Source organism: Cupriavidus taiwanensis (assembly GCF_900250115.1).
GTDB lineage: Bacteria > Pseudomonadota > Gammaproteobacteria > Burkholderiales > Burkholderiaceae > Cupriavidus > Cupriavidus taiwanensis_B.
Genome location: NZ_LT984803.1, coordinates 1,329,583 through 1,386,342 on the forward strand (window position 1 = coordinate 1,329,583; position 56,760 = coordinate 1,386,342).

A 56,760-nucleotide genomic window follows, 5' to 3' on the forward strand; every position below is an offset into this window, starting at 1 on the left:
CGCTGCCGCGCGTGACCGGATCGACCGCAACCGACTGGCGCGCGGTGGGGCATATTGCCGTGGCCGGCCTGCTGCTGCAGGCGGCTATCTCGGCGGAGTATGGCGCGATCAGGCTCGGCATGCGGCCGGCGTGTCGGCGCTGATCGTCGGCATGCAGCCGATCTGACCGCGCTGATCGCCACGCGCATGGGCGAGCGCATCGGCGCGCGCCAGTGGCTGGGCCTGCTGCTGGGCCTTGCCGGCGTGGCACTGGTGGTGGCCAACAAGCTGGGCACGAGCGGCTTGACGCCGGCCAGCCTCGCGCTGGCTGGCGGCGCGTTGCTCAGCATCACCGTGGGCACGGTCTACCAGCGGCATTTCTGCCCGGTGTTCGACCTGCGCATGGGTTCGGTGATCCAGTTCGCCGCGGCGGCGCTTGCCTGCGTGCCGTTCGTTGCGTTCGAGACGCGGGTGGTGCAGTGGACTGCCGCGATGCTGGGCGCGCTGGCGTGGTCGGTGGTGGCGTTGTCGATCGGCGCGATCTCGCTGCTGTTCCTGCTGATCCGCCAGGGTGCGGCCACCAAGGTGTCCAGCCTGATGTACCTGACGCCGCCCACCACGGCGGTGATGGCCTGGTTGCTGTTCGGCGAGCGCTTCCCGCCACTGGCGGCAGCCGGCATGGTGCTGGCCGCGCTGGGTGTCGCGCTTGTCATCCGTCGCTAGTGGCGCGCGTTCGTATCGCGTAGGCCGCTGGTTCAGAATCTTCGCATTTCGTACTGCTTCGCGTCCTGTCTCCCTCTCGCCCATGAAACCGCAAGCCGAATCGCGCAGTGCCTATCCGTACTTCCAGCCGATCACACGCGTTGGATGGACAACGATGTCTATGGCCACGTTAACAACGTTGTCTACTACAGTTATTTTGACACCGTGGTGAATACCTACCTGATCCGGCAGGGCGTGCTCGATGTCACGTCGGGCGAGACCATCGGCTGGTGATCGAGACGCAGTGCAACTACTTCTCGTCGCTCAGTTTTCCCGAGACCGTGGTCGCGGGTTTACGCGTAGCCAGGCTGGGTACGTCGAGCGTGCGCTATGAGGTGGGCCTGTTCAGCGGCGACAACGAGGTCGCGGCCGCGCAAGGGCATTTCATTCACGTCTATGTCGATCGCGCTACGCGCCGGCCGGTACCGTTGCCGGCGCGTTGCGCGAAGCGCTGCTGCCCTTGGCAGCGGCGGGCGCGTGACGGGCGCACGGGAATAGTACGGGGCAACAGGAGATGAACAAGATGTCCCACGAGAAGCTATTCGGCTCGCAGGAGGCCGTGGACTGCGTGGATCGCGCGATCCTGACGCGGCGTTCGGTGCGGGCCTTCCTCGATACGCCCGTGCCGCGCAGCACCGTGGAAGAGATCCTGGCGGTGGCCAGCCGCGCGCCGTCCGGCACCAATACGCAGCCGTGGCGCGTCTATGTGCTGTCGGGCGAGGCCAAGGCGAAGCTGTGCGCCGACGTGCTGGCCGCCTATGAAGACCCGAGCGCGACAGCAAGTACCGGGAGGAGTACCCGTACTATCCGCGCGAATGGGCCGACCCGTATCTGTCGCGGCGGCGCAAGGTGGGCTGGGACCTGTACGGGCTGCTCGAGATCAGCCGCGAGGACAAGGCGCGCATGCACGAACAGCATGCGCGCAACTTTCGTTTCTTCGATGCGCCGGTGGGCCTCATCTTCACCATCGACCGCATCATGGAGCAGGGCAGCTGGCTCGACTACGGCATGTTCCTGCAAAGCATCATGGTCGCCGCCCGCGCGCGCGGGCTCGATACCTGCCCGCAGGCGGCGTTTGCCCAATTCCACAAGATCATCGCCAGCCACCTGCGGCTGCCGCCAGAAGAAATGGTGGTGTGCGGCATGTCGCTCGGTTTTGCCGATCCGGAGGCCGTCGCAAACCGCCTCACCACGGAACGGGAGCCAGTCAGCGGGTTTGCGCGTTTTCTCTCATAGTGAAATTTGTTTCAGCATGTAACGATGGACGCCGATATCACACAAGACTTTGCGTATTGGCTTCGTCGTTACGAAGGGGTAGCAAGGGGTGAGCCGGACTGCGCTTGGATCGCGCGCACAAGAGTTCGATAGCGTACGTGACGCATCGCGTACTTTTTTCGCAATGCGGAAATGCATGTGAATCGAACTTTAAGGAGCGTCTGTAAGTCTTTAATCTTGCTAACAATTTCTTTATTTCCTACACTAGCGCCATTCCTATGCGCTGAACGAATCATGTTCCGGTCTGATTCCATTTTCTCCAGATTCTTCGGCTCCACACCCTTGTCCGCCGTAGCCGCCGCGGTACTGGTGTCGGTGTCGATGGTCGCGGTGCCCGTGGCCGAAGCGGCCACCAAGGCCGCCTCCACGCAAAAAACAAGCAAAAGCAGGCAAATTCCGCCAAACGGAGAAAAAGACCGCTTCAACGCCTGTTGCCAAGAGCGCGCGCAATGCCAAGGTCGCGAAGAGCGAAGCGGGCTCCGCGCGCAAGGTGGTGGTGCTGAAGAAAGGCAAGCGCCACGTCGTGGTGGCGCAGCGCGCGGCCCCGGTGCGGGCTGCGTTTACGCCTTCCAAGCCGTCGCTGGGCGAGGCCATGGGCCTGCGCGACACCGACGACGCCCTGGCCCTGCGCTCCAGCGCGCGCTGGTGATGGACCAGAACTCCAACGAGGTGCTGTTCCAGAAGAATGCCGGTGCGGTGCTGCCGATTGCATCGATCACCAAGCTCATGACCGCGCTGGTGGTGATGGACTCGCGCCTGCCGATGGACGAGGTGCTGACCATCACGAGGAAGACCGCGACACCGAGAAGCACAGCAGCTCGCGCCTGCGCTTCGGCACGCAGCTGACGCGCCAGGAACTGCTGCTGCTGGCGCTGATGTCGTCCGAGAACCGCGCGGCTTCGGCGCTGGGCCGCCACTATCCGGGCGGCCTGCCGGCCTTTGTGCAGGCCATGAACCGCAAGGCGCGCGAGCTCGGCATGAACGACAGCCATTTCGTCGATTCCAGCGGCCTGTCGAGCAGCAACGTGTCGAGTGCGACCGACCTGGTGCGCATGGTCAATGCCGCGTACCGGAACCCGACCATCCGCGAGTACTCGACCCAGACCGAGCATGAAGTCAACGTGCTGGGCCGCACCCAGCATTACGTCAGCACCAACCGCCTGGTGCGCGGCGGCAACTGGGAGATCGGCCTGCAGAAGACCGGCTTTATCTCCGAGGCCGGCCAGTGCCTGGTGATGCAGGCGCGGTGCACGGGCGCAACGTGGTGATGGTGTTCCTGGATTCGTCCGGCAAGCTGTCGCGCTTTGCCGATGCCAACCGGGTCAAGGACTGGCTCGAGCATTCGCCGTCGTCGCCGCAGCGCGGCTTCCCGTCGTCGCCGAACCTGACGCAGGGGCCGGGCGGCGCGCACGCGGTGCTGGCGTCGCAGCAATCGCGCGGCATCTGAGGCCGCACGCCTGCACATAAAAAACGCGCCGCATTGCGGCGCGTTTTGCTTTGGTGGCGGCAGCGTCAGAGCAGCTTGCCGGGTTCATGATCCCGGCGGGATCGAACACCGCCTTGAGCTCGCGCATCAGCCGCAATTCCAGCGGATCCTTCACCGCCAGGAAGGCATGGCGCTTGAGCTGGCCGATGCCATGTTCGGCGCTGATGCTGCCGCCGTAACGCATCACCTCGTCCAGCACCGCCTCGGTCACGGCATCGCCCCTGGTGGCCGCCCACTCCGTGGGGGCGCCGGCCGGACGCGACAGGTTGTAGTGCAGGTTGCCGTCGCCGAAGTGCCCGAACACGAAGGGCGGATCGCGGCATCGAGCGCGCGCAGCCGGGCCGCCATCGATTCCATGAAGGCCGGGATCTGCTCGATCGGCAGCGACACGTCGTGCTTGAGATGCGGACCGTCGGCGCGCTGCGCTTCCGAGATCTCCTCGCGCAGCTTCCACAGCGCCTGCAGCTGCGCCAGCGATGCCGAGACGGCGGCATCGAGGCACAGCTCGCGCTCCAGCGCCTCGCCGATGACCCGTTCCAGCAGCGCGTTCAGGGCTGCCTCATCGGTGGTATCGGCCAGTTCCACCAGCACATAGCCCGGATAGCGCTGCGCGAACGGTTCCTGCACGCCTTCCGCATGCGCGAGCACCAGGTCCAGGCAATCACCGGTAAAGAACTCGAAGGCCTGCAGGCGTGCGCCGCATTGCTCGAACAGCAGTTCATAGAGCGCCAGCGACTGCGCGGGGGAGGCCACCGCCGCCAGCACCACGCTGCGCGTATCGGTGCGCGGGAACAGGCGCAGCGCCGCCGCGGTGATCACGCCCAGGGTGCCTTCGGAGCCGATCAGCAGCTGCTTCAGGTCATAGCCGGTATTGTCCTTGCGCAGCGTGCGCAGCCCGTGGAAGACCTCGCCGTTGGGCAGGACGGCCTCGACCCCGAGCACCAGCTCGCGCGTCATGCCATAGCGCACCACGTTGACGCCGCCGGCATTGGTGGCCAGGTTGCCGCCGATCTGGCACGAGTCCTCGGCCGCCAGCGACAGCGGCAGCAAGCGGTTGGCGTCCTGGGCGGCACGGCGCAGGTTGCCCAGGATGCAGCCGGCCTCGGCCACCATGGTATTGGCGATGGTGTCGAGCGAGCGCACCGCGTTCATGCGGTCCAGGCTCAGCACCACGTTGTGCGCGTGCGCGTCGGGGTGGCGCCGCCGCACAGGCCGGTATTGCCGCCGCGTGGCACCACCGGCACCGCGGCCTGCTGGCATAGCGCCAGCGCGCGCGCCACCTCGTCGACGCTACGGGGCCGCAGCACCGCCTGGGCCTGGCCGCGGTAGATGCCGCGCCAGTCGGACAGCCATGGCGCGATGTCGTCGGGGTGGGTCAGCGCGGTGTCGGGGCCGAGGGCTTCGGTGAGCCGCTGGGCAAAGGATCCGTTTTGCATGGTGGTGGTGTCGTCTCAGGAAAGGGATGCGGGGCTGGCGGCGTTCGCCGACGTTGCTGCGTCAGCGCGCGTGCGTAGCGACAACCCCAGGCGGTGGGCGGCGCTTTGCAGGTGCGCCACCGCCGCCGCGCGCGCCGCGCCGGCATCGCCGCGGCGGATGGCCGCGACGATGGCCTCGTGTTCGGCATGCACGGTCTCGGCCAGCCCTGGCTGGCGCAGCGTATTGGCACGCGCGGTGGCGACGGCCTGGTGCAGTTGCAGGTTCAGGTACTGCAGCAGCTGGCGGTAGTACGGGTTGTGCGTGGCGGCGGCGATGCCGATATGGAAAGCCGCGTCGAGATCGGCAGCCGGCTGCGGGTCATAGAGCCGGGCCTGCAGGCGCTGCAGCAGCGCCGTCAGCGCGGCCACGTCGTCATCGGTGCGGCGCACCGCGGCCAGCGCCGCGGCGGCGCCTTCCAGGTCGATGCGCAGGTCGTACAGGTCGGCCAGGTCGCCGGCGGCGAGCTCGGGGTCGCGCGGCAGCTGGAAGCCGGCTGCGCCGGTGCGCGAGCGCACCGTGCAGCCAACGCCCTGGCGCGACTCGACCAAGCCCTGCGAGCGCAGGTGCTCGGTGACTTCACGGATCACGGCGGCGCTGACGCCGTATTGCTCGGCCAGCTGCCGGCCGGTCGGCAGGCGGCTGCCAACGGGGTAGGTGCCGCTTTCGATCTCGGCGCGCAGCTGGCGCGTGACCTGTTCGGTCAGGGTGACGGTGCGGGTACGCATGGCTGTCGATTATAAGGTTTTCTGGTTATCTGAAAACATAGGGTAAACGTGGGCGACGCGTCAACGCGAGGCACCAAAGCAAAACGCGCGGACTGCCTTGCAGGCAGCCCGCGCGTTGGCGGCAATGGCTCAGGTGGCGTCAGGCCGCGGCTTCGGTCACATAGCCCATGCCGCGCGAGATCTGCAGGGCGGTGTCCTTCAGGTTCTGCAGCCAGCTGTCCTGCAGCCGGTCGGCCGGCGCCGACAGCGACAGGCCTGCCACCAGCCGGCGCGAGTCGTCGTAGATGCCGGCGGCGATGCAGCGCACCCCCAGTTCCAGCTCTTCGTTGTCGCGGGCATAGCCGTTGGTGCGGACCCAGTTGAGTTCGCGTTCCAGCTTGGCCAGGTCGGTGATCGAAGTGCGCGTGTGGCCGGCCAGCCCGGTGCGGGTGGCGTAATTGCGCACGCGCGCCGATTCGTCGGCGGCCAGGAACAGCTTGCCCACCGAGGTCAGGTGCAGCGGGGCGCGGCCGCCGATGGCGCGCACCACCTGCATGCCCGAGCGCTCGCTGTAGGCGCGCTCGATATAGACGATCTCGTCGCCCTGGCGCACCGACAGGTTGACGGTCTGGCCGGTGACCCGGTGCAGCGCGCGCATTGGCGCCAGCGCCGCGTCACGCACCGACAGGCGCGCCTTGACCAGGTTGCCCAACTCCAGCAGGCGCATGCCGAGTCGGTAGCTGCCGGGGTCGGAGCGGTCGACAAAGCGGCACGCGACCATGTCGTTGAGGATGCGGTGCGCGGTGGAGGGATGCAGGCCGGTGGCCAGCGACAACTCTTTCAGGCTGACCGGATCGGCATGCTGCGCAAGGGCGTCCAGCAGGGTCATCATGCGCTCGATGACCTGGATGGACGTCTTGCCGGGTGACTTGTCTGCGTCGGACATGGTGGAAAACGTAGCAATGTTGCCTTGCGGCATTTTTAAGCGACTGCCCGATTCTATCTCGCATCGTGAAAATTTCAATAGGTGAAATGACATTACGGTAAGAATGCACCCGTGATGCCGCCCCGGCGTGCCGTGCATGGCAACGCATTCATGGCGCCGATGAACGCTTTGTGCGCCACCCGCGGCGCCGAACGCGCATAATTGCGGGGTTTCAGGGTCTGGGAGAAGTCAACAATGCGAGTCGGTCTGTTCCACACCTGCCTGGTGGACCTGATGGGCCCGGAGATCGTTTTTCGGTGCTCAAGCTGCTCGAAGCCGCCGGCTACGAGGTCATGGTGCCCGAGGCGCAGACCTGCTGCGGCCAGCCGGCCTACAACTCGGGGGAGCGCGCGGTGTCGCGCGACCTGGCCGAGAAATTCCTGCGCGAGTTCGAGATGTTCGAGTACATCGTGGTGCCGTCGGGCAGTTGCGGCGGCATGATCCGGCACCACTACGCCGATTTGCTGCGTGACGATCCGGAGCTGAACGGCCGCTACGAGCGCCTGCGCGAACGCGTGTTCGAGCTGACCGACTTCCTCGCCAACGTCGCGCGGATCGAGAGCCTGCCGTCGACTTTCTCGGGCCATGTGACCTACCACGATTCCTGTTCGGGGCTGCGCGAACTGGGGGTCAAGCAGCAGCCGCGCGCGTTGCTGTCGCGCCTGCCCGGCGTGCAGCTGACCGAGATGAAGGACTGCGAGGCCTGCTGTGGTTTCGGCGGCACCTTCTCGGTCAAGTACGGCAATATCTCCACGGCCATCGTCGACGAGAAATGCGCCAATATCCAGGCCACCGGTGCCGATGCCGTGGTGTTGGGCGACCTGGGCTGCATGCTCAATATCGAAGGCCGCCTGCGCCGCACCGGCGACAGCCGCACCCGCGTGCTGCATATCGCGCAGGTGCTGGCGGGCGACGCCTGAGCGCGCCGACACATCAGGAATTCGCCACGATGCAAGTCCACAGCATGGAATTCAAGGCGCGCGCCGGCCAGAAGCTGGCCGACCAGCGCCTGCAGCAGAACCTGAAGAAGCTCTCGACCAAATTCGTCACGGCGCGCGCCGATGCGATCCGCGATATCGATTTCGACGCCACCCGCGAGGCCCTGAAAGAGCGCCGCAACCGCGCGCTGGAAAACCTCGACGTCTGGCTCGCCACGTTTGAAGAGAACGCGACCCGGCGCGGCGCCACCGTGCTGTTCGCCGAAACCACCGCCGACGCCGCCCGGCTGGTCGCCGAAATTGCGCAGAAGCACGGCGTGAAGAAGGTCATCAAGAGCAAGTCGATGGTGACCGAGGAAATGCGCCTGAACCAGGTGCTGGGCGAGATGGGCGTGCAGAGCATCGAGACCGACCTGGGCGAGTACATCCTGCAGATCAACGACTCCGAGCCGCCGTCGCACATCATTGCGCCGGTGGTGCACAAGGACAAGGACGAGATCGCCGACCTGTTCGCGAGGGTCCACCACAAGCCGCGGCTGACCGAGATCCCGGAGATGACGCGCGAGGCGCGCGAAGTGCTGCGCCCGGAATTCCTCAGCGCCGACATGGGCGTCACCGGCGGCAACTTCATCATCGCCGAGACCGGCTCGGTGGCGGTGGTGACCAACGAGGGCAATGAAGGCATGTGCACGGTGATGCCGCGCGTGCATGTCGCGGTGACCGGCATCGAGAAGGTGCTGCCGACACTGGAAGACCTGGCCACGGTGATGCGCCTGCTGCCGCGCTCGGCCACCGGCCAGGCGATTTCCAACTACTTTTCGCTGCTGACCGGGCCGCGCGCCGAGGGCGAGCGCGATGGCCCCGAGCACATGTATTTCGTGCTGGTCGATGGCGGCCGCAGCGGACTGATCGGCGGCGACTTCCAGGAGATGCTGCGCTGCATCCGCTGCGGCGCCTGCATGAACCACTGCCCGGTCTACCAGAAGATCGGCGGCCATGCCTATGGCTGGGTCTATCCCGGCCCGATGGGCAGCGTGCTGACGCCCAGCTACGTTGGCCTGGCCAAGACCGTCGACCTGCCGCAGGCGGCCACCATGTGCGGCGAATGCAATCGCGTCTGCCCGGCGTCGATTCCATTGTCCGACCTGCTGCGCAAGCTGCGCGAAAACAAATGGAACGCGGCCTGCGGCCATGGCAGGAGCGCTTTGCGCTCAAGGCCTGGGGCTACGTGGCGAAGCGGCCTGAACTCTATGCGCTGAGCGCCCGCATCGGTGCCTGGCTGCTGGGCCGCATGGGCGGCAGCAACGGACTGATCGCCCGCCTGCCGCTGGCGGGCAAGGGCTGGACCGAAACCCGCGACATGCCGGCGCCGTCGGGCCGCACGTTCCGCGAACTCTACAAGGAAAGGAGGGCGCGTTCATGAGCGCCAGGAATTCGGAAGCGCTGGCGCGCATGCGCGCCGCGCTGGAGCAGCACATGGCCGGTGCCAAGCCCGCGCAGGAGCTGGTGCGCGAATGGCGCGAAGCCGGCAGCGCGCTGGCCTTGCCGCCGGTCTACGGCCAGGCCATGGAAGAACTGCTGCGCCGGCTGGAGATGGCGGCGGTGTTCGCGCAGGACAGCTGCTCGTTTTCGAGCACCGCGGTCACCGAGCAGCTGGCGCGGTGGCTGGACAAGGCGGCGACGGCCTGAGGCCGCCACGCCTCACGGCGGCGGTGTTCGCAAGCGCCGCCGCGGCTCAACGCTTCATCATCCCGGTCAGCGTCTCCACGAATTCCAGCGACAGCCGCGACAGCGGCTCGGTCTGCACATGGAAGATCTGCACCGAGGCATTGACCTTGGTGCGGATCGGCACGGCGACGATATTGGGCCAGTTCGCACCAAATACCGTCATGGCATCGACCAGCGCGATACCTGCGCCGGCCTGCGCCAGAGCGCGCGCCACATGGGCCTGCTCCACCTGCACCCGCATGTCGGGCTGGTCGCCATCGTTGCCGAACATCTCGTGCACCAGCAGCGCGAACGGCACTTCCGGGCCATAGCCGATCAGGTCTTCGCCGATCAGGTCAGCGGGGCGCACCCATTTGCGCGTGGCGAGCCGGTGTCCCACCGGCACCAGCGCCACGATCTCGTTCTTCACCAGCAGGCGCGCCTCGAGGTTGGGATGCACCAGCGGCATGTTCGATACCGCCAGATCCACCTGTCCCGATAGCAGCGCGCGCAGCATGTTGCCCGGAATCTGCGTGCGCACCACCACCCGCACCGCCGGATGCGCGGCGCGGAAGCTGGCGATCGCGCGCGGCAGCACGGTCTGACCCAGGTTGGGACTGCAGGTGATGCGCAGGCTGCCGGTGCGATTGGCGGCGAGGTCCTCGGCGATCTCGTTGACGCGCTCGATCCCCTCATAGACCGCATTGACTTCGCCCAGCAGCCGCCGCGCTTCCGGGGTGGGGTAGAGCCGCCCCTTGGTGCGCCGGAACAGCTCGAGGCCGAGCCGCTGTTCGGTGTGCGACATCAGCCGGCTGATGGCCGGTTGCGACACATAGAGCAGCTTCGACGCGCCGCTGATCGAGCCGGTCAGCATCACCGCGCGGAACACCTCGATCTGGCGCAGGTTCATTTTCATGGCATTAACCTGATGTTAAGGCATGCGGACATATAAGCATATGACAGTCAATGGCGCCATACCTAAACTGGACTCCATCGAAACACAACACACTGATCTGGAGAGCGGGGACCCCATGGCTGACATTCTTCTCACCTACCTCAACGGCCGGGATATTGCGCGGCTGAAAATGACCGATGCCGAAATCATCGCTGCGGTGGAGCAGGCACTGGTTGCGCAGGGCAACGGCCAGACCGTGATCGAGCCGCGCGTGCACCTGATGCCGGACCCCGCCTTCAACGGGCACTTCAACGTGCTGCGCGGCTATGTGGCGCCATTGGGGCTGGCCGGCGTCAAGGTCGTCGGCGATTTCGTCGACAACTACAAGCTCGGCCTGCCGTCGGAAATGGCCATGCTGAACCTGTTCGACCCGCGCACCGGCATGCCCGTCGCGGTGATCGACGCCACCTTCATCACCGACGCTCGCACCGGCGCACTGACCGCGATCGGCGCGAAGCACCTGGCCCGCCGCGACAGCAAGGTGCTTGGCCATATCGGGGCGCGCGGCACTTCGTACTGGAATGTGCGCCTGCTCGACAGCCTCTATGACTTCGACGAGATCCGCGTGCACTCGCGCCGCCCGGAAAGCCGCAATGCCTTTGCCGCGCGGCTGGAGCGCGACCTCGGCAAGAAAATCGTGGTGACCGAGGACTGGGAATCGTGCGTGCGCGGTGCCGACATCGTGGTCGAGGCATCGCGGCTGGAGCGCCCGGCGCCGATGCTCAAGACCGAGTGGATCAAGCCCGGCGCCTTCGTCGTGCCCTACGGCACCATGAGCGCGGTCGAGCTGTCGCTGACCGACATCATGACGCGGATGGTGGTGGACGACTGGGGCAATGCAAGGGCGGCATGTTCGGCTCGCTGCGCGCGCATGTCGAAGCGGGCAAGCTGTCGGAACAGACGCTCTACGGCGAACTGGGCGAGATCGCCGCCGGCCGCAAGCCGGGTCGCCAGAGCGACGACGAGACCAACCTGTTCTGGCACCGAGGCCTGTCGCTGAGCGACATCGCCCTGGGACACGCCCTGCTGGAGAAGGCCGCCGAGTGCGGCCTGGGCCAGAAGCTGGTGTACGCATGATCGCCAACGCCCGCATGTACGCGGTGGCCCCGCAGGCCGAAGCAGCATGGCGCGCATTGCTGGCGTGCGTGTCCGTGCGTGCGGGCGTGGCGTTGCCCTATGCCAGGCATCCCGCGCCGGCGCCGGTCAGCGCGCTGTGGGCGCGGCCGGACTGCGGCTGCGTGTTCATGTGCGGCTATCCGTACGCGAGCGCGGCGGTGAGGCCGCAGTTGCTGGCGGCGCCGGTGCCGGCCCTGGCGCGCTACGAAGGGCGGCCGGTCTATTTCACGGAGTTCATCGTGCGCGCCGATGCGCCGGCGCAGTCGCTGGCGCAGACCTTTGGCGGGCGCTTGGCATGCATGTTGCCCGAGTCGAACTCGGGCTATAACGCGCCGCGCCACTACTTGATGCGGCTGGCACCGGCAGGGACGCGGGCGCTGTACCGGCCCGCGGCGATGGCGACGCCGACGCCGCGCGAGGTCATCGATGCCGTGCTTGCCGGCGATGCGGAAGCAGGGGTGATCGACAGCTATGTGATGGACCTGCTGCGCCGCTATGACCCGTCGCTTGCCGCGCAACTGAAGACGCTGGCGCTGACGCCGCCGGCCCCGATTCCGGTGCTGATGGCAGCGGCGGGCGCCGATCGGCAGCAATGCATGCGCGTGCGTGGGGCCTTGCTGGGCCTGCATGACGACGCCGCCGGCACCGAGCTGCTGGCCTCGCTGGGGCTGGCGCGTTTCGTTGCGGTGCAGCCTGCCGACTATGCCTGCCTGCCCGCGATGGCGAATGAAGCCGAGCGGGCGAACTTTGCGCTGACCGATGCGGCCGGCGCGGTGGAGGCGCCATCGCCTGATCACTGCCAATTGGGGAAACCGTCATGAAATCCGCTGTGAATGCCGCTATGAATGCCGCTGTAAAGCCCTTCGTGCATCCTGACATCCGGCGCCTTGCCATGCATTGCCTGTTCGCCTGCGCGGCGGCCTGTGCTACGTGGTTCGGTGCGGCGGGGCCGGCCCATGCCCAGCCGCCGGCCTATCCGGCAAAGCCGGTGCGCCTGATCGTGCCGTTTGCCGCGGGCGGGCCGGCTGACGTGCTGGCGCGCGCGGTCGGAGAGGGCCTTGCCAGGGCCATCGGCCAGAGCGTGCTGGTCGAGAACAAGGCCGGCGCGGCCGGCACCATCGGTGTCGACATGGTGGCCAAGGCCGCGCCGGATGGCTACACCGTCGCGCTGGTGCCGGTCGGCAATATCGCGGTGAATCCCACGCTGATGCCTAACCTGCCGTACAAGCCGTCCGACCTGGCGCCGGTGGCGATGCTCGCCACCGCCGAGAACGTGCTGGTGGTCAACGCGGCCACGCCGGTGAGGTCGCTGGCCGAACTGCTCAAGCTCGCCGCGCACAAGCCGGGCGAGCTGAGCTTCGCCTCGCCCGGCGCCGGCAGCCAGGCGCACCTCGCCGGCGAGCTGCTGCAGCTCGATGCCGGCGTCAAGCTGAACCATGTGCCATACAAGGGCGTAAGCCCCGCCATGACCGATGTTGTCGGCGGGCAGGTAACGATGATGTTTGCGCAGCTGTCGGCGGCGCTGCCCTATATCAAGGCTGGCAAGCTGCGCGCCCTCGGCATCGCCAGCGCCAGGCGCTCGACGGTGCTGCCCGAGGTGCCGACGATTGCCGAGCAGGGCTTCCCGAAGTTCGAGGCGGTGTCGTGGTATGCGTTGATGGTGCCGGCGGGTACGCCGCCCGAGGTGGTGCGCAAGCTCAGCCAGCATGCCGACGCGGTGCTGGCCGATGCCGCGCTGAAGGAGAAGCTGGCGACGCTGGGGATGGAAGCGGCGGGCGGCACGCCGCAGCAACTGGCGGCAGCGATCCAGAAGGAAAGCACGCGCTGGGCGGGGGTGATCAAGCAGCGGCGCATCACCATCGATTAGTCGTTTGCCTACTGCGGGTCGGCTCCCCTCTCCCATTTATGGGAGAGGGGCCGGGGCGAGCGAGTGCAACGGCGACAGACTTCACTTCGTTGAGGCGCCGGCCCTCACCCCGACCCTCTCCCGCAAGCGGGAGAGGGAAGTACACAGAGGGAGAGCTTAAGCGCCAATCAGCAAAAAAACGGGGAGCCGAAGCTCCCCGTTTTTTTCGCTGGCGCTATCACCCCAGCAGCAGCGCATCATCATCCAGCTGCTCATGCCGCGTCTGCTCGAACATCTTGAGCAGGTCCGGCACATCCAGCCCCTTGCGCTTGTCGCCCGAGACATCCAGCACCACCTGGCCCTGGTGCAGCATGACCGTGCGCTGGCCGTAGTCGAGCGCCTGGCGCATGCTGTGCGTCACCATCATCGTCGTCAGCTTGCTTTCCTCGACGATGCGCGCGGTCAGCTCCAGCACGAACGCGGCGGTCTTGGGGTCGAGTGCGGCGGTGTGCTCGTCCAGCAGCAGGATGCGCGACGGCTGCAGCGACGCCATCAGCAGGCTCACCGCCTGGCGCTGGCCGCCGGAGAGCAGGCCGATGCGGTCGGTGAGGCGGTTTTCCAGGCCCAGGTTGAGCAGGCGCAGCTTGTCGCGGAACAGCTCGCGCGCGGCGCGGTTCAGCGCCGGGCGGAAGCCGCGGCGGCTGCCGCGGGCCATCGCCAGCGCCATGTTTTCCTCGATCGTCAGCGCTTCGCAGGTGCCGGCCATGGGATCCTGGAACACGCGCGCCACCAGGTGGGCGCGGTCCCAGGCGGGCTTGCGCGTGACGTCGCTGTCATCGATGGTGATGCGTCCCGAGTCGACCATCTGGTCGCCGCTGATCGCATTCAAAAAGGTCGACTTGCCGGCGCCGTTGGAGCCGATCACGGCCACGAACTGGCCGCTCGGAATCTCCAGGCTGAGGCCGCGCAGCGCGCGGGTCTCGATCGGGGTGCCCGGGTTGAAGGTGAGCTTCAGGTCTTGTGCGCGCAGCATCTCAGGCACCTCCGTTCTTGCGGGCAAACAGCTTCTTGCGCGTGGCCGGCAGCACCAGCGCGATCGTTACCAGCGCGGCGGTGACCAGGTTCAGGTCCTGCGCCTTGAGGCCGATGAAGTCGCTGTTCAGTGCCAGTGCGATGAAGAAGCGGTACAGGATGGCGCCCAGCACCACCGCCAGCGTGGTCCAGATCAGCCGGCGTGCCGGCAGGATGGTCTCGCCGATGATCACCGCGGCCAGCCCGATGACGATGGTGCCGATGCCCATCGAGATATCGGAGCCGCCCTGGGTCTGCGCGAACAGCGCGCCGGCCAGCGCCACCAGCGCGTTGGACAGCGCCATGCCGGCCAGCGTGGCGCGGCCGGTGGCGATGCCCTGGGCGCGGGCCATGCGCGGATTGGCGCCGGTGGCGCGCATCGCCAGGCCCAGCTGCGAGCTGAAGAACCAGTCCAGGCCGACCTTGGCGACCACCACCACCACGAACAGCAGCAGCGGACGCAGCACGTAGTCGGGCAGCCACTCCGGCTGCAGCACGGTGAACAGCGTGGGTTCGGTGATCAGCGGCACGTTGGGGCGGCCCATGATGCGCAGGTTGACCGAGTACAGCGCGATCATCATCAGGATACTGGCGAGCAGGTCCATGATCTTGAGGCGCACGTTGAGCCAGCCGGTGATCCAGCCGGCCAGCGCGCCCGCGGCGATGGCCACCAGCGTCGCCAGGAACGGGTCCTGGCCGCCCGCGATCAGCGTCGCGGCCACGGCGCCGCCCAGCGGGAAGCTGCCGTCGACGGTCAGGTCGGGAAAGTTGAGGATGCGGAAGGAAATCAGCACCCCGAGCGCCACCAGGCTGAAGATCAGGCCGATCTCCAGGGCGCCCAGAAGGGAAAAGAGGGACATGGGGGAATCCTGTTGCTGGGGCCGGCGTTTGCCGCCGGTTTCGGGGCGGGTCGGCCGGCACGCCCGGTTAGGGCGCCGGCCGCCTCGCCCTGTTATGTCCGGCCGGCCGGGTAGGCCTGGCCGGCGCATCCGCCGCGCTGCGGCGGCGGCATGGCAGGGCGTGGTTGTGCTTACTTGATGACCGTCTTGGCTTCCTTGACCAGCTCCGGCGACAGCGTGACGCCTTGCTTGGCGGCCGCGCCGGTGTTGACGAACAGCTCCAGGTTGTCGCTGGTCTGCGAGGCAATGGTGCCCGGCTTCTCGCCCTTCAGGATGCGCACCACCACCTTGCCGGTCTGGTGGCCCAGGTCGCCGTAGTTGACGCCCAGTGCCGCCACGGCGCCGCGCTTGACGCTGTCGGTATCGGCCGCGACCAGCGGGATCTTGGATTCGTTGGCGACCTTGACCAGGGCCTCGTACGCCGACACCACGTTGTTGTCGGTGTTGGTGTAGATCACGTCGACCTTGCCGATCAGGCTCTTGGCGGCCGGGCCGATGTCCACGGTGCGCGGTGCGGCGGCTTCCTTGAGCGTCAGGCCTTCCTTGGCCAGCAGCGCGCTCAGTTCCTTGACCACCACCACCGAGTTGGCTTCACCCGGGTTGTAGACCATGCCCACGGTCTTGGCCTTGGGCACTACGCGCTTGATCAGTGCGACCTGCTTGTCCAGCGGCAGCTTGTCCGACACGCCGGTGACATTGGTGCCCGACGCCGACCAGCTCTTGACCAGCTGCGCGGCGACCGGATCGGTCACGCCCGAGTACACCACCGGCACCGTCTTGGTGGCGGCCACCACGGCCTGCGCCGACGGCGTGGCGATGGCGACGATGGCATTGGGGTTGTCGCCGACGAACTTGCGGGCGATCTGCGCCGCGGTGCCGGTGTTGCCCTGGGCACTCTGGTATTCCCACTTCAGGCTCTTGTCGGCGTCATAGCCGGCCGCCTTCAGTTCTGCGCGCACGCCGTCGCGAATGGCGTCCAGCGCGGGATGGTCGACGATCGACAGCACCTTGACGGTCTGGGCCTGCACGGCGCCGCCGTACAGCAGTGCCAGCGCCACGGCGCCGCCCAGGATGGATTTGGATGCTGCGAGACCCTTGGTGGACTGCATTATGTGTGCTCCCCCGAAACTCGGTTCTGGATTGGATACGGCCGCGTATGGTTCGGTCCGCCGTCCTGGACCATGTGCCGCCTGGCGCACGGTGCCGGTCCGGGCGGGCGCGGCGGCTTCCTGCGGCGGGAGGGAGCGTGCGCGGACGCGTCGGATGCGACAGCGATAAGCCTGCGAGGATACCACTTCCCGCGCACGAAATGGACAGTCATCATGCGGATGTGGGGCATTCGATGCTGCGAGACGCCCGCTATCCGCCATCGAGGCGCATTTAATTGCGCAGGAACCGGGATTTGCCTGTGGATTTCCCTGATTGCGGCGGCCGCATCTTCATGCAATTGCGCGCCAGCGCGGCGTCGAGGATTTCCTCGACCCGGCCGGCGCATCGGCCGGGCATAACGCAAGGCCGCGGGCGGCCGGCGGCTTCAGCCGCGCAGCGCCGCGGCGCACTCGCGCACCAGCGCCGGGCCGCGGTAGACCAGGCCGCTGTAGAGCTGCACCAGGCTGGCGCCGGCGTCGGTCTTGGCGCGCGCGTCGGCGCCGCCGAAGATGCCGCCCACGCCGATGATCGGCACCGCGTCGCCGACCACGCCGCGCAGCGCGCGTACCACGCGGGTCGAGGCTTCGAACACCGGGCGCCCGGACAGGCCGCCGGCTTCGTCGGCATGCGGCAGGCCCTTGACCGCTTCGCGCGAGATGGTGGTGTTGGTGGCGATCACGCCGTCGATCTTGTGGCGCACCAGCGCGTCGCCGATATTGCCGATCTGGTCGGCATCGAGATCCGGCGCGATCTTCAGCGCCAGCGGCACATAGCGCTGGTGCTGGTCGGCCAGGCGCTGCTGCGCGGCCTTCAGCGTCGACAGCAGGCTGTCGAGCTCGCTCGCGCCCTGCAGCTGGCGCAGGTTCTTGGTGTTGGGCGACGAGATGTTGACCGTCACATAGCTGGCGTGCGGATAGACGCGCTCCAGGCAGTACAGGTAGTCGTCGTTGGCGCGCTCGATCGGGGTATCGGCGTTCTTGCCGATGTTCAGCCCCAGCACGCCGCCCTCGGCCTTCCAGCGCGACGCCCGCACATTGGCGACGAAGGCATCGACGCCGCCGTTGTTGAAGCCCATGCGGTTGATCAGCGCATCCGCCTGCGGCAGCCGGAACATGCGCGGGCGCGGGTTGCCCGGCTGCGCCCGCGGCGTGACCGTGCCCACCTCGATAAAGCCGAAGCCGAGCGCGGCGAGGCCGTCGATGTAGGCACCGTCCTTGTCCAGCCCGGCGGCCAGCCCGACCGGGTTGGGAAAGCGCACCCCCATGACCGTGCGCGGATCGTCGGCGATGCGGTTGCCGATGCAGCCGCCCAGGCCCATGCGGTGCGCGCGCAGCAGGTTGTTCAGCGTGAAATGGTGGGCGTCCTCGGCATCCATCGAGAACAGGGCGGGACGAAACAGGGGGTAGAGCGCGTTGAGCACGTGGGCAGGCGGCCGGCAGGGCGGCGCGGAAGTCGGGACCAGGGCGGCATTGTAGCGGCTGGCCCGCACGCGAGGGCGGCCGTGGAGGCGGCCCAGGCCGGGCCGAGGCTAAGGCCGGGTGGCGGGCGGCACCGGCGCGGCGGCTTCCGGGGCCTCGGCGGCGACGTCCTCGAACGCATGCCAGTGGTTGCCGGTCAGCACCTGCAGCGGCCGGAAGCGCGCCTTGTACGCCATCTTGCGGCTGTCGGCGATCCAGTAGCCCAGGTACAGGTGCGGCAGGCCCAGCGCATGGGTCTGGCGGATCTGCCACAGGATGTTGTAGGTGCCGTAGCTGGCGTTGCGCTCGAGCGGGTCGTAGAAGGTGTAGACCGACGACAGGCCGTCGTCGAGCACGTCGATCATGCTGACCATGCGCAGGCGCCCGGCCTCGGGCGAGCCGGGCGGATCGCGGAATTCCACCAGGCGCGAGTTGACGCGGCTCTGCAGCAGGAACTGCTCGTACTGGTCGCGGCTGTCCTGGTCCATGCCGCCGCCGGCGTGGCGCATCGACTGGTACAGCAGGTACAGCGAATAGTGCTCCTCGACATAGGTCAGCGGCGCCACCAGCGCCTGCAGGTGCTGGTGGCGATTCCACGCGCGGCGCTGCGAGCGGTCCGGCGTGAACTGGTCGACCAGCACGCGGCACGGCGTGCAGGCGTGGCAATCGTCGCAATACGGCCGGTAGGTGAAGATGCCGCTGCGGCGAAAGCCCGCGCGCACCAGCCGCGAGTAAACGTCGGCGTTGATCAGGTGCGCCGGCGTGGCCACCTGGGAGCGCGCCATGCGGCCATCGAGATAGCTGCAAGCGTAGGGCGCCGTGGCATAGAACTGCAGCGCGGACAGCGGTAGTTCCTTCAGCTTGCTCATGACTCAGGGGGCTCCGGGCGGGACGGCGCGTTTTGCACGGTGGCCCGCAGCGTCAGCGTCGGCACCCGTGCCAGGAATTCAGGCTGCCGGCGCGGCGGGTGTCCCGGCCCAGCGCTCCAGCACCGATTTGTCGAACCGCCACGGACTGATCGCCGGCTGTGCCGTTGCCGCGCGCACATGGGCCACGAAGTCGGCGCGGGGGATGGGGCGCGCACCCAGCGAGGCCAGGTGGTCGGTTTCCTGCTGGCAGTCTATCATCGCCACGCCGTGGTTGCCGAGGAACGCGCACAGCGCCGCCAGCGCGATCTTGGACGCGTCGGTGCGGTGCGCAAACATCGATTCGCCAAAGAACATCCGCCCCAGCGCCACGCCATACAGGCCGCCGACGCGCTCGCCGCGGTACCAGCTTTCGACCGAGTGGGCCAGGCCGTTGCGGTGCAGGGTGCCGTATGCGGCGATGATGGCGTCGGTGATCCAGGTGCCGTCCTGGCCCTCGCGCGGCGTGGTCGCGCAGGCGCGCATCACCGCCAGGAAGTCGTGGTCGACGCGGATTTCCCAGTCGGCATCGCGCAGCACGCGCCGCAGCGTCTTGCGCAGGTTGGCCGAGACGCGCAACGCCGGCGGCGGCAGCACCATGCGAGGATCGGTGCTCCACCACAGCACCGGCTGGCCGCTCGAATACCACGGGAAGATGCCCTGGCGATAGGCCAGCAGCAGCCGCTGCGGCGACAGCTCGCGGCTGGCGGCAAGCAGCCCGGGAGCCTCGGAATCAGGTCCGAGTGCGTGCTCGACCGGGGGAAACGGATCTTGCGGGTCCAGCCAGGAAATCATGCGGCTGCGCCGGAGGGCGGTGTGCGGCAGGCCCGCCGCTCAGGGCGTGACCGTGGCCCGGCTGGTCAGCGGGCGCATGGGCTTGTCGATGTCCAGGCTGTGCAGCCGGAAGCTGCCATCCTGCAGCCGGCCGGCGGCGCGGTCGGCAAAGAAGCAGCGCAGGGTATGGATCACGGTGGGGAAGGCCAGTTCATCCCAGGGCACATCGGCCTCTGCCACCAGCTTCACTTCCAGGCTCTCCTCGCCGGGCGCGACGTCCAGGTCATCCAGCGTGGCGAGGTAGAACAGGTGCACCTGGTGCACATGCGGCACGTTCAGGATCGAGAACAGCTCGCCCACCTGCACGCGCGCGCCGGCTTCTTCCAGGGTTTCGCGCGAGGCCGCCTGGGCGGTGGTCTCGCCGATCTCCATGAAGCCCGCCGGCAGGGTCCAGAAGCCGTAGCGCGGCTCGATCGCGCGCTTGCACAGCAGGACCTTGTCTTCCCAGACCGGGATGGTGCCGACCACGTTGCGGGGATTGACGTAGTGGATGGTGCCGCAGTTGTCGCAAACACTGCGCGGGCGGTTGTCGCCGTCAGGCACGCGCAATACGACCGCATGACCACAGTTCGAGCAGAATTTCATGAGGGGCGTCCGGGAGAATGGCGAAAGTGTATCACCCCCGCGCAGCGCACCGGCGGGCCGGAGGAGCGGTGGTGCACCATGGCTCGGCAGGCCGCAAAGGCACGGCCGCGGCGCCGGCTGGCGGCACAAAACAAAAAACCCGCCAGGGGCGGGTTGGTCTGCTGCGACGGCGTCACAGATGCGCATCTGTGCGGTTGGTTGCGGGGGCAGGACTTGAACCTGCGACCTTCGGGTTATGAGCCCGACGAGCTGCCAACTGCTCCACCCCGCGTCCGTCGAAGAAAAGATTATATGGCATCCGGTTGCGCATTGCAACACCTGTTTAACAAAACCTGTCGGCGCTGCGTATTGCCCGTGCCATAACGATTAGATCGCCGCGGCGGGGCGGAGGTTCAGCGGCCCCCCGGGATATCGCTTGTGCGCTGCCACAGCGCGGCCTCGAACTCGAAGCTGTCGCGCTGCTGCAGGTCGTCGCGCTGCCAGATCACGCGGTCGCGGCGCACGGTCAGCATCCACGTGGTCGTGGCGAGCGGTGTCGGGTGCGAGAACGCGCGCGGCGTCAGCACCGCGCCGCAGGGACCGTGCTGCGGATCGCGCACGGAGGTGTAGCGGATCATGCCGAGGCCGGCTTCGCGCGCGACCCGCCCGAATGCCTGGCAGGGCTGGTGGTTGTCCGGATCGGTCCAGGCGGCGCGATCCCGGTCGAACGGCGGCTGGTCCAGCGCCACCCCGGAGGTCTCGACACGCACTTCGAACAGCGTCTGCGCGCGCGCGTCGATGCGGGGCAGCGCCGGGCTGTCGTTGAGGAAACGCCAGCGCCAGTAGCCGAGTTCGGCACAGGCGGTGCGGATCTCGTTGGCGCCATAGAACACGCCCGGATCCTGGCTGGCGCGGAAGCGCGAGCCCCAGGGCGAGGGTGGATAGCGGAACGGCGTGAACAACAGGTAGTGCAGATGGCGTGCCTCGACCGGCACGACCGGTTTGCCGGCGTCGAGCACCGCTTCCAGGACCGCCTGTTCCTCCAGGCTGTCAACCAGCGGCATGGTGGAGACCACATGCTGGGCTTCCACCGCACGCCACAGCGTGAGCGCGAACTGCCGGCGCTCAGATGCGACCGCGGGTGGCGTCCAGGTAGTGAACGACACGGACCAGACCTTCGGTGGTGCGGATCAGCTCGAGCGGCTTGCCGCCCAGCGCGAGGTTGTCGTGGGTGAGCCACAGCCTGGCCTGGTCGCCGTGGCCGAGGATGGCGTCGAGCGAGCGGAACAGGCGCACGAACAGGACGCCGAATTCCCACTCCTTGCGGTGCGCGTCGAGCACATAGCCACCCGATGCCATGCGCGAGACCGAGGCCGTGCTGATGCCCAGCACGCTTGCCACCATGGCCTGGCTGATGCCCAGGAAGCCGGCGGCGCGCATGACCGCCTTGGTCAGCGTGGTGCCGGGGTCGGGGCCGCCGGCGGGATCGGTTTCCGGAATCCGCCTCGATTGCATCGCCTATGCTCCTGTTTCTTCAGAAATATTATAGGCGATGAATTTCAGAAGGGAAGAGGCTGCACAACGGTTCACGCCTATGACTCGGCGCGCGCCAGGTGCGCGGGACGCGCTCAATAGGTTTCGATATGCAGCCGGCCTTCTGCCTTCATGGTGGTTTCCAGCGCCTTCCAGTTAAGACCGGCGCTGGCGCAGACCGTTTCAAATGCGGCCAGCACGCCTTCCTCCATGCCTTTCAGGCCGCAGATATAGACATGGCCGTTGGCGTCGCCGAGCAGCGCGGCGACGCTGCCCCCGGCTTCGCGGATCGCGTCCTGGACATAGCGGCGCGGCGTGGCCGGGTCGCGCGAGAAGGCGAAATGGATCTCGAGGAAATCCCGGGGCAGCTTCAGCAACGGTCCGAAGTAGGGCAGTTCGGCGGCATTGCGCGCGCCGAAGAACAGCAGCCGGCGCCCGCTGAATTGCGCCAGGTTGCGGCGCATGCGCTCGGTCATGGCGCGCATCGGTGCCGATCCCGTGCCGGTGCAGATCATCATCACGCTGGCCTCGGCGTGGTTGGGCATCAGGAAGGTCGAGCCGAACGGGCCCACCACCTGGACCGTGTCGCCCTTGGCCAGGTCGCACAGGTAGTTGGACGCCACCCCCCGCACCGGCTTGCCGTCGTGGTCCTGCTCGACCCGCTTGACCGTCAGCGCCAGGTTGTTATAGCCCGGGCGCTCGCCGTCGCGCGGGCTCGCGACCGAATACATGCGGATGTAGTGGGGCTTGCCCGCGGCATCCGTGCCCGGCGGGACGATGCCGATCGACTGGCCTTCCAGGATCGGGAAGAAGTGAGTGCCGAGATCCAGCACGATATGGTGGATGTCGCTCGAGGCATCCGCGGCGGTGAGCCGGTAGTTGCCGGCCACGGTGGCGCTCACGGGCGCGCGCACGCCGTGCAGGTTCACATAGGGATGGGCGGCCGACCACGGCGCGCGCGGCGACGTATGGCGGCTGATCTCGACCGACTGGATCGCGGCGTCGCCGGCTGCGGTCGTGCCGCCGCCGGCGGTGGCCGGCGCGGCTTCGTCCGCGCGCTCCAGGTCCGGCAACGGCAACTCGGCCGGCAACTCGTCCCACAGCAGCTGCGCCTCGATCGGATAGGCCTGGCCGCGCAGCATGGTGCGCCAGTTGTCGATGGCGCCGGTCGGGCATGGCGACAGGCAGGCGTTGCAGCCGTTGCAGACGTCGGCCCGGACCACGTAGTTGCGGTCGTCATGGGTGATGGCGTCGATCGGGCAGGTGTCTTCGCAGGTGTTGCAGCGAATGCAGATTTCCGGATCGATCAGGTGCTGCTTGATGATGTCGGGGGCGCCCATGGCAATCTGGTGGGTTCGGGTTCAGTTGAAGCGCACGTACGCGAAATCCATCGGCTGGCGGTTGATGCCCACCGCCGGCGGGGCGATCCAGTTGGCATACTTGCCGGGCTCGGTGACGCGGCCCATCAGCGAGGCGACGAAGGCGCGGTCTGCGTCGGTCGCCAGCCAGTCGCGCTCGTTGGCCTGCCATTCGGCTTCCGCTATCAGCCTGCCGTCGGGCGCGACCCTGACGTTGGCGAGCGTGCCGATCCTGCGGTTGAAGGCCTTGTGCGGCACCGTCAGCCGGAAGGCGATGCCGGCCTTCTCGATCACCTTGTTCCAGCGCGCCACGCCGCCCATGCTGTCCTTGATGTAGTCATCGCGCAGCACTTCGTTGAGCGCGTTGAGCATCGGCACCTCGCGCTCGCCGAGGCGGCCGTCGCGCACTTCGAGCACGCGGTAGACCTCGCCCTTGAGCATATGGTCGTCGGCGCGCTTGCCTTCCTCGAAGCGTCCCTTCAGGCCCGCGCTGTAGAAGGTGGCCGCGTTCGATGACTGGTCGGCGCCGAACAGGTCGATGGTGACGCTGTAATGGAAATTCAGGTAGCGCTGGATGGTCGGCAGGTCGATCACGCCGGCGGCGCGCACCTCGGCCGGGTCTTCGATGCCGCGCTCGCGCATGACCTCGCAGGTGCGCTGGATCACGCGCGCGACGCCGGATTCGCCGACGAACATGTGGTGCGCTTCCTCGGTCAGCATGAAGCGCGTGGTGCGCGCCAGCGGGTCGAAGCCGGACTCGGCCAGCGCGCACAGCTGGAACTTGCCGTCGCGGTCGGTGAAGTAGGTGAACATGAAGAACGACAGCCAGTCCGGCGTGCGCTCGTTGAAGGCGCCGAGGATGCGCGGGTTGTCCTGGTCGCCGGAGCGGCGTTCCAGCAGCGCCTCGGCTTCCTCGCGGCCGTCGCGGCCGAAGTAGCGGTGCAGCAGGTAGACCATCGCCCACAGGTGGCGGCCTTCCTCCACATTGACCTGGAACAGGTTGCGCAGGTCGTACAGGCTCGGTGCGGTCAGGCCGAGGTGGCGCTGCTGCTCGACCGAGGCGGGCTCGGTGTCGCCCTGGGTCACGATGATGCGGCGCAGGTTGGCGCGGTGCTCGCCCGGCACTTCCTGCCAGGCGGCCTCGCCCTTGTGCTCGCCGAAGTGGATGCGGCGCTCGGGATCGGCCGGCTGCAGGAAGATGCCCCAGCGGTAGTCGGGCATCCTGACATGGTCGAAATGCGCCCAGCCCGATGGATCGACCGACACCGCGGTGCGCAGGTACACCTCGAAGTCGTGCGAGCCCTCGGGCCCCATGTCGCGCCACCAGTCGAGGAAGGCCGGTTGCCAGTGTTCCAGCGCGCGTTGCAGCGCGCGGTCGTCGGACAGGTTGACGTTGTTGGGAATCTTCTGGCTGTAGTCGATGCTCACGGGCTGTCTCCTGTGTGGTCCGGCGGGCGCGCTAGACGCGGTCCCAGTCGAAGCGGGCCTTGTTGCCGCTGCCGAAGACCTTCAGCGCGCCGTTCTCGCCGACGGCGTTGGGGCGCTGGAAGATCCAGTTCTGCCAGGCGGTGAGCCGGCCGAAGATGCGGGTCTCCATGGTCTCGGCGCCGCCGAAGCGCAGGTTGGCTTCCATCCCGGTCAGCGCATCGGGCGACAGGCTGGCGCGTTCCTCCAGCGCGATGCGGATCTCGTCTTCCCAGTCGATATCGTCCGGTGCCGCGGTGATCAGGCCGAGCGAATCGGCGCTGAGCGCGTCCAGCGGCGCGCCGATGTGGTCGCGCACCGGGCCCAGCGCGGCCTCGTCGCCATAGAAGCGCGCGGCCAGCCGGGTCTGGCCGTTGGGCATGGGATAGTGGCCGAAGTTGAGCGGCGAGACGAACACGCGCGGCGCGTCGTCGGGCGCGTCGGGCAGGTGCAGCATGTAGCTGCGGTCGGCGGCCAGCGCCAGCTCCAGCAGCGTGCCGGCAAAGCAGGAATCGGGCTCGATCAGCGCGATCAGACTGCGCGACGACACGTCCAGCCGCGCCAGCGTGCGGCGCAGCATGCCCAGGGTTTCGCGCACGAACCAGTGGCCGGCGTGCGCCTGCAGCAGCGCGTCGGCCGCCATCACCGCGGCCGGGTCGCCATCGGTCTTCAGCACCCAGATGCCGATGTCGAGATGGTTGGTGCGCAGCGTCAGGATGGCGTCGTCGAGTTCGCGCGCCATCTTCAGCGGCCACCATTGCGCGCCCGCGGCGACCACGCCGGCAAGGTCGGCGGGCTGGTGCTTGTCGGGACCGAACACGGTCAGCGTGGCCTTGCGCGCGGCGGCATCGAGATGCACGCGCACGGTCTCGTAGCGATAGCCGTCCGGCTCGACGGTGCGCGACAGCGGCGTCAGCGTGATGCCGTGGTGGCCCTGCGGACGGTCGCTGGTGGCCGCCAGCGCCGCGGCGCGCTCGGCCACGTATTCGGCAAAGCGCGCCGGCTTGACCACTTCGTCGACCAGTTTCCAGTCCCTGGCGCGCTGGCCGCGCACGCCTTCGGTGGTGGTGCAGAAGATGTCGGCGTGGTCGCGGCGCACATGGCGCTTGTCGGTCACGCGCGTGAGGCCGCCGGTGCCCGGCAGCACCCCCAGCAGCGGCACCTCGGGCAGGCTCACCGCGGACGAGCGGTCGTCCACCAGCACGATCTCGTCGCACGCCAGCGCCAGCTCATAGCCGCCGCCGGCGGTAGTGCCGTTGCAGGCGGCGATGAATTTCAGCCCCGAGTGCCGGCTGGCGTCCTCGATGGCATTGCGGGTCTCGTTGGTGAACTTGCAGAAGTTGACCTTCCACGCGTGCGATGACTGCCCCAGCATGAAGATGTTGGCGCCCGAGCAGAAGATGCGCTCGCGCGCGCTGGTCAGCACCACGGTGCGGACCTCGGGATGCTCGAAGCGGATGCGCTGCAGCGCGTCGTGCAGTTCGATGTCGACACCGAGGTCGTAGGAATTGAGCTTGAGCGCATAGCCCGGGCGCAGGCCGCCTTCCTCATCGACATCCAGCGCCAGCGTGGCGATGGGGCCGTTGAAGCTCATCTTCCAGTGGCGGTACTGGTCGGGATGGCGCTCGAACGTGACCGGCGCGGGCGCGTCTGCCTGGCCAGGGTGATGCGGGGCGATTGCCGGCGTGGACATGGCTGTCTCCTGAGTGCACTATAGTGCCTTGCGGCTTTTGATGAAATATAGTGCATGGAGACGGGCGGTGCAACGTCTTTGTCGGCGCCCGCCGGGCGGCTCAGGCGCCCGCGGCCTGCAGCTGGGCGCGCAGTTGCTGCAGCGAGGTGGCGGCGTCCTGCCCGCTGGTGTCGATCGAGAGGTCGGCGCGGTCATACAGCGGCGCGCGCGCTTCGAGGATGCGGCGCAGGTCGGCCATGGCCTCGCGGTTGCCTTCCATCGGCCGCATGTCGCCCTGGGCCACCACGCGCGCCATGTGCTCTTCGGGCGAGGTGCGCACCCAGATGGTGTAGCACTGCGCCAGCAGCAGGTTGAAGGTGGCCGGTTCCGACACCAGGCTGCCAGGGGTGGCCAGCACCATGCGGTCATGTTCGCGCAGGGTCCGCTCCAGTGCACGCATTTCATAGCGGCGATAGGCGGCCTGCCCGTACAGGGAATGGATCTCGGACAGGCTGGCACCCGCTTCCTGCTCGATCACGGCATTCAGTTCGACGAAGGGCACGTCGCGCACGGCGGCGAGCGCGCGCCCCAGCGTCGACTTGCCGGCGCCGCGCAGGCCGATCAGCGCGATGCGGCGGTGGCGCGCATCGCCGGACTGCTCCGGCGCCAGGGCATGGCGGCAGGCTTCGCGCACGCGCGCGAGCTCGCCGGCCGGCAGTTGCGCCAGCCACTGCACCATCTGCGCGAACTCGGACGCCTGCTGGCCGTTGAGGCTGTCCACCTCGGCCAGCACCACCGGCAGCGGCACATCGAGCGCGCGCGCCACCTGCCGCAGCAGCAGCACCGAGGCATTGCCGGTGCCGGTTTCCAGGTTGGCCAGATAGCGTTCGGACACGGCCGCGCCGCGCGCCAGGTCCTTGCGCGACATGCCGCGCGAGGCCCGCAGCGAACGGATGCGCTCGCCCAGCTGGGTCAGGTAAGGGTCGCGTTCGGCGTTGGCGGCGGGCGCGGCGGGGGTGTCGGCCTCGGCGGCGTTCGCGGCTGGCAGCGGTGCGGAATCGCGGCGCATGGTGTCGGTCGGGGTTGGTGCGGCCAAAGGAAGGCACGGGAAAACAGCAGGGGCGCATTATACGTTCAGCGGGTCGCGCCAAGTGGTGCCGGAGGCGGCTGCCACCGCGGACCCTGTTCTATAGTGCATTCCCTTGGTTGCATAATAGTTGATGTGAAATAAAATGCATCAACAAGCGGATCCCGGCTGCGTTCCGGCCGGTCCCCATGACAGCGACTGGCCTGGCGCCGGCGCGCGCCCGCCAGACTCTGGTCGGGCCGCGGCGCGCGCCAGCGAGGAGTGCAGAGATGACGCCCCCCAACCTTGCCGCGGCCGCGGCCGGCAGCGCCGCGGCCATTGCGGCGCTGCCCACACGCTATAACGCCGCCGACGACCTGCTGTCGCGCAACCTGGCGGCCGGCCGCGGCGGCAAGACCGCTTATCGCGACGACACCGCCGCGCTGACCTACGCCGAACTCGATGACCGGGCCCGCCGCTTCGCCGGCGCACTGCGCGCGGCGGGCTTGCGCCAGGAAGAGCGCCTGTTGCTGTGCGCGCTGGATACGGTCGATTTTCCGGTGGTGTTTCTGGGCTGCCTGCTGGCGGGCGTGGTGCCGGTGGCGGTCAACACCCTGCTGACCGCGGACGACTACGCCTACATGCTGGAACACAGCGGCGCGCGCGCGGTGGTGGTGTCCGAGCCGCTGCTGCCGGTGATGCAGGCCGCGCTCGACCAGGGCGGACTGTCGCCGACCGTGATCCAGGCCGCGCCGCACGCCGGCACCGCGCCGTCCTGCAGCGTTGGCGCGATGCTGGCGCGCACGCGCGCGCCGGCGCCGACGGCCAGCACCGGGCCCGACGACATGGCGTTCTGGCTGTACTCGTCCGGCTCGACCGGACGGCCCAAGGGCACCGTGCATACCCACGCCAACCTGTTCCACACCGCCGATCTTTATGCGCGGCAAGTGCTGGGCATCCGCGAGGACGACGTGGTGTTCTCCGCCGCCAAGCTGTTCTTTGCCTATGGGCTCGGCAACGCGCTGACCTTCCCGATGTCGGTCGGCGCCACCACCGTGCTGATGGCCGAACGGCCGACGCCGGCGGCCGTGTTCAAACGCCTGCGCGAGCAGCAGCCGACGGTGTTCTGCGGCGTGCCGACGCTGTTCGCAGGCATGCTGGCCGCGCCCGAGCTGCCGCCGCGCGCCGAGATGGCCCTGCGCATATGCACCTCCGCCGGCGAGGCGCTGCCGCGCGATATCGGCGAGCGCTTCCGCGCGCATTTCGGCTGCGACATCCTGGACGGCATCGGCTCCACCGAGATGCTGCATATCTTCCTGTCGAACCGGCCCGGCGCGGTGCGCTACGGCACCACCGGCGTGCCGGTGCCCGGCTACGAAATCAGGCTGCTCGACGAGCAAGGCGAGCCGTGCGCCGCGGGCGAGATCGGCGACCTCTACATCAAGGGCCCGAGCGCCGCGCTGATGTACTGGTGCAACCGCGACAAGAGCCGCGAGACTTTTGTCGGCGCGTGGACCCGCAGCGGCGACAAGTACCTGTGCGATGCCGACGGCTACTACACCTATGCCGGGCGCAGCGACGACATGCTCAAGGTCGGCGGCATCTACGTCTCGCCGTTCGAGGTCGAGGCCGCGCTGGCGCAGCATCCGGCCGTGCTGGAAGCGGCGGTGATCGGCGTCACCGATGCCGACGAACTGGTCAAGCCCAAGGCCTTCGTGGTGCTGCGCCCCGGCCAGCAATGGCACGACGGCATGGCGGCGGAATTGCAGGCCTTTATCAAGTCGCGCCTGGCGCCGTACAAGTATCCGCGCCAGATCGAGTGCGTGGCGGAGCTGCCCAAGACCGCGACCGGCAAGATCCAGCGCTTTCGCCTGCGGCAGCGCGAGCAGGCCGCACGCGACTGATTTTTTTTAACCGATGCAAGCAGACAAGGTGTCCATGCCCAGCAGCCTGGTCGAGATCCCGTTCGACAACCGCCGTATCCAGATCGAGTACCAGTGGCTGCGCCCGGAACGCGCGCAGCGCCCGCTGGTGGTGTTCCTGCACGAGGGCCTCGGCTCGATCAGCATGTGGCGCGACTTTCCGCTGGACTTGTGCGAGGCCGGCGATTACCGCGGGCTGGTGTTTTCCCGCTACGGCTACGGCCGCTCCACGCCGCGGCCGCACGAGGAGAAGTGGCGCCCCGATTTCATGCACCGGCAGGCGCGCGAGGCGCTGCCGGCGCTGTTCGATGCGCTCGGGATCGGACCCGGGCGCGCGCATGGCATACCCTGGCTGCTCGGCCACAGCGATGGCGCTTCGATCGCGCTGATTCATGCGGCCAGCTTTCCGCGCGCGGTGGCGGGCATCACCGTGCTGGCGCCGCATATCGTGGTCGAAGACCTGTCGGTGCGCAGCATCGCGGCGACGCGCCAGGCCTACCTGGAAACCGACCTGCGCGAGCGGCTGGCGCGCCACCATGCGGATGTCGATTCCGCGTTCTGGGGCTGGAACGATATCTGGCTCGACCCTGAATTCCGCCGCTGGGACCTGCGGCCTCTGCTGTCAAGCATCCAGTGCCCGGTGCTGGCGGTGCAGGGCGAGGACGACGAGTACGGCACCATGGCGCAGATCGAGGGTATCCATCGATATGCCCCCCACACCACCTTGCTTAAACTCGCGCGATGCGGACATTCGCCCCATCGCGACCAAAAAGATCCGTTGACGCTGGCCGCGGTTCGGCATATAAACGCATATACTTCAAACCTAAAATAATTCGGCTTCCCGCCGATTGCGCAGGGGTCCCGGTGCCGGATGCGGCGGCGGCCCGTGGCAAGGGCAGGGGTGACCGGCAACGGTCCAGCGAGCCAACCGGCTTGACCACCAGGAGACAACATGCGTCGCTTCCCATCGCGCAGGCTTGCGCCTGCCTGCCTTGCCGCCGCCGCCGTCTTTGCCATGGCCGGCGCTTCCGCGCAGACCGCGGCACCCGCGGCCGGCGCCCCCGCCGGTGGCAAGATCAAGGTTGGCTTCATGCTGCCGTACACCGGCACCTACGCCGCGCTGGGCAACGCCATCGAAAACGGCTTCCGCATGTACGTGCAGCAGCAGGGCGGCAAGCTGGGCGGGCGCGAGATCGAATACTTCAAGGTCGACGACGAGTCCGATCCGGCCAAGGCGCCGGAGAATGCCACCAAGCTGGTCAAGCGCGACCAGGTCGACGTGGTGGTCGGCACCGTGCATTCCGGCGTGCAGATGGGCATCGTCAAGGTGGCCAAGGAAAACAATACCCTGCTGATCATTCCCAACGCCGGCGTCGACGAGGCCACCGGGCCGCTGTGCGGGCCCAATATCTTCCGCACCTCATTCTCGAACTGGCAGCCGGGCTATGCCATGGGCCAGGTGCTGGGCGAGCGCGGCCTGAAGAAGGTGGTGACGCTGACCTGGAAATACGCCGCCGGCGAACAGTCGGTCAAGGGCTTCAAGGAAGCGTTCGAAGCCAAGGGCGGCAAGGTGGTGAAGGAGCTGAGCCTGCCGTTCCCCAATGTCGAGTTCCAGGCGCTGATCACGGAAGTGGCGTCGCTCAAGCCCGATGCCGTGTTCGTGTTCTTTGCCGGCGGCGGCGCGGTCAAGTTCGTCAAGGACTGGGCCGCGGCCGGGCTGAAGGACAAGATCCCGCTGTATGGCTCGGGCTTCCTGACCGACGGCACGCTCGAGGCGCAGGGCAACGCCGCCCAGGGTCTGGAGACCACGCTGCATTACGCCGACGGCCTGTCCAACGCGCGCGACAAGAACTTCCGCCTGGACTACGCCAAGACCTACAAGCTGCAGCCCGACGTGTACGCGGTGCAGGGCTACGATGCCGCCCAGCTGCTGGCGGCCGGCGCGACCGCGGTGAAGGGCGACATGACGCGCAAGGCCGATCTGTACAAGGCCATGGGCGGCGCCAGGATCGACAGCCCGCGCGGGACCTTCACGCTGTCCAGGGCGCACAACCCGGTGCAGGATTTCTACCTGCGCAAGGTGGACGGGCGCGAGAACAAGGTCAGCTCCGTGGCGGTGAAGGCGCTGGCTGACCCGGCGCGCGGGTGTCGGCTGTAGGCGCTTTAACACCCGCGTGTTTGCTCCCCTCTCCCGCTTGCGGGAGAGGGGCCGGGGAGAGGGCAAGAGTCTCCACGGAGCGAAAGCCTTTGCGCACAGCCAGCGCCGGCCCTCTCCCCCAACCCCTCTCCCGCGCGCGGGAGAGGGGAGCCTGCCACCAGCATGCGTGGCGCTCTTCGGTTTCTTGATGTATTGCCCGCATGGACATCGTCTCCTTCCTCATCCAGTGCCTGAACAGCGTCCAGTACGGCCTGCTGCTGTTCCTGGTCGCCAGCGGCCTGACGCTGATCTTCGGCATCATGGGCGTAATCAACCTGGCGCACGGCAGCTTCTACATGCTGGGCGCCTACCTGGCCTTTACGCTGGCCGGCCTGACCGGCAACCTGTTCATCGCCATCCCGCTCGGCATCGTGCTGGCGGTGGCGTTCGGCTATGTGCTGGAGTGGGCCTTCTTCAGCTACCTGTACGAGCGCGACCACCTGCAGCAGGTGCTGATGACCTATGGGCTGATCCTGGTGTTCGAGGAGTTGCGCAGCATCCTGGTCGGCGATGACGTGCACGGGGTGCAGGTGCCGGCGCTGCTCGACGGCGCGCTGCCGATCGGCAACGACATGACCTACCCGGTGTACCGGCTGTTCATCTCCGCCATCTGCCTGGTGGTGGCGCTGGCGATGTACTACGTGATCCGCCGCACGCGGCTGGGCATGATGATCCGCGCCGGCGCGACCAACCGCGAGATGGTGCAGTCGCTCGGCATCAATATCACGGTGCTGTACCGCTTTGTCTTCGCGCTCGGCGTGGCGCTGGCGGTGCTGGCCGGCATGATCGCCGCGCCGGTGTCGTCGGTCTATCCGGGCATGGGCGCGCAGGTGCTGATCGTCTGTTTCGTGGTGGTGGTGATCGGCGGCATCGGCTCGGTCAAGGGCGCGCTGGTGGCGTCGTTGTTGCTGGGCTTTGTCGATACCTTCGGCAAGGTGTTCTGGCAGGAGGCGGCCGGCGTGCTGATCTACCTGCTGATGGCGGTGATCCTGCTGTGGAAGCCGCAGGGGCTGTTCAAGGCGGGATGACATGAATCCGACGACATTGCCGGCGCGCCGGCACGCTGCGCGCAACGCCACGCTGGCCACCGCGCTGGGCTGGGTGGTGGCCTTTGCGGTGCTGGCGGGGCTGCCGCTGCTGCTGACCGCGGACAGCCACAAGTTCTATATCGAGCTGCTCAGCAAGGTGATGATCATGGCGATCTTCGCGCTGTCGCTGCAGCTGCTGATCGGCTACACCGGGCTGGTCAGCCTGGGCCATGCCGCCTACTTCGCCATGGCGGCCTATGCCACCGCCATGCTGGCGCCGCAGAGCGGCCCCGGCAATGGCTGGGTGCTGCTGGCCGGGGCGCTGGCGGCGTCGGCCGCGCTGGCGCTGGTAGTGGGCGCGCTGGTGCTGCGCACGCGCGGCGTGTATTTCATCATGGTGACGCTGGCGTTCGCGCAGATGGTGTATTTCGTGTTCCACGACACCAAGGTCGCGGGTGGCAGCGACGGCACCTATATTTACTTCCGCCCGGAATTCCCCGTTCCCGGCGAGCATCTGCTGACGGTGAACGACCCCATGCACTTCTACTGGCTGGTGTGGCTGGGACTGGTGGCGACCGTGGCGGTGCTGATGCTGGTGCTGCGCTCGCGCTTCGGCCACGCGCTGGTCGGCATCCGCCACAATGAGCAGCGCATGCGCGCGGCCGGCTATGCCACCTATCGCTACCAGCTTGGCGCCTTTGTCGCGGGCGGGTTGCTGGCGGGGCTGGCGGGGTTTCTCTATGCGATCCAGTTCGGCTTCGTCAATCCGGAGATCGCGTCGTGGCACCAGTCGGGCAACGCCATGCTGATGGTGATCCTGGGCGGCGTCGGCAGCCTCGCCGGCGCGGTGCTGGGCGCGTTTTCGTTCGTGCTGCTGGCCGAGTGGTTCAGCACGCTGACCAAGCACTGGCAGCTGCTGATGGGCGGCTTCATCATTGTCGCGGTGGCGCTGCTGCCGCGCGGGCTGGTCAGCCTGCCGTCGGTGCTGCGGCACGGACGCCGGCGCCGCAGCAATGGCGATGCCGGTTCCGGCACCGACGAAGCCGCGGCGGAGCCGCGCAGCCATACGGAGGCCGCATGAACGCGCCCGCCACCACCATCCTCGAGGCGCAGCAGCTGACCCGGCGCTTCGGCGGCCTGACCGCCGTGGCCGGGGTGGACCTGACGCTGGCGCTGCACGAGATCCACGCGGTGATCGGCACCAATGGCGCCGGCAAGTCGACCCTGATCAATATGCTGTCCGGCGAATTGCCGCCGTCGTCTGGCCGGCTGCGCCTGAAGGGCGAGGACGTGACCGGCTGGTCGCAGCCGCGGCTGGCGCGCCATGGGGTGGGGCGCAGCTACCAGCGCAACAACATCTTCCTGCCGCTGACGGTGCGCGAGAATTGCCGGCTCGCGGCACAGTCGCGCGCGCAGCGCGCCTGGCGGCTGTGGGAAAGCGCCCAGGGCTGCCACACGGCGGCGACGCTGGCCGACGAGGCCATGGAGCGGGCCGGGCTGGAACAGCTGGCTGACCGGCGCGCCAGCGACCTCGCGCACGGACAGAAGCGCCAGCTCGAGGTGGCGATGTGCCTGGCGACGCAGCCGGTCGCGCTGCTGCTGGACGAGCCGCTGGCAGGCATGGGCGCGGAAGAATCGGCGCGGATGCTGGCGCTGCTGCGCGGCCTGCGCGAAGGCCACGCCATCCTGCTGGTGGAGCACGACATGGATGCGGTGTTCTCGGTCGCCGACCGCATCACCGTGATGGTCAACGGCGCCGTGATCGCCACCGGCAGCCCCGAGGCGATCCGCACCAACCACGAAGTCCAGGTCGCCTACCTGGGCGAGGAAGAGGACGAGGCCGCATGAACCTGCCCAATACCGCTGCGGCACGGCCGACGCCGATGATCGAGGCCACCGGCATCAACGCCTGGTATGGCTCCAGCCACGTGCTGCGCGACATCGACTTCACTGTCGGCGCGGGCGAGACAGTCGGACTGCTGGGGCGCAACGGCATGGGCAAGAGCACGCTGTTGCGCACGCTGCTGGGCCATGTGCGCCAGCGCCAGGGTCGCATCCTGGTGGCCGGCCGCGAGGTCTCGCGCGCGCAGCCATTCGAGGTGGCGCGCCTCGGCGTGGCCTACGTGCCCGAGGGCCGCGGCATCTTCCCCAGCCTGTCGGTGCGCGAAAACCTGCTGATGGCCGCGCGCAAGGGTTGCAATGGCCGCAGCGACTGGGACGAGGCGCGCGTGCTGGACCTGTTCCCGCGCCTGAAGGAACGCCTCTCGCATGGCGGCCAGCAGCTGTCCGGCGGCGAGCAGCAGATGCTGTCGATCGGCCGCGCGCTGATGACCAATCCCGACTGCCTGGTGCTGGACGAGGCCACCGAAGGGCTGGCGCCACGCATCGTGCGCGAGATCTGGACGGTGATCGCCACGGTGCGCGCGACCGGCATTGCGTCGGTAGTGGTCGACCGCAATTTCCGCTCGGTGCTGGCGCACGCCGACCGTGCCGTGGTGCTGGAAAAGGGCCGGGTGGTGCTGTCCGGGCCGGCCTCGGATCTGGCCGGCAAGCCGGAAGCGCTGGACCGCTATCTTGGCGTCTGAAGCGGCATCTGAATCGGCGTAGGTGACGTCTGCTGCCCATTGTTGCCCTGCCGCAACGGCCGTTGCGGGCGCAAGGTGTCTCTGTTTTGCTTCGGCGGGGCTTGACCATCCGCCACTTCCCTCCCATTCTTGCGAAGTCACGAAAGCGGCATCCCTTTTTGCCGCAGTGGTCGATAGTCGACAGTTCAACTAGAATTGCGCGCGTTTGTGCAATGCAATAAGAACCGCAACCAGCACCGGCCCCGCGCGCAGCAAGCTGTTGCGCGGGAGCGGACCGGCCCGCGGCAGAGCCACCAAACCTGCCGGCGCTCTGGTCGAGCACACCCAACCTCATGACCCAATCCACAACCAGCCATTATTTTGTCGAGAGCCCCAGCACGCGCGCCCTGGTGCTCGGCGCGGTAGGCGTCGTTTTCGGCGACATCGGCACCAGCCCGCTCTACGCCCTCAAGGAATGCTTCAGCAAGGAGCATGGCATCGCCTTCAGCCCTGATGCCGTGCTGGGCGTGATCTCCATGCTGTTCTGGGCCATGATCATCGTGGTCTCGATCAAGTACGTGGTGTTCGTGATGCGGGCCGACAACGACGGCGAAGGCGGCGTGCTGGCGCTGATGGCGCTGGTGCTGCGCACCGTGGCGCCGCGCTCGGGCAAGGCCAGGGTGCTGATGATGCTGGGCATCTTCGGCGCCTGCATGTTCTACGGCGACGCGGTGATCACGCCGGCGATCTCGGTGCTGTCGGCGGTGGAGGGCCTGGAAATCGCCGCGCCGCAGTTGTCGCAATTCGTGATACCGATCACGCTGGCGATCCTGGCGGGGCTGTTTCTGATCCAGCGCCACGGCACCGCGGCGGTGGGCAAGCTGTTCGGGCCGGTGATGACGGCGTGGTTCCTGGCGCTGGGCGCGCTGGGGGTCTACAACCTGGTGCAGGCGCCCGAGATCCTGAAGGCGGTGAATCCGTACTACGGCATTACGTTCCTGGTCGAGCACGCGCTGCAGGCGTTCATCGTGCTCGGCTCGGTGTTCCTGGTGCTGACCGGGGCCGAGGCGCTGTATGTCGACATGGGTCACTTCGGCGCGCGCCCGATCCGCATCGGCTGGTTCATCCTGGTGATGCCGTGCCTGATGCTGAACTACTTCGGCCAGGGCGCGATGCTGCTGAACAATCCGGCCGGCGCCGAGAACCCGTTCTACCTGATGGTGCCGGAGCTGCTGCTGATCCCGATGGTGCTGCTGGCCACCTGCGCCACGGTGATCGCCTCGCAAGCCGTCATCTCGGGCGCGTATTCGCTGACCAGCCAGGCGATCCAGCTGGGCTTCCTGCCGCGCATGCGGGTGCGCTATACCTCGGCGGCGGAGATCGGCCAGATTTACCTGCCGGTGGTCAACTGGCTGCTGCTGGTGCTGGTGTTCGCCGTGGTGATCTCGTTCAAGAAGTCCGAGAACCTGGCGGCGGCCTATGGCATCGCGGTGACTACGACCATGGTCATCACCACCATCCTGGCGACGGTGTGCATGCGCAACGTCTGGAAATGGAATCCGGCGCTGGTCGCGCTGCTGGGCGCGGCGTTCCTGGTGGTCGACCTGTCGTTCTTCGCCGCCAACCTGCTCAAGGTCGCCGAAGGCGGCTGGTTCCCGCTGCTGCTGGGCAGCAGCGCGTTCTTCCTGCTGATGACGTGGTACAGCGGCCGCAAGCTGCTGCGCGCGCGCAGCCTGGAAGACGGCATCCCGCTCGAGCCCTTCATCGCCGGCCTGCTGGCGCACCCGCCGCACCGGGTCGAGGGCACCGCGGTGTTCCTGACCGGCAACACCGACTCGGTGCCGGTATCGCTGCTGCACAACCTCAAGCACAACCGCGTGCTGCATGAGCGCGTGGTGTTCCTGAACTTCATCACGCGCGACGTGCCGTATGTCGACGACGACCATCGCCTGAGCTGCAAGGACCTGGGCGGCGGCGTGTTCATTTTGAAGTCCGAATATGGCTTCAAGGAAACCCCCGACGTGCAGAAGGTGCTGGACCTGGCTGATCGCAAGCTGGACATGCATTTCGAGCTGATGGAGACCTCGTTCTTCATCGCCCGCGAATCGGTGATCCCGTCCAAGCTGCCGGGCATGCCGATGTGGCGCGAAAGCCTGTTCGCGTGGATGCACCAGAACGGCGCCAAGCCGTCGGACTTCTTCCAGATCCCGGCCAACCGGGTCGTCGAACTAGGCACCAAGGTCGAAATCTGAGCGCGGCGGGGACGCGCCCGCGGCCCGCTCCGCCAGCCCCCGGGCCTGCGCCGCCAGGCGCCCCGGGGGCTTTTTCTTTGGGCACCAGGCCGGCAGCGGGGCACAGGTCCCGGAAAGCGGCCACCCGGCGGCCCGAACCGGGACCGTGGCCTCATGCGGCGGGCCTGCCCGCATCCGACAATGCGTCCCTCAGTTGTCTTAGCCCCGCGCCTTGCGGCAGTTCCCTCATCGGCGTGGCGGCATCCAGACTGCCCCAGCACACCCGGTTCCCGGAGTCCGGCGCCACGCCGCTGCCCTGATGGGAGGGCAGCCGCCCCGCGCCAGGCAATGGCTCGCACGGCACGGGCGATCCCGTGCAGCCGCGCTGTTGGTCGTCGATCGCCTGGATGACGGCATGGCCGGGTCAGACTTGCCGCCGGCTTGCCGTAGTTGGAGATTGCAATGCACAGGAATTTTGCCCCCATCCTCGTTGCCACGGCCGCACTCGCCGCGGGCTTGAGCCAGCCGGCCCAGGCCGGTGCCTATGGCGAAGCGCTGGCCGCCGCCATGCCGCGCCACGCCGCCCAGCGCGATGCGTTTGCCGAGGGCGCGCGCAGTCCGGGCGCAGACAGCGCGCTGCTGCCCGTGGTGGCGCGCGGCAATCTTTCCGTGTGCCGGGTGCGCGGCTTCGAGGCGAGCCAGGACGGGATGCGCAAGCCGGACCCCTATACCGACGGCGCGCGCATGGGCCGCTTCGATGTCTTTACCGAGGGCGCGCGTGCCGGCTCGCGCAACCCCTATGCCGACGGCGCACGCAGCGATGCGCGTGGCAGCGGAGAATGCCTGTCCTGAACCCGCGGCGGCGCTTTTGCGCCGCCGGTCCTTTGCCTAAGCTAGGGAAGTCACGCGGCGCGCCCGCATGGCAGCCGCGGCCCGCGGCTGCCGGCCGGCAGTTCCAGCCCGCGCGGCCTCGACATGCCGATGTTCAAGCAGCAGATCCGCCTGTGCACCAGCCGCGATGGCGTGCGGCTGGCCTATGCCATCACCGGCAGCGGCGCGCCGCTGGTGAAGGCGGCCAACTGGATGAGCCATCTGGAGTTCGACGTCGGCAGCCCGGTGTGGAGCCACATGATCACGGCGCTGTCGGACACGCATACCCTGATCCGCTATGACGAGCGTGGCTGCGGTCTCTCCGACCGCGATATCGAGGACCTGTCCTTCGAGGCCTGGCTGCGCGATCTCGAAACCATCGTCGACGCCACCGGCGTGGACCATTTCCCGCTGCTGGGTATCTCGCAGGGCGCATCGATCGCCGTGGCTTACGCGGTCGCGCATCCGCAGCGCGTCAGCCACCTCGTGCTGCACGGCGGCTATGCGCGCGGGCGCCTGAAGCGCGACCACCTCAGCCAGCGCCTGCGGGAAGAAGCCGAGCTGATGAACAAGCTGGCCGAGCTGGGCTGGGGCCAGGAGAACCCGCCTTCCGCCAGTTTTTCACCACCCAGTTCATCCCCGGCGGCAGCGCCGAGCAGCATGCCTGGTTCAACGAACTCGAGCGGGTGTCGACCTCGCCGCTGAATGCCGCGCGCTTCATGCGCGTGTTCAACGACATCGACGTGGTGGCGCTGCTGCCGCGCGTGTCGTGCCCGACGCTGGTGCTGCACGCGGTGCGCGATGCGCGCGTGCCGTTCGATGAAGGCCGCCTGATTGCCAGCGAGATTCCGGGGGCGCGCTTCGTGCCGCTGGAAAGCGGCAACCACCTGCTGCTGGAGGACGAGCCGGCATGGCGCCGCTGGCTCGACGAGGTGCGTGCGTTCCTGCCGTCGGCGCAGCCGGCGCGCTCTGCCGGGTTCGCCGCGTTCACCGCGCTGACGCGCCGCGAGCGCGATATCGTCGAGCTGATCGCGCAGGGGCGCGACAACGCGCAGATCGCTGCGCACCTGGACCTGTGCGAGAAGACCGTGCGCAACCATATCACCAGCATCTTCGCCAAGCTGGAAGTGGAAAACCGCGGCCAGGCCATCGTGCTGGCGCGCAAGGCCGGCTTCGATCGCGCCGGTGCCTGAGGCGCCCGGCGATACCACCCCCCTCTTGAAATCCTCCGGCCCGGGCACTAATTAAGGATTGCCCAGCCGCTGCAGCAACGCGCTGTGGCTTCCCCGCCAGCCGGCGTGGCCGGCGGCCGGGAACTTTGGCGTCAGTGCGCCTCCCCGCTGCACAGAAGGAGGATCCAACCATGAGTGACTTCATTTTCGGGACTGACCTGTTCAGTGAATTCGACCGGATGCAACGGCAGATGGCCAGCGTGTTCGGCGGCTTTCCGTCCAGCCTGCGCTCCGGGCGTTTTGGTGCGTTTCCGCCGCTCAATATCGGCACCACCGACGACTCCATCGAGATCGTGGTGTTTGCCCCGGGCCTCAAGGCGGAGCAGTTCGACGTATCGGTCGACAAGGGCCTGCTGACCATCAGCGGCGAGCGCGCCGCGACGCAGCCCGAGGGCGACGCCGAGGCGCGGCCCTACGCGCAGGAACGCTTTGCCGGCAGCTTCCGCCGTGTGATCGAGCTGCCGCAGGCGGCCGATCCCGACAAGGTGCAGGCACGCTATGCCAACGGCTGCCTGTCGATCAGCGTCGGCAAGCGCGAGGCCTCGCGCCCGCGTGCCATCACCGTCAGCTAATGTGAGGAGATTGCCATGACCGAATCGAATCAAGTCGCCCAGCGCGACCAGGCCAGTGCGGCCGGGCAGGGCGGTGCCGTGGCGCAGCGCCGCGACGAGGCGCCGGCGATGACGCTGATCCCCGCCGTCGACATCTTCGAGACCGCCGCCGGCGTTACGCTGTGGGCGGACCTGCCGGGGGTGCCGCGCGAGAAACTGGAGGTCAACGTCCACGACAGCAGCCTGCGCATCGAAGGCGAGGCGGTGCTGCCGATGCCGGCCGGCCTGCGCGTGCAGCATGCCGAGGTGCGCCAGCCGCGCTATGCGCGCACCTTTACGCTGAGCCCGGATCTCGACGCGTCCGGGATCGAGGCCAACCTGCAGGATGGCGTGCTCAAGCTGACCATCCCGCGCCGCGATGAAGCGCGGCCGCGCCGGATCGAGGTCTCGGTGGGCTAAGCGTGCCCGATGCAAGACGGCGGTGCCATGGCACCGCCGTCTTGCTTTGCACGCGCGGCGGGCTCAGCCCTGGTTGACCAGCACGCGGGCGTCGCTCACATGCCCGCGGTACGCCTCGAAGATGCGCCGCAGCGCCGCTTCCATGCCGATCTCCGGGCGCCAGCCCAGGTCCTCGATGGTGTTGTCGATCTTCGGCACGCGGTGCTGCACGTCCTGGTAACCCTTGCCGTAGAAGTCGCCCGACGAGGTCTCGACGATGCGGGTGTGGCGCGCTTCCTGCGCGTATTCCGGGTAGTCGGCGGCCATCTTCAGCATCATCTCGGCGAGCTCGCGCACCGAATGGATATTGCCCGGGTTGCCGATGTTGTAGATCTTGCCGCTGGCCACGCCGCCGGGATTCTCGATGATGCGCATCAGCGCGCTGATGCCGTCGGCGATGTCGGCGAAGGCGCGTTGCTGCGCGCCGCCGTCGACCAGCCTGATCGGCTCGCCGCGCACGATATGGCCGAGGAACTGCGTCACCACGCGCGACGAGCCTTCCTTCGATTCGAAGATCGAGTCCAGCCCCGCGCCGATCCAGTTGAAGGGGCGGAACAGCGTGTAGTTCAGGCCCTGCTCCATGCCATAGGCGTGGATCACGCGGTCCATCAGCTGCTTGGAGCAGGCGTAGATCCAGCGCGGCTTGTTGATCGGGCCGTAGACCAGCGGCGAGGCGTCGGGGTCGAATTCATCGTCGCCGCACATGCCGTAGACCTCGGAGGTCGACGGGAACACCAGGTGCTTGCCGTACTTGACCGCGGCGCGCACGATCGGCAGGTTGGCCTCGAAGTCCAGCTCGAACACGCGCAGCGGCTGGCGCACGTAGGTGGCCGGGGTGGCGATGGCGACCAGCGGCAGCACCACGTCGCACTTGCGGATGTTGTACTCGATCCACTCCTTGTTGATGGTGATGTCGCCTTCGAAGAAGTGCATGCGCGGGTGCTCGACGAGGTCGCCCAGGCGATCGGTGTTCATGTCCATGCCGTAGACCTCCCACGGCGTGGTTTCCAGGATGCGGCGCGTCAGGTGGTGGCCGATGAAGCCGTTGACGCCGAGAATCAGTACTTTCTTGACTTGCATGCGTTAAGGAGTGGCAGGGGAATCGGGAACCGGCCGGCGCGCCTGGCGCTCGCCGGCGAAGGCAAAGTTGGACACCGCGACGCGGCGCCAGTCACGCGCGATGACATGCATCGGCACGCGCGCGCTCAGCTCGGCATACGCTTGCGGTGACAGCAGCGCGACGGCGCGCGGGCCGTGCTGCCAGGCCTCGACGAAGGCATCGACGGTGGGCAGCCAGTGGTGCGGCTCCTGCGCGGCGCCGAAGGCCAGCTCGTCGGCCTGCGCCACCATGGTGAGCGGATGGCGCAGGTAGAACGGCAGCGTGTGGTCGAGCATGCCGACGCCGTACAGCGGCATGCCGGGCTGCAGCACGCGCTCGATCGGCGCGGCCAGGTCGATGCCGGAAGCCGGGCGGCCGATCGCTTCGTGGCCGAGCAGCGCGACGGAAAATGCCAGCAGCATGCCGAACGCATAGCCCGCGACACTGGCCATGCGGCCGTGGCGCCGAAGCAGCCACCAGGCCGCCGCGGCGCTTGCCATCACCAGCGCGAAAGCGAGCGCTGCCCAGCTCGCGTAGTTGCGGTACAGCGCATTGGGCGTGTTGTTGGCATCCAGGGTGGCCACCAGCGGGCTCGCCAGCAGGCCGATGGCGCCCAGCACCAGCATGGCGCGCACTTGCCGGGTCCAGGCCTGCGCGCCGGTGTGCGCCAGCGCCACGCCGCCCAGGATGCCGAGCGCGGGGAACATCGGCACGATGTAGCCCGGCAGCTTCGAACCCGACAGGCTGAAGAACACAAGGATGGCCAGCGCCCATACGCCCGCCATCAGCGCGGGCTGGAACGGCGGGTTGGGGCCGGCTGCGGGCGCCACCCCGGCGCGCTGCATGACGGCGCGCACCATGCCCGGCAGCAGGCCCAGCCATGGCAGGAAGCCGCCGGCCAGCAGCGGCACGAAGTACCACGGCGCGCCGGTGCGCGCGTGCACGGTCGAGGTATAGCGCTGCCAGTGCTCATGGACAAAGAAGAAGCGCAGGAATTCCGGGTTGCGCCGCGCCACCAGCCAGTACCACGGCAGCGCCACCAGCAGCATCAGCGCGAGCCCGGCCGGCGCATGCAGGCGCCGCCACAGGGGCAGGTCGCGCGTCACGGCGGTGTAAAGCACCAGCACCAGCCCGGGCAGCGCCACGCCCACCAGTCCCTTGGTCAGCACCGCCACGCCCATGGCCGCCCAGCACGCCAGCATCCAGCCGCGGCGCGCGGCCGGCGTCGCCGCCGGATGTTGCGCCAGCAGCAGGCTGGCCAGCACGCAGGCCATGGCACCGGACAAGGTCATGTCGAGCGTGTTGAAATGCGCCGCGACATTCCACATCGGCGCACTGGCCAGCACCAGCCCGGCCATCAGCCCGGCGCGCCCGCCGAACCAGCGCGCCGCCGCCAGCATCGATACCGCCAGCCCGGCCGCGCCCGCCAGCGCCACGCACAGCCGCGCCTGCCAGTCGCCAATGCCGAACAGCGCATACGACACCGCCGTCATCCACATGTGGAACGGCGGTTTCTCAAAGTACTTCAGGCCGTCGTAGCGGATCGTGACCCAGTCGCCGCTGCTCAGCATCTCGCGCGCGATCTCGGCATAGCGGCCTTCGTCGGGGCCCAGCAGGTGGCGCATGCCGAGCGTGCCGAACCACAGCAGCGCAAAGGCCAGCACCACCAGCGCCGGTGCCAGCGCCGGCACGCCGGCGGCGCGCGGGGCAGCCCTGGCGGCGATAGGCCCGGGCTCGACGGTAAGGCGATCGAAACGGTGGGGCATGCAGGAATGGCTCGGCGTGCGGGTGGCAATGTGGCGCAGCAAGCGCCGGCAGGCCGACGCGCAGGATCAGGCCATGTCCACGCCGGCGCGCCGCGCCGCGTTGTACGGTGAGGTAGCTGAAACGTGTGCGGAGGATAATCGGCGAACCTTAACGGCACATTAAGCCGCCGCGCGGCTTTCTGTCCTTTCCTTTTGTCCTGTAGGCTGCGGTGAATTCTCCAGGCCACTCCTGAGCATGAGACTCCTGATCGTTGAAGACGACCCGATGCTGGGTGATGGCCTGCGGCGCGGCCTGCAACTGCTCGACTACGCGGTCGACTGGTTCCGCAACGGCACTGACGCCGACCACGCCCTCGGCCTGGCCCACTACGATGCCGTGGTGCTGGACCTGGGCCTGCCCGGCGCCGACGGCATGACACTGCTGGCGCGCTGGCGCGCGCGCGGCAGCCGCATCCCGGTGATCGTGCTGACCGCGCGCGATGCCGTCGACAGCCGCATCGGCGGCCTCGATGCCGGTGCCGACGACTACCTGGTCAAGCCGGTCGCGCTCGACGAGCTGGCGGCTCGGCTGCGCGCGGTCACGCGCCGCGCGGCGGGCATGTCCGCGCCGGTGTGGCGGCACGGCGCGCTGACCTTCCACCCGGCCGCGCGCCAGGCGTACTGGCAGGGCAAGCCGGTCGAGCTGACGAGCCGCGAAGCCATGCTGCTGGAACTGCTGCTGGCGCATCCCAACCGTCTGCTGACGCGCGAGGTGCTGCGCGACAAGCTCTATGACTGGCAGGGCGGAATCGAGAGCAACGCGCTCGAAGTCCATATCCACCACCTGCGCCGCAAGATCCATCCGAAGATCGTGCGCACTTTTCGCGGCGCCGGCTACACGCTGGGCGCGGCCGAGGACTGCGCATGACGCTGCAGCGCAGGCTGGTGCTGGCGGTGCTGGTGGCCGCGCCGGTGGTATGGCTGTTGACGCTGGGCATGACCTACGTGCGCGCCCGGCACGAGATCAACGAACTCTACGACACCGACATGGTGCGCATGGCGCTGCAGATGCAGTCGGTGGTGCCGCTGGTCGACATCCGCGCCGGCATGTCGCGTGCGCGCGCGCCGCGGCTCGACCAGGGCGATTTGGGCGATCAGGGCGATGCCGGCCTGGGCGACCTCGCCATCGCTGCGTGGCTGCCCGACGGCAAGCCGCTGCATATCGATCCCGACGGCGACAGGCTGCCGCGCGCCGAAGGCGTCAAGGGCTTTACCGACGTCACGCTCGAGCGCCAGCGCTGGCGGCTCTATTACCTTGACGATCCCGATACCGGCTGGCGCGTGTGCGTGGGCCAGCAACTGGGCGAGCGCGATGAGCTGATCCTGTCCTACATCGCCGCGCAGGTGCTGCCGTGGGCGGTCGGCCTGCCGCTGCTGATCGGCCTGCTGATCGGCTTCATGCGGCGCGCCATGGCGCCGGTGCGCACGTTGTCAGCGGATATCGAAGCGCGCGCCGCGGACGATCGCCGTCCGCTCAGCCTGGATGCCGTGCCCGGCGAACTGGTGCCGCTGGTGCACGCGATGAACCGGCTGCTGGCGCGCGTGTCCGATTCGATCGAGCACGAGCGGCGCCTGACCGCCGATGCCGCGCACGAGATGCGCACGCCGCTGGCCGCGCTCAAGGCCCAATGGGAAATCGCCGAACGCTCGCCCGACCGCGACGAACGCGCGCTGGCGCGGGCCAATGTCGCCGCCGGCATCGACCGCATCGGCCGGCTGGTGTCGCAGCTGCTGACGCTGAGCCGGCTCGAGGATGCCGCCGGGCTGCCGTCGCGCCAGCCGGTCAACTGGGTGCCGGTGGCGCAGCAGGCGCTGTCCGACTGCCTGGCGCTGGCGCAGCAGAAGCAGGTCGACGTGGAACTGGCCTGGCCGCCGTCGGGCCAGGCGCCGTTGCCGGTGGCGGGCGACCCCGCGCTGCTGTCGCTGCTGCTGCGCAACCTGCTCGACAACGCGATCCGCTACAGCCCGCCGGGCGCGCTGGTGCTGGTCGAGTTCCGGCCCGACAGCATCACCGTGCGCGACCAGGGCCCCGGGGTCGCGCCGGAACTGCTGGCGCGCCTGGGCGACCGCTTCTTCCGCGGCGGCCAGGGGCAGCGCGAGCAGGGCCACGGCCTGGGCATTTCCATCGCGCAACGCGTGGCGCGGCTGCACGGACTGCACATGGCGTTCGCCAACCGCACCGATGGCGCCGGCACCGGGCTGGCGGTGCGGCTCGCGCACGGCGGCTGAAGCGAGCACGCCCCGCACGGTTTCCCGCGCGGGCGTGGTGCCGGGGGCTGGCGCGGTCAGCGCTTGAGCTTGGCGAAGGCGGCGGCCATGGCGCCGGCCGGCTCCGGCTCGCGGCGCCCGCCGCCGAAGCCCTTGCCGCCGCCATTGCGCTGGCCGCCGCGCTCGCCGCCACCCGCGCGCGCCGCGGCCTGGCCGGGCTCGTCGTCCAGCCGCATCGACAGGCCGATGCGGTTGCGCTTGACGTCGACCTCCATCACCTTGACCTTGACGATCTGGCCGGCCTTGACCACTTCATGCGCGTCCTTGACGAACTTGTTCGACAGCGCCGAGATATGCACCAGGCCGTCCTGGTGCACGCCGATATCGACAAACGCGCCGAACGCGGCCACGTTGGTGACCACGCCTTCGAGCACCATGCCGGGCTGCAGGTCCTTGACGTCCTCCACGCCTTCCTGGAAGGTCGCGGTCTTGAACTCGGGGCGGGGGTCGCGGCCCGGCTTCTCCAGTTCGGACAGGATGTCGCGCACGGTGGGCAGGCCGAACGATTCGTCGGTGAATTTCTCGGGCGAGAGGCCGCGCAGCGCCTCGCGGTTGCCCATCACATCGCACAGGCCCTTCTTGACGTGGTCGAGGATGCGCTGCACCACCGGATACGCTTCCGGGTGCACCGACGAGCGGTCGAGCGGATTGTCGCCGTCGTTGATGCGCAGGAAGCCGGCGGCCTGCTCGAAGGTCTTGTCGCCCAGGCGCGGCACCTGCTTCAGCGCATTGCGGTTGGCGAAGGCGCCGTTGGCGTCGCGGAACTCGACGATATTGCGCGCCAGCACCGAATTCAGGCCCGACACGCGCGCCAGCAGCGGCGCCGAGGCGGTGTTGACGTCGACGCCCACGGCGTTGACGCAGTCCTCGACCACCGCGTCGAGCGCGCGCGCCAGCTCGCGCTGGTTGACGTCGTGCTGGTACTGGCCCACGCCGATCGACTTGGGATCGATCTTGACCAGCTCTGCGAGCGGATCCTGCAGCCGGCGCGCGATCGACACCGCCCCGCGCAGCGACACATCCAGGTCCGGGAATTCCTTGGCGGCCAGCTCGGACGCCGAGTACACCGAGGCGCCGGCTTCGCTGACCACGATCTTGGTCAGCCTGAGCTCGGGCATCTGCTTCATCAGGTCCTGCACCAGCTTGTCGGTCTCGCGGCTGGCGGTGCCGTTGCCGATCGAGACCAGCGCCACGTTGTGCTGCCTGGCCAGGCGTGCCAGCGCGGCGAGCGAGCCGTTCCAGTCGCGGCGCGGCTCGTGCGGATAGATGGTGGCGGTCTCCAGCAGCTTGCCGGTGCTGTCCACCACCGCCACCTTGCAGCCGGTGCGGATGCCCGGATCGATGCCCATCACCGCCTTGGGGCCGGCCGGAGCCGCCAGCAGCAGCTCGTGCAGGTTGCGGCCGAACACCTTGATGGCCTCGCCCTCGGCGGTCTCGCGCAGCTGCGTCAGCAGCTCGGTCTCCAGGTGCGGCTGCACCTTGACGCGCCAGCACCAGCGGCACACGTCGCCGAGCCACTTGTCGGCGGGGCGGCCCAGCTGCTGGATGCCGACATGGCGCGCGATCATGCCTTCGCACGGGTGCGGCACCAGTGCGTCCTGCTCTTCGCCCAGGCCGAGCTTGACCATCAGCACGCCGGCATTGCGGCCGCGGAACAGCGCCAGCGCGCGATGCGACGGCACCGTGCGCAGGGTCTCGCTGTAGTTGTAGTAGTCGCGGAACTTCTCTTCCTCCGCGGTTTCCTTGCCTTCCATCACCGACGAGGCGACCACGCCGTGGTTCCACAGGTGCTCGCGCAGCTTGCCCAGCAGTTCGGCGGTTTCGCCGAACTGCTCCGACAGGATGTCGCGCGCGCCATCCAGCGCCGCCTTGAGGTCAGGCACGCCGCCGTCGGCGGTGGGGTTGCCGTTGACGTACTTCGCCGCTTCGGCCTGCGGGTCGAGCGTGGGGTCGGCCAGCAAGGCCAGCGCCAGCGGCTCCAGCCCGCATTCGCGCGCGATCTGGGCGCGGGTTCGGCGCTTGGGCTTGTAGGGCAGGTAGAGGTCTTCCAGCGCCTGCTTGGTCTGTGCGGCTTCGATCGCGGCCTGCAGCTCGGGCGTGAGCTTGCCTTGCTCCTCGATCGACGCCAGGATCGCGGCGCGGCGGTCTTCCATGTCGCGCAGGTACAGCAGGCGCTCTTCCAGGTTGCGCAGCTGCGTGTCGTCGAGGTTGCCGGTCACTTCCTTGCGGTAGCGGGCGATGAAGGGAACGGTGGCGCCTTCATCGAGCAGCGCTACGGCCGCGGCCACCTGGCGGGGCTGCACGGACAGTTCGGCCGCGATAAGCGCGACGATCTTTTGCGAGACGGATGCGGGCAGGTTGGACATCGTGGAACGCAGCGTGAGACGCAGTCAGTCGAAAGCGGGGCATTTTGCCACAAGCGCGCGGGCGTCCGGCGCGCCCGGCGGCCCGGCGCGCGCGGGAGGCGTTGCGTGCACGTACGCCAGGGCCGGGGCACGGGCCGCAGCGGGGCCCGGATGCTAGAATCCGGACATGATCGTCAAGTCCCGCCCGGCCGCCGCCAAGGCCATCCTCCCGGCCATGCCAACCTTCGCCAACGTGCCCGATGTCTTCCAGATCCGCCGCGGTGCCCTGGCCGCCCTGGCGGTGGCGGTGTGTGCCGCGCTGATGCCGCTGCGCGCGGCGCGGGCGCAGGCCTCGGCGCCGGCCGCCGGCCCCGCGCCCGCCGCCGCGCGCGACTTTGCCGCCGAGCGCAAGGCCATCGGCGATTCGCGCGCGTGGACCAACTACCGCTTTGCCGCCGCCGAGCGCGAGTGCTACAGCAAGTTCTTCGTCACCCGCTGCATCGACAACGCCAAGGAAATCCAGCGCGAGGAGCTGCAGGTGCTGCGCAAGCGCGAGCTGGAAGTGGGCGAGGCCGAGCGTGCCCACCGCGCCGCCGACCGCGACCGCGAGCAGGCCCTGCGCCGCGCCGAGTTCGAGGCCAGCCAGCCGCAGCGTGCGGCCAGCGAACAGTCCAGCCGCGAGGCGTTCGGGAAAAAGCAGCAGGAACAGCAACTGCGCGACGCGCAGCGCCAGGCCGAGGCTCCACAGCGTGCCGCCAATGCCCAGGCCTATGACAAGAAGCAGTCCGACTTCGATGCCCGCATGCGCGAGGCGCAGCAGAAGGGTGCGGAACAGGCCCGCCAGCGCGAGGAGAACGTGAAGGCATACGATGCCAAGCAGCGCGACCTCGAGCAGCGCCAGAAGGCGCTGGAAGAGCGGCGCGCCAAGGCCAGGGAGCAGCAACAGGGCCCGGCGTCGGCGCCGCGTCCGTTCGGCTTCTGAGCCCCCGGCACAGTGATGGCAGCGGAGGCATAGATGGACAGCAACCTCAATACCCTGGAACGGCGCATCATGGAGTTGCAGATCGAGCACCGCGATCTCGATTTCCTGATCGACCGGCTGGCCGGCGATGTGGTCCATGACGAATTGCAGCTGCGCCGGCTGAAGAAGCGCCGGCTCAAGCTGAAGGACGCCATCACGCTGCTGCAGCTTCAGCTCGAACCCGACGTGCCGGCCTGAGCGCCGTCGCGCCCGGGCCCCGGCAATTGCCGCGAGCGCCGGCAATCGCGGCCGGCCCGCCCGCAGCCCATACAACCTTCCCCTGCCTTGTCCGATCTTCCCGATTCCCCGCAGTTGTCACTGGACAGCGACCCAAGCGACGCCGCGGCGCCCGCCCATGCCGCGCAGGCCGATGCCGCCGCCAGCCGCGGCGCCGAGCTTGCCACCCTCTTCGCCGATACCGGCACCCTGGCCCAGGCCATCCCAGGCTATCGCCCGCGCGCATCGCAGCACAAGATGGCCGAGGCCGTCGCGGGCGCGATCGCGCAGAATGATTCCGTTATCGTCGAGGCCGGCACCGGCACCGGCAAGACCTACGCCTACCTGGTGCCCGCGATGCTGTGGGGTGGCAAGGTGATCCTGTCCACCGGCACCAAGAACCTGCAGGACCAGCTGTTCCTGCGCGACATCCCCACCGTGCGCCACGCGCTCAATGTGCCGGTCTCGGTGGCGCTGCTCAAGGGCCGCGCCAACTATGTCTGCCACTACCACCTGGAACGCGCGCAGGCCGGCGGGCGCCTGGCCTCGCGCCAGGATGCGGCGTGGCTGCGCGAGATCGGGCGCTTTATCAAGGAGACATCGACCGGCGACAAGGCGGAGCTGGCGTCGGTGCCCGAGAACGCCCCGGTGTGGTCGATGGTGACCTCCACCCGCGACAACTGCCTCGGCTCGGAATGCCCGTATTACAAGGACTGCTTCGTGATGCGCGCGCGCAAGGAAGCGCAGCAGGCCGACGTGGTGGTGGTCAACCACCATTTGTTCTTTGCCGATGTGGTGCTGCGTGACACCGGCATGGCCGAGCTGCTGCCCGCCGCCAATACCGTGATCTTCGACGAAGCGCACCAGCTGCCCGAGACCGCCACGCTGTTCTTCGGTGAGACCCTGTCGACCAGCCAGCTGCTGGAGATCGCGCGCGATACCGTGGCCGAGGGCCTGTCGCATGCGCGCGATGCGGTCGACTGGGTGGCGCTGGCCGCTCCGCTGGAGCGCGCCGCGCGCGACCTGCGGCTGGCCTTCAGCAAGGACAACGCGCGCCTGGCGCTGGGCCAGATCGAGGCCGACCGCCGCATCGCCGAGCCCTTCAACGAGACCCTGGATGCGCTCGACGCGGCGCTGTCGGACTTCGTCGAGATGCTCGAAAGCCAGGCCGAGCGCGCGGAATCGCTGCAGCAATGCCATCGCCGCGCGCTCGAGCTGGCCAACAAGCTGGCCGCCTGGCGCAGCGAGGCCCCGGCCGCGCCGCCACCGCAGCCAACCGAGGGCGAGGAGCAGGGCGAGCCCGCGGCCGCCGCCGGTCCCGAAACCGTGCGCTGGGTCGAGGTGTTCTCGCACACCGTGCAGCTGCACCGCACCCCGCTGTCGATCGCGCCGATCTTCACGCGCCAGCGCGGCGGCCAGCCGCGCGCGTGGGTCTTCACCTCGGCGACGCTGTCGGTGAAGGGCAATTTCACCCATTACGCCGCGCAGCTCGGGCTCGACAAGGACCGCTCGCTGACGCTGCCGAGCCCATTCGATTACGCGACGCAGGGCCTGCTCTACGTGCCGCGCGACATGCCCGCGCCGCAGTCGCCGCAGTTCACCGACGCGGTGGTGCAGGCCGCGCTGCCGCTGATCGAGGCGGCCGGCGGGCGCACCTTCCTGCTGTGCACTACGCTGCGTGCGGTGCAGCGGGCCTCGGACCTGCTCTACGATGCCTTTGCCGAGCGCGGCCTGAACCTGCCGCTGCTGGTGCAGGGGCAGGCCAGCCGCACCGAGCTGCTGGAGCGTTTCCGCGAGCTGGGCAATGCGGTGCTGGTCGGCAGCCAGAGCTTCTGGGAAGGCGTGGACGTGCGCGGCGAGGCGCTGTCGCTGGTGATCATCGACAAGCTGCCGTTCGCGCCGCCCGACGATCCGGTGCTGGCCGCGCGCATGGAAGTGCTGCAGAAGAAGGGCCTGAGCCCGTTTGCGGTGCACCAGCTGCCGCATGCGGTGATCACGCTCAAGCAGGGGGCGGGGCGGCTGATCCGTTCCGAATCGGATCGCGGCGTGCTGGCGATCTTCGATACCCGCCTGGTCGAGAAGCCCTACGGGCGCCAGATCTGGCAGAGCCTGCCGCCATTCACGCGCACGCGCGAGGCGGCCACGGCGGTGCGTTTCCTGGAGTCATTGCGCGGTGCGCCCGCCGCGCAGCCGGCCGAAGCCAGTGCCGGGGATGCGGCCGCCGACTGAACGCGGCGAAGCGCGGCAAAAGAAAAACGGGACGGTCATCCGACACGTCCCGTTTTTTTATCGCTGCCGGCGCTGCGGCGTCAGAACACTTCCCACCAGGACTTGTCCTTGCGGCGTGCGCCGTACTTGATGAAGTCGCTCTCCGGGAAGTTCTTCTCCATCACGCGCGCGGTGTCGTCGCGCAGGTCCTTCATGCCCATCGCGTCGTACGAGCGGATCATGATGTACAGCGCCTCTTCGTTGGCCGGCGCCCCGTCGTAGTCCTTCAGCGACTGCTGGGCGCGGTTGACCGCGGCGAGGTAGGCGCCGCGCCGGAAGTAGTAGCGCGCGGCGTGCACTTCATGCTGCGCCAGCGAGTTGACGATGTACTGCATGCGCAGCGTGGCGTCCGGCGTGTACTTGCTTTCCGGGTAGCGCGTGATCAGCGTATGGAAGGCATCGTAGGCGGCGCGCGCGGCCTTGGGATCGCGCTCGCTCAGGTCCTGCCCCGAGAAGCGGCCGAGCCAGCCGAGATTGTCGTTGAAGTTGATCAGCCCCTTGAGGTAGTAGGCGTAATCGATGGTGGGGTGGTTCGGGTGCAGCTGGATGAAGCGGTCCACCGCCGCCAGCGCGGCCGCGGTCTCGCCGTCCTTGTAGTTGGCGTAGGCGGTGTCGATCTGCGCCTGCTGCGCATAGCGCCCGAACGGGTAGCGGCCCTCGAGCTTTTCATACAGCTTGACGGCGCGGGTGTAGTCGCCGCCATCCAGGGCATCCTTGGCTTCCGAATATAATTTGTTGGCCGACCAGCCGGCAGTCTCGTCGGGCTGGTCCGCGAGCAGGCCGCATGCCGACAGCATGACGCAGCCGCCTGCGAGCAGAATCGCTCCAATTGTCGTGCGCCAACGCGCGCGTTTCATGCTCTGCAATTGCATGGGCAATCGTATCCCGGATGAAGAAAAATAGCGTCAAGCATTATAGCCCAAGCCCCCAGCCCAACCCGCAAGCCGGCGATGGCGTGGGAGGACTGCCACCCGAACGGGTGCGCGCCGCCGCGGTGGTGGCCGATTTCGAGGCCGGCGCGGAAGAATTCGATGATGCCGCCGACGCCCCGGCGGCCGCTGCCGACCCGGCCGTGACCCTGTCGCTGGAGGTGGACAGCGCCTCGCATGGCGAGCGTCTCGATAAATTGCTGGCGCGTCACTTCAGCGAATTTTCGCGCAGCCGCCTGCAGCAGTGGATCGAAAGCGGCGCGGTGCGCGTCGACGGCCAGGTGCGCCGTCCGCGCGACGCGGTGCAGATGGGCAACCGGATCGAGGTCCGGCCGCAGGCCGCGCCGGAATCGTCGGCCTTTGCCCCCGAAGACGTGCCGCTCGACGTGGTCTACGAGGACGGCACCCTGCTGGTGATCAACAAGCCCGCCGGGCTGGTGGTGCATCCGGCCGCCGGCAACTGGAGCGGCACCGTGCTCAATGGCCTGCTGCACCGCGACTCCGGCGCCGCGTCGCTGCCGCGCGCGGGCATCGTGCACCGGCTCGACAAGGAGACCTCCGGGCTGATGGTGGTGGCGCGCACGCTGACGGCGCAGACCGACCTGGTGCGGCAGCTGCAGGCGCGCACGGTCAAGCGCACCTATATCGCGCTGGTCTGGGGCCGCACCTATGACGAAGGCACCATCGACGCGCCGATCGGCCGCGACCCGCGCGAGCGCACCCGCATGGCGATCGTGCAGACCGCCAGCGGCAAGCCGTCGCGCACGCATTTCCGCACGCTCGCCACGGTGCCGCTGGGGCGGGGCTTCGTGTCGATGGTGATGTGCAAGCTCGAGACCGGCCGCACCCACCAGATCCGCGTGCATTTCGAATCGATCGGGCATCCGCTGGTGGGCGACCCGGTCTATTTCCGCGCCACCCAGCGCGGCCAGCGTCCCGCCATCCGCGTGCCGCTGCCGGTGCCCTACGCGCGCCAGGCGCTGCATGCGTACAAGCTCGGCCTGGTGCATCCGGCCACCGGCAAGCACATGTCATGGACCGCGCAGCCGCCCGAGGACCTGCAGGCGCTGATCGATGCGCTCGACTTCGAGAGCGCGCAGGCCGACGACGAAGACGAGGCCTGGGACGAAGTGTGGGAAGGGGGCGAAGCCCACTGGGAATACGCCGGCGATGATGACGATGACGACGGTGACGACGATGAGCGCGACGCCTGATCCCGCGTGGCTGGTGCCGGACTGGCCGGCGCCGGCGCGCGTGCGCGCGCTGTCGACCACGCGCCAGGGTGGGGTCAGCCAGGGGCCGTACGGGCTGGCCGGCGGCCTGCCGGGCGGCCTGAACCTGGGCACCCATGTGGGCGACGACGCGGCCGCCGTGGCACGCAATCGCGCGCGGCTGGCCGCCTGCCTGCCGTCGATGCCGCAATGGCTGGAACAGGTGCATGGCTGCGCGGTCGCGACGGTCGACCATGTGGCCGCACCGGGCGATGCCGTGCCGCGGGCCGATGCGAGCCTGGCGCTCACGCCGGGCCATGTCTGCGCCGTGATGACCGCCGACTGCCTGCCGGTGCTGCTGTGCGATGCGCACGCAACGGTGGTGGGGGCCGCGCATGCGGGCTGGCGCGGCCTGTGCAGCGGCGTGATCGAGGCCACGCTGGCGCGGATGCAGGCGGCCGCCGGCGGCGCTGCCATGCGCTGGCTGGCATGGCTGGGCCCGGCGATCGGCCCCGAGGCCTTCGAGGTCGGTGCCGAAGTGCGCGCGGCGTTTCTCGCGCAGGCACGCCCGGGCGAGCAGGCCGCGGTGGCCGCGGCGTTCCGCGCCGGGGCCCCTGGCAAGTACTTTGCCGACATCTATGCGCTGGCGCGAACGCGCCTGGCACGCGCCGGCTGCGTCGACGTCCACGGCGGCGCTGCCTGCACCGTTGCCGATGCCGAACGCTTCTACTCTTACCGGCGCGACGGCGTGACCGGCCGCATGGCCAGCCTGGTCTGGCTGGCCGACTGAGCGGCGCCGCCTTACTCGTCCGCGGGCCGGGCCGCCTCGCCCGCCGGGGCGCTTTTCTCCGGCGCGCGTTCGGCCTCGGCCTTGCGCCGGCGCCGGCCGGGCGTGCCCATGATGTAGAGCACCAGCGCCACCGGCGCGACCCCATACATCAGGAAGGTGGCGACCCCCGCCACCACGTTGTGCTCGGTGATCGCCATCATCAGCGCCACGTAGAGCCAGCCAATGGCCACGATGTACATCAGAATTTCATCCTTCTCGACTATGCTCGATGGCCTCGGCAGGTGCGTGGGCTGCATTACCGTCCGGTAGGTCGGGCAGCGCGCGGCGCCGGGGCGGATTTCCGCATTGACAGCGTGCGCGTTGCAAGGCAACAATGACCTCGAATGTCTCGGAATCGCTGACGATTCCCAGGTTTTTCCGGCAAGCATAACGCATGGCGCTGGCAACCGAGGAGCCGCGCCCGCCGGATAAAAGGGAGCCGCTATCGGGAATCGATGCAAGCCCTGGCCGCAGGTTGTGCGGGCAGGGTTCCAGCCCAGTTCCAGGGCAGATGTGCCGGCTGACCCTCCCGCTGAGGGGCGGGCCGCAGCCGGGTCCATTCGGATAGCATCTCCCCATGCAGAGTGCCGGCCAGGGCAATGCCCGAAGCCGGTTCGAATAGTGACGGCAGAGAGACAAAACTGATCATGGCGACCGGCAAAGGTGCGGCAGCTTCCACGCAGGAAGGCAAGTCCCAACCATCCAAGTTCACGCCGGGGCCATTCGATCCAGCCACCTGGCTGGAATGGTCCCGCCAGTGGCAGGGCACTGAAGGCAACGGCCACGCGGCCGCATCCGGCATGATGGCCGGCATCCCGGGCCTGGATGCGCTGGCAGGCGTCAAGATTGCGCCGGCCCAGCTGGCCGACATCCAGCAGCGCTACATGAAGGACTTCGCGGCGCTGTGGCAGGCGCTGGCCGAGGGCAAGCCCGACGGCACCGGCCCGCTGCACGACCGGCGCTTTGCCGGCGAGGCCTGGCGCAACAATGTGCCTTACCGCTACGCCGCCGCTTTCTACCTGCTCAACGCGCGCGCGCTGACCGAGCTGGCCGATGCCGTCGAGGGCGATGCCAAGACCCGCCAGCGCATCCGCTTTGCGATCTCGCAGTGGGTCGATGCGATGTCGCCCGCCAACTTCCTGGTCACCAATCCGGAAGCGCAGCGCCTGCTGATCGAATCGGGCGGCAAATCGCTGCGCGCCGGCGTGCGCAACATGATGGAAGACCTGACGCGCGGCAAGATCTCGCAGACCGACGAGACCGCGTTCGAAGTGGGACGCAATGTCGCGGTGACCGAAGGCGCGGTGGTCTACGAGAACGAATACTTCCAGCTGCTGCAGTACAAGCCGCTCACCGACAAGGTTTACGCACGGCCGCTGCTGCTGGTGCCGCCGTGCATCAACAAGTACTACATCCTTGATCTGCAGCCGGAAAGCTCGCTGGTGCGGCATGCGGTGGAGCAGGGCCATACGGTGTTTCTGGTGTCGTGGCGCAATCCCGACGCCAGCATGGCGTCGCGCACCTGGGACGACTACATCGAGAACGCCGCCATCCGCGCCATCGAAGTCGCGCGCGATATCAGCGGCGAGGACCAGATCAACGTGCTCGGCTTCTGCGTCGGCGGCACCATCATTTCGACCGCGCTCGCGGTGCTGGCCGCGCGCGGTCAGCATCCGGCGGCCAGCCTGACGCTGCTGACCACGCTGCTGGACTTTGCCGACACCGGCATCCTCGACGTCTTCGTCGACGAGGGCCACGTGCAGTTGCGCGAAGCCACGCTGGGCGGCGGTGCCGGCGCGCCGTGCGCGCTGCTGCGCGGGCTGGAGCTGGCCAACACCTTCTCGTTCCTGCGCCCGAACGACCTGGTGTGGAACTACGTGGTCGACAACTACCTGAAGGGCAATACCCCGGTGCCGTTCGACCTGCTGTTCTGGAATGGCGACGCGACCAACCTGCCGGGGCCGTGGTACTGCTGGTACCTGCGCCACACCTACCTGCAGAACGAGCTCAAGGTGCCGGGCAAGCTGACTGTATGCGATGCGCCGGTGGACCTGGGCAGCATCGACGTGCCGACCTATCTCTACGGCTCGCGCGAGGACCATATCGTGCCGTGGACCGCGGCCTATGCCTCGACCGCGCTGCTGAAGAACAAGCTGCGCTTCGTCCTGGGCGCGTCCGGCCATATCGCCGGCGTGATCAATCCGCCGGCCAAGAAAAAGCGCAGCCACTGGACCAACGACGCTTTGCCGGCGTCGCCGCAGCAATGGCTGGCCGGCGCCACCGAGCATCCCGGCAGCTGGTGGCCGGACTGGTCGGCATGGCTGGCCAGCCATGCAGGCGCCAAGCGCGCCGCGCCTGCGCAGTACGGCAACGCGCGCTATCCTGCGATCGAACCCGCGCCTGGGCGCTACGTCAAGGCCAAGGCCTGATGCCCGCGCGACGCCGGCGTGCGCCCAGCGCGAGCGCCGGCGGAGT

46 protein-coding genes, 1 tRNA gene and 9 pseudogenes are annotated in these 56,760 nt (G+C 68.4%); 33 read left to right on the top strand and 23 right to left on the bottom strand.

Features of this window, described 5'->3' with window-relative positions:
* The 6 genes and pseudogenes from CBM2586_RS06440 to CBM2586_RS32640 form a co-directional block, all read left to right on the top strand.
* Positions 1-702 (top strand): annotated as a pseudogene (locus CBM2586_RS06440) (DMT family transporter); the annotation flags it as partial.
* Positions 703-784: 82 nt separating this feature from the next.
* Positions 785-1,222: pseudogene (locus tag CBM2586_RS06445) on the top strand (acyl-CoA thioesterase).
* Between the two features lie 33 nt (positions 1,223-1,255).
* Positions 1,256-1,977: pseudogene (locus CBM2586_RS06450) on the top strand (nitroreductase).
* 535 nt (positions 1,978-2,512) lie between these two features.
* On the top strand, positions 2,513-2,665 hold the full coding sequence (locus CBM2586_RS32630; protein ID WP_431194951.1) for a hypothetical protein: 153 nt from the start codon (positions 2,513-2,515) through the stop codon (positions 2,663-2,665).
* Positions 2,665-3,284 (top strand): annotated as a pseudogene (locus CBM2586_RS32635) (serine hydrolase). Before CBM2586_RS32630 ends, CBM2586_RS32635 begins: the two are co-directional and overlap by 1 nt.
* A complete protein-coding gene (locus tag CBM2586_RS32640) occupies positions 3,263-3,463 on the top strand; it encodes a hypothetical protein (RefSeq protein WP_431194954.1) in 201 nt (66 codons plus the stop codon). The pseudogene CBM2586_RS32635 and the gene CBM2586_RS32640 overlap by 22 nt, the downstream one beginning before the upstream one ends.
* A gap of 79 nt (positions 3,464-3,542) precedes the next feature.
* Here the strand turns inward: CBM2586_RS32640 and CBM2586_RS32410 are convergent.
* The 3 genes and pseudogenes from CBM2586_RS32410 to CBM2586_RS06470 form a co-directional block, all read right to left on the bottom strand.
* A pseudogene (locus tag CBM2586_RS32410) lies at positions 3,543-4,938 on the bottom strand (FAD-binding oxidoreductase); the annotation flags it as partial.
* 15 nt (positions 4,939-4,953) lie between these two features.
* Positions 4,954-5,703 (bottom strand): FadR/GntR family transcriptional regulator, encoded by a 750-nt coding sequence (locus CBM2586_RS06465; RefSeq protein WP_115687056.1) that lies wholly within the window; start codon positions 5,701-5,703, stop codon positions 4,954-4,956.
* Between the two features lie 139 nt (positions 5,704-5,842).
* A complete protein-coding gene (locus CBM2586_RS06470; RefSeq protein WP_012352591.1) occupies positions 5,843-6,628 on the bottom strand; it encodes an IclR family transcriptional regulator in 786 nt (261 codons plus the stop codon).
* Between the two features lie 234 nt (positions 6,629-6,862).
* Here CBM2586_RS06470 and CBM2586_RS06475 point away from each other — a divergent pair.
* The 3 genes and pseudogenes from CBM2586_RS06475 (at position 6,863) to CBM2586_RS06485 (ending at position 9,294) form a co-directional block, all read left to right on the top strand.
* Positions 6,863-7,587, top strand: a pseudogene (locus tag CBM2586_RS06475) ((Fe-S)-binding protein).
* A 29-nt stretch (positions 7,588-7,616) separates the two neighbouring features.
* Positions 7,617-9,028: pseudogene (locus CBM2586_RS06480) on the top strand (LutB/LldF family L-lactate oxidation iron-sulfur protein).
* Positions 9,025-9,294: a hypothetical protein gene (locus CBM2586_RS06485; protein ID WP_115662353.1), complete on the top strand. Its 270-nt coding sequence runs from the start codon at positions 9,025-9,027 to the stop codon at positions 9,292-9,294. Before CBM2586_RS06480 ends, CBM2586_RS06485 begins: the two are co-directional and overlap by 4 nt.
* A 46-nt stretch (positions 9,295-9,340) precedes the next feature.
* Here CBM2586_RS06485 and CBM2586_RS06490 read toward each other — a convergent pair whose 3' ends face one another.
* Complete coding sequence (locus tag CBM2586_RS06490) at positions 9,341-10,228, bottom strand: LysR substrate-binding domain-containing protein (protein WP_112775453.1); 888 nt, start codon at positions 10,226-10,228, stop codon at positions 9,341-9,343.
* A 115-nt stretch (positions 10,229-10,343) separates the two neighbouring features.
* Here CBM2586_RS06490 and CBM2586_RS06495 point away from each other — a divergent pair.
* The 3 genes and pseudogenes from CBM2586_RS06495 (at position 10,344) to CBM2586_RS06505 (ending at position 13,250) form a co-directional block, all read left to right on the top strand.
* Positions 10,344-11,344 (top strand): annotated as a pseudogene (locus CBM2586_RS06495) (ornithine cyclodeaminase family protein).
* Entirely contained in the window at positions 11,341-12,204 is an 864-nt protein-coding gene (locus CBM2586_RS06500) for a phosphate/phosphite/phosphonate ABC transporter substrate-binding protein (RefSeq protein WP_115687059.1), read from the top strand. The pseudogene CBM2586_RS06495 and the gene CBM2586_RS06500 overlap by 4 nt, the downstream one beginning before the upstream one ends.
* Entirely contained in the window at positions 12,201-13,250 is a 1,050-nt protein-coding gene (locus tag CBM2586_RS06505; RefSeq protein ID WP_115687060.1) for a tripartite tricarboxylate transporter substrate binding protein, read from the top strand. Before CBM2586_RS06500 ends, CBM2586_RS06505 begins: the two co-directional genes overlap by 4 nt.
* A gap of 217 nt (positions 13,251-13,467) precedes the next feature.
* Here the strand turns inward: CBM2586_RS06505 and CBM2586_RS06510 are convergent, their stop codons facing one another.
* The 14 genes from CBM2586_RS06510 to CBM2586_RS06575 form a co-directional block, all read right to left on the bottom strand.
* Positions 13,468-14,262 carry an ABC transporter ATP-binding protein gene (locus CBM2586_RS06510; protein ID WP_115662349.1) on the bottom strand — a complete coding sequence of 265 codons (795 nt, stop codon included), beginning with the start codon at positions 14,260-14,262 and terminating at the stop codon, positions 13,468-13,470.
* Position 14,263: 1 nt separating this feature from the next.
* Complete coding sequence (locus CBM2586_RS06515) at positions 14,264-15,160, bottom strand: ABC transporter permease (protein WP_115687061.1); 897 nt, start codon at positions 15,158-15,160, stop codon at positions 14,264-14,266.
* Between the two features lie 170 nt (positions 15,161-15,330).
* Positions 15,331-16,308 (bottom strand): ABC transporter substrate-binding protein, encoded by a 978-nt coding sequence (locus tag CBM2586_RS06520; protein ID WP_115662347.1) that lies wholly within the window; start codon positions 16,306-16,308, stop codon positions 15,331-15,333.
* A gap of 425 nt (positions 16,309-16,733) precedes the next feature.
* Positions 16,734-17,768 carry a quinone-dependent dihydroorotate dehydrogenase gene (locus CBM2586_RS06525; protein WP_115662346.1) on the bottom strand — a complete coding sequence of 345 codons (1,035 nt, stop codon included), beginning with the start codon at positions 17,766-17,768 and terminating at the stop codon, positions 16,734-16,736.
* 108 nt (positions 17,769-17,876) lie between these two features.
* The gene (locus CBM2586_RS06530; protein WP_115662345.1) at positions 17,877-18,674 is read right to left on the bottom strand and encodes an arginyltransferase; all 798 of its coding nucleotides are present in this window, start codon (positions 18,672-18,674) and stop codon (positions 17,877-17,879) included.
* 78 nt (positions 18,675-18,752) lie between these two features.
* Positions 18,753-19,505, bottom strand: coding sequence for a leucyl/phenylalanyl-tRNA--protein transferase (gene aat, locus CBM2586_RS06535; RefSeq protein ID WP_115662344.1), 753 nt, complete (start codon positions 19,503-19,505; stop codon positions 18,753-18,755).
* A 39-nt stretch (positions 19,506-19,544) separates the two neighbouring features.
* Entirely contained in the window at positions 19,545-20,129 is a 585-nt protein-coding gene (locus CBM2586_RS06540; protein WP_115662343.1) for an NUDIX hydrolase, read from the bottom strand.
* Between the two features lie 195 nt (positions 20,130-20,324).
* Positions 20,325-20,400, bottom strand: a tRNA-Met gene (locus tag CBM2586_RS06545).
* A gap of 121 nt (positions 20,401-20,521) precedes the next feature.
* The gene (locus CBM2586_RS06550; protein ID WP_115662342.1) at positions 20,522-21,274 is read right to left on the bottom strand and encodes an RES family NAD+ phosphorylase; all 753 of its coding nucleotides are present in this window, start codon (positions 21,272-21,274) and stop codon (positions 20,522-20,524) included.
* Positions 21,234-21,623, bottom strand: coding sequence for an MbcA/ParS/Xre antitoxin family protein (locus tag CBM2586_RS06555; protein WP_018004354.1), 390 nt, complete (start codon positions 21,621-21,623; stop codon positions 21,234-21,236). The genes CBM2586_RS06550 and CBM2586_RS06555 overlap by 41 nt, the downstream gene beginning before the upstream one ends.
* 113 nt (positions 21,624-21,736) lie before the next feature.
* On the bottom strand, positions 21,737-22,981 hold the full coding sequence (gene boxA, locus CBM2586_RS06560; RefSeq protein ID WP_115687062.1) for a benzoyl-CoA 2,3-epoxidase subunit BoxA: 1,245 nt from the start codon (positions 22,979-22,981) through the stop codon (positions 21,737-21,739).
* A gap of 21 nt (positions 22,982-23,002) precedes the next feature.
* On the bottom strand, positions 23,003-24,427 hold the full coding sequence (gene boxB / locus CBM2586_RS06565; RefSeq protein WP_115687063.1) for a benzoyl-CoA 2,3-epoxidase subunit BoxB: 1,425 nt from the start codon (positions 24,425-24,427) through the stop codon (positions 23,003-23,005).
* A gap of 31 nt (positions 24,428-24,458) precedes the next feature.
* Positions 24,459-26,156, bottom strand: coding sequence for a 2,3-epoxybenzoyl-CoA dihydrolase (gene boxC, locus CBM2586_RS06570; RefSeq protein ID WP_115687064.1), 1,698 nt, complete (start codon positions 26,154-26,156; stop codon positions 24,459-24,461).
* Positions 26,157-26,256: 100 nt separating this feature from the next.
* Entirely contained in the window at positions 26,257-27,204 is a 948-nt protein-coding gene (locus CBM2586_RS06575) for a helix-turn-helix transcriptional regulator (RefSeq protein ID WP_115663768.1), read from the bottom strand.
* 287 nt (positions 27,205-27,491) lie between these two features.
* On the opposite strand from CBM2586_RS06575, the gene CBM2586_RS06580 reads away from it, so the two are divergent.
* The 12 genes and pseudogenes from CBM2586_RS06580 (at position 27,492) to CBM2586_RS06635 (ending at position 40,255) form a co-directional block, all read left to right on the top strand.
* Positions 27,492-29,105, top strand: coding sequence for a benzoate-CoA ligase family protein (locus CBM2586_RS06580; protein WP_115687065.1), 1,614 nt, complete (start codon positions 27,492-27,494; stop codon positions 29,103-29,105).
* Positions 29,106-29,139: 34 nt separating this feature from the next.
* Positions 29,140-29,955, top strand: coding sequence for an alpha/beta fold hydrolase (locus CBM2586_RS06585; RefSeq protein ID WP_172583312.1), 816 nt, complete (start codon positions 29,140-29,142; stop codon positions 29,953-29,955).
* Positions 29,956-30,075: 120 nt separating this feature from the next.
* The gene (locus CBM2586_RS06590) at positions 30,076-31,281 is read left to right on the top strand and encodes an ABC transporter substrate-binding protein (protein WP_115662336.1); all 1,206 of its coding nucleotides are present in this window, start codon (positions 30,076-30,078) and stop codon (positions 31,279-31,281) included.
* 200 nt (positions 31,282-31,481) lie between these two features.
* Positions 31,482-32,348, top strand: a complete 867-nt coding sequence (locus CBM2586_RS06595; protein ID WP_025582061.1) for a branched-chain amino acid ABC transporter permease — start codon at positions 31,482-31,484, stop codon at positions 32,346-32,348.
* Position 32,349: 1 nt separating this feature from the next.
* Entirely contained in the window at positions 32,350-33,429 is a 1,080-nt protein-coding gene (locus tag CBM2586_RS06600) for a branched-chain amino acid ABC transporter permease (protein ID WP_115662335.1), read from the top strand.
* Complete coding sequence (locus CBM2586_RS06605; RefSeq protein WP_115662334.1) at positions 33,426-34,196, top strand: ABC transporter ATP-binding protein; 771 nt, start codon at positions 33,426-33,428, stop codon at positions 34,194-34,196. The genes CBM2586_RS06600 and CBM2586_RS06605 overlap by 4 nt, the downstream gene beginning before the upstream one ends.
* A complete protein-coding gene (locus CBM2586_RS06610; RefSeq protein WP_115662333.1) occupies positions 34,193-34,933 on the top strand; it encodes an ABC transporter ATP-binding protein in 741 nt (246 codons plus the stop codon). The genes CBM2586_RS06605 and CBM2586_RS06610 overlap by 4 nt, the downstream gene beginning before the upstream one ends.
* A gap of 332 nt (positions 34,934-35,265) precedes the next feature.
* Entirely contained in the window at positions 35,266-37,164 is a 1,899-nt protein-coding gene (locus tag CBM2586_RS06615; RefSeq protein ID WP_115662332.1) for a potassium transporter Kup, read from the top strand.
* A gap of 441 nt (positions 37,165-37,605) precedes the next feature.
* Positions 37,606-37,995 carry a hypothetical protein gene (locus tag CBM2586_RS06620; protein WP_115687066.1) on the top strand — a complete coding sequence of 130 codons (390 nt, stop codon included), beginning with the start codon at positions 37,606-37,608 and terminating at the stop codon, positions 37,993-37,995.
* 123 nt (positions 37,996-38,118) lie between these two features.
* Positions 38,119-39,206, top strand: a pseudogene (locus CBM2586_RS06625) (alpha/beta fold hydrolase).
* A gap of 170 nt (positions 39,207-39,376) precedes the next feature.
* Positions 39,377-39,817, top strand: a complete 441-nt coding sequence (locus CBM2586_RS06630; RefSeq protein WP_115662329.1) for an Hsp20/alpha crystallin family protein — start codon at positions 39,377-39,379, stop codon at positions 39,815-39,817.
* A gap of 15 nt (positions 39,818-39,832) precedes the next feature.
* On the top strand, positions 39,833-40,255 hold the full coding sequence (locus tag CBM2586_RS06635; protein ID WP_115662328.1) for an Hsp20/alpha crystallin family protein: 423 nt from the start codon (positions 39,833-39,835) through the stop codon (positions 40,253-40,255).
* A gap of 63 nt (positions 40,256-40,318) precedes the next feature.
* Here the strand turns inward: CBM2586_RS06635 and CBM2586_RS06640 are convergent, their stop codons facing one another.
* Positions 40,319-41,374: a bifunctional UDP-4-keto-pentose/UDP-xylose synthase gene (locus CBM2586_RS06640; protein ID WP_115687067.1), complete on the bottom strand. Its 1,056-nt coding sequence runs from the start codon at positions 41,372-41,374 to the stop codon at positions 40,319-40,321.
* A 3-nt stretch (positions 41,375-41,377) separates the two neighbouring features.
* Positions 41,378-43,159 carry an ArnT family glycosyltransferase gene (locus CBM2586_RS06645; protein WP_115687068.1) on the bottom strand — a complete coding sequence of 594 codons (1,782 nt, stop codon included), beginning with the start codon at positions 43,157-43,159 and terminating at the stop codon, positions 41,378-41,380.
* Between CBM2586_RS06645 and CBM2586_RS06650 the strand changes: the two genes are divergently transcribed.
* From CBM2586_RS06650 to CBM2586_RS06660, 3 genes are all read left to right on the top strand, one after another.
* Complete coding sequence (locus tag CBM2586_RS06650; protein WP_172587063.1) at positions 43,158-43,322, top strand: hypothetical protein; 165 nt, start codon at positions 43,158-43,160, stop codon at positions 43,320-43,322. The two genes, CBM2586_RS06645 and CBM2586_RS06650, sit on opposite strands and share 2 nt — an antisense overlap.
* 72 nt (positions 43,323-43,394) lie before the next feature.
* Positions 43,395-44,066, top strand: coding sequence for a response regulator (locus CBM2586_RS06655; RefSeq protein ID WP_115687069.1), 672 nt, complete (start codon positions 43,395-43,397; stop codon positions 44,064-44,066).
* On the top strand, positions 44,063-45,427 hold the full coding sequence (locus tag CBM2586_RS06660) for an ATP-binding protein (protein WP_115687070.1): 1,365 nt from the start codon (positions 44,063-44,065) through the stop codon (positions 45,425-45,427). Before CBM2586_RS06655 ends, CBM2586_RS06660 begins: the two co-directional genes overlap by 4 nt.
* A gap of 56 nt (positions 45,428-45,483) precedes the next feature.
* Here CBM2586_RS06660 and CBM2586_RS06665 read toward each other — a convergent pair whose 3' ends face one another.
* Positions 45,484-47,832 (bottom strand): Tex family protein, encoded by a 2,349-nt coding sequence (locus tag CBM2586_RS06665; protein ID WP_115687071.1) that lies wholly within the window; start codon positions 47,830-47,832, stop codon positions 45,484-45,486.
* A gap of 166 nt (positions 47,833-47,998) precedes the next feature.
* On the opposite strand from CBM2586_RS06665, the gene CBM2586_RS06670 reads away from it, so the two are divergent.
* The 3 genes from CBM2586_RS06670 (at position 47,999) to CBM2586_RS06680 (ending at position 51,277) form a co-directional block, all read left to right on the top strand.
* On the top strand, positions 47,999-48,793 hold the full coding sequence (locus tag CBM2586_RS06670; protein ID WP_115662322.1) for a hypothetical protein: 795 nt from the start codon (positions 47,999-48,001) through the stop codon (positions 48,791-48,793).
* A gap of 33 nt (positions 48,794-48,826) precedes the next feature.
* Positions 48,827-49,030: a DUF465 domain-containing protein gene (locus CBM2586_RS06675; RefSeq protein WP_018004489.1), complete on the top strand. Its 204-nt coding sequence runs from the start codon at positions 48,827-48,829 to the stop codon at positions 49,028-49,030.
* A gap of 87 nt (positions 49,031-49,117) precedes the next feature.
* Positions 49,118-51,277, top strand: coding sequence for an ATP-dependent DNA helicase (locus CBM2586_RS06680; protein ID WP_115687072.1), 2,160 nt, complete (start codon positions 49,118-49,120; stop codon positions 51,275-51,277).
* 80 nt (positions 51,278-51,357) lie between these two features.
* Here CBM2586_RS06680 and CBM2586_RS06685 read toward each other — a convergent pair whose 3' ends face one another.
* On the bottom strand, positions 51,358-52,188 hold the full coding sequence (locus CBM2586_RS06685; RefSeq protein ID WP_115662320.1) for an outer membrane protein assembly factor BamD: 831 nt from the start codon (positions 52,186-52,188) through the stop codon (positions 51,358-51,360).
* Positions 52,189-52,205: 17 nt separating this feature from the next.
* On the opposite strand from CBM2586_RS06685, the gene CBM2586_RS06690 reads away from it, so the two are divergent.
* A complete protein-coding gene (locus tag CBM2586_RS06690) occupies positions 52,206-53,459 on the top strand; it encodes an RluA family pseudouridine synthase (RefSeq protein WP_115687073.1) in 1,254 nt (417 codons plus the stop codon).
* A complete protein-coding gene (pgeF, locus tag CBM2586_RS06695) occupies positions 53,443-54,246 on the top strand; it encodes a peptidoglycan editing factor PgeF (protein WP_115687074.1) in 804 nt (267 codons plus the stop codon). Before CBM2586_RS06690 ends, pgeF begins: the two co-directional genes overlap by 17 nt.
* A gap of 11 nt (positions 54,247-54,257) precedes the next feature.
* Here the strand turns inward: pgeF and CBM2586_RS06700 are convergent, their stop codons facing one another.
* A complete protein-coding gene (locus tag CBM2586_RS06700) occupies positions 54,258-54,485 on the bottom strand; it encodes a hypothetical protein (protein ID WP_115687075.1) in 228 nt (75 codons plus the stop codon).
* A 447-nt stretch (positions 54,486-54,932) separates the two neighbouring features.
* On the opposite strand from CBM2586_RS06700, the gene phaC reads away from it, so the two are divergent.
* Complete coding sequence (gene phaC, locus CBM2586_RS06705; protein ID WP_115687076.1) at positions 54,933-56,714, top strand: class I poly(R)-hydroxyalkanoic acid synthase; 1,782 nt, start codon at positions 54,933-54,935, stop codon at positions 56,712-56,714.
* Positions 56,715-56,760: the final 46 nt, after the last annotated feature.

Coding starts and splice junctions, on each gene's coding strand:
- CBM2586_RS06465 (WP_115687056.1), bottom strand. CDS start 5,703: ATGCGTACCCGCACCGTCACCCTGACCGAACAGGTCACGCGCCAGCTG.
- CBM2586_RS06470 (WP_012352591.1), bottom strand. CDS start 6,628: ATGTCCGACGCAGACAAGTCACCCGGCAAGACGTCCATCCAGGTCATC.
- CBM2586_RS06485 (WP_115662353.1), top strand. CDS start 9,025: ATGAGCGCCAGGAATTCGGAAGCGCTGGCGCGCATGCGCGCCGCGCTG.
- CBM2586_RS06490 (WP_112775453.1), bottom strand. CDS start 10,228: ATGAAAATGAACCTGCGCCAGATCGAGGTGTTCCGCGCGGTGATGCTG.
- CBM2586_RS06500 (WP_115687059.1), top strand. CDS start 11,341: ATGATCGCCAACGCCCGCATGTACGCGGTGGCCCCGCAGGCCGAAGCA.
- CBM2586_RS06505 (WP_115687060.1), top strand. CDS start 12,201: ATGAAATCCGCTGTGAATGCCGCTATGAATGCCGCTGTAAAGCCCTTC.
- CBM2586_RS06510 (WP_115662349.1), bottom strand. CDS start 14,262: ATGCTGCGCGCACAAGACCTGAAGCTCACCTTCAACCCGGGCACCCCG.
- CBM2586_RS06515 (WP_115687061.1), bottom strand. CDS start 15,160: ATGTCCCTCTTTTCCCTTCTGGGCGCCCTGGAGATCGGCCTGATCTTC.
- CBM2586_RS06520 (WP_115662347.1), bottom strand. CDS start 16,308: ATGCAGTCCACCAAGGGTCTCGCAGCATCCAAATCCATCCTGGGCGGC.
- CBM2586_RS06530 (WP_115662345.1), bottom strand. CDS start 18,674: ATGAGCAAGCTGAAGGAACTACCGCTGTCCGCGCTGCAGTTCTATGCC.
- aat (WP_115662344.1), bottom strand. CDS start 19,505: ATGATTTCCTGGCTGGACCCGCAAGATCCGTTTCCCCCGGTCGAGCAC.
- CBM2586_RS06540 (WP_115662343.1), bottom strand. CDS start 20,129: ATGAAATTCTGCTCGAACTGTGGTCATGCGGTCGTATTGCGCGTGCCT.
- CBM2586_RS06555 (WP_018004354.1), bottom strand. CDS start 21,623: ATGCAATCGAGGCGGATTCCGGAAACCGATCCCGCCGGCGGCCCCGAC.
- boxA (WP_115687062.1), bottom strand. CDS start 22,981: ATGGGCGCCCCCGACATCATCAAGCAGCACCTGATCGATCCGGAAATC.
- boxC (WP_115687064.1), bottom strand. CDS start 26,156: ATGTCCACGCCGGCAATCGCCCCGCATCACCCTGGCCAGGCAGACGCG.
- CBM2586_RS06575 (WP_115663768.1), bottom strand. CDS start 27,204: ATGCGCCGCGATTCCGCACCGCTGCCAGCCGCGAACGCCGCCGAGGCC.
- CBM2586_RS06580 (WP_115687065.1), top strand. CDS start 27,492: ATGACGCCCCCCAACCTTGCCGCGGCCGCGGCCGGCAGCGCCGCGGCC.
- CBM2586_RS06585 (WP_172583312.1), top strand. CDS start 29,140: ATGCCCAGCAGCCTGGTCGAGATCCCGTTCGACAACCGCCGTATCCAG.
- CBM2586_RS06590 (WP_115662336.1), top strand. CDS start 30,076: ATGCGTCGCTTCCCATCGCGCAGGCTTGCGCCTGCCTGCCTTGCCGCC.
- CBM2586_RS06595 (WP_025582061.1), top strand. CDS start 31,482: ATGGACATCGTCTCCTTCCTCATCCAGTGCCTGAACAGCGTCCAGTAC.
- CBM2586_RS06600 (WP_115662335.1), top strand. CDS start 32,350: ATGAATCCGACGACATTGCCGGCGCGCCGGCACGCTGCGCGCAACGCC.
- CBM2586_RS06605 (WP_115662334.1), top strand. CDS start 33,426: ATGAACGCGCCCGCCACCACCATCCTCGAGGCGCAGCAGCTGACCCGG.
- CBM2586_RS06610 (WP_115662333.1), top strand. CDS start 34,193: ATGAACCTGCCCAATACCGCTGCGGCACGGCCGACGCCGATGATCGAG.
- CBM2586_RS06615 (WP_115662332.1), top strand. CDS start 35,266: ATGACCCAATCCACAACCAGCCATTATTTTGTCGAGAGCCCCAGCACG.
- CBM2586_RS06620 (WP_115687066.1), top strand. CDS start 37,606: ATGCACAGGAATTTTGCCCCCATCCTCGTTGCCACGGCCGCACTCGCC.
- CBM2586_RS06630 (WP_115662329.1), top strand. CDS start 39,377: ATGAGTGACTTCATTTTCGGGACTGACCTGTTCAGTGAATTCGACCGG.
- CBM2586_RS06635 (WP_115662328.1), top strand. CDS start 39,833: ATGACCGAATCGAATCAAGTCGCCCAGCGCGACCAGGCCAGTGCGGCC.
- CBM2586_RS06640 (WP_115687067.1), bottom strand. CDS start 41,374: ATGCAAGTCAAGAAAGTACTGATTCTCGGCGTCAACGGCTTCATCGGC.
- CBM2586_RS06650 (WP_172587063.1), top strand. CDS start 43,158: ATGCAGGAATGGCTCGGCGTGCGGGTGGCAATGTGGCGCAGCAAGCGC.
- CBM2586_RS06645 (WP_115687068.1), bottom strand. CDS start 43,159: ATGCCCCACCGTTTCGATCGCCTTACCGTCGAGCCCGGGCCTATCGCC.
- CBM2586_RS06655 (WP_115687069.1), top strand. CDS start 43,395: ATGAGACTCCTGATCGTTGAAGACGACCCGATGCTGGGTGATGGCCTG.
- CBM2586_RS06660 (WP_115687070.1), top strand. CDS start 44,063: ATGACGCTGCAGCGCAGGCTGGTGCTGGCGGTGCTGGTGGCCGCGCCG.
- CBM2586_RS06665 (WP_115687071.1), bottom strand. CDS start 47,832: ATGTCCAACCTGCCCGCATCCGTCTCGCAAAAGATCGTCGCGCTTATC.
- CBM2586_RS06670 (WP_115662322.1), top strand. CDS start 47,999: ATGATCGTCAAGTCCCGCCCGGCCGCCGCCAAGGCCATCCTCCCGGCC.
- CBM2586_RS06675 (WP_018004489.1), top strand. CDS start 48,827: ATGGACAGCAACCTCAATACCCTGGAACGGCGCATCATGGAGTTGCAG.
- CBM2586_RS06685 (WP_115662320.1), bottom strand. CDS start 52,188: ATGCAATTGCAGAGCATGAAACGCGCGCGTTGGCGCACGACAATTGGA.
- CBM2586_RS06690 (WP_115687073.1), top strand. CDS start 52,206: ATGAAGAAAAATAGCGTCAAGCATTATAGCCCAAGCCCCCAGCCCAAC.
- pgeF (WP_115687074.1), top strand. CDS start 53,443: ATGAGCGCGACGCCTGATCCCGCGTGGCTGGTGCCGGACTGGCCGGCG.
- CBM2586_RS06700 (WP_115687075.1), bottom strand. CDS start 54,485: ATGTACATCGTGGCCATTGGCTGGCTCTACGTGGCGCTGATGATGGCG.
- phaC (WP_115687076.1), top strand. CDS start 54,933: ATGGCGACCGGCAAAGGTGCGGCAGCTTCCACGCAGGAAGGCAAGTCC.